Origin of the sequence: Streptomyces sp. NPDC001714 (assembly GCF_042892755.1) — a bacterium.
In the GTDB taxonomy this organism is placed as follows: Bacteria; Actinomycetota; Actinomycetes; order Streptomycetales; family Streptomycetaceae; genus Streptomyces.
Window position 1 is genome coordinate 111,480 of the sequence record NZ_JBIAUL010000010.1, and the last position, 57,671, is coordinate 169,150.

General features: G+C 71.2%; 45 protein-coding genes and 3 pseudogenes (2 of these 48 cut by a window edge). 21 read left to right on the forward strand and 27 right to left on the reverse strand.

Annotated elements, in window-relative coordinates; translation table 11 throughout:
• Positions 1 to 178, forward strand: the end of a protein-coding gene (locus ACFY0P_RS25870; protein WP_388917529.1) for a LysR family transcriptional regulator. It extends 719 nt beyond the left edge of the window; only the last 178 of its 897 coding nucleotides appear in the window; its start codon lies off the left edge, out of view; it ends in the stop codon at positions 176 to 178.
• 130 nt (positions 179 to 308) lie between these two features.
• Here ACFY0P_RS25870 and ACFY0P_RS25875 read toward each other — a convergent pair whose 3' ends face one another.
• Complete coding sequence (locus ACFY0P_RS25875) at positions 309 to 779, reverse strand: MarR family winged helix-turn-helix transcriptional regulator (RefSeq protein ID WP_388917532.1); 471 nt, start codon at positions 777 to 779, stop codon at positions 309 to 311.
• An 80-nt stretch (positions 780 to 859) separates the two neighbouring features.
• Here ACFY0P_RS25875 and ACFY0P_RS25880 point away from each other — a divergent pair, with 80 nt between their 5' ends.
• The 3 genes from ACFY0P_RS25880 (at position 860) to ACFY0P_RS25890 (ending at position 4,561) form a co-directional block, all read left to right on the forward strand.
• Complete coding sequence (locus ACFY0P_RS25880; RefSeq protein ID WP_388917535.1) at positions 860 to 1,909, forward strand: LLM class flavin-dependent oxidoreductase; 1,050 nt, start codon at positions 860 to 862, stop codon at positions 1,907 to 1,909.
• 4 nt (positions 1,910 to 1,913) lie between these two features.
• Complete coding sequence (locus tag ACFY0P_RS25885) at positions 1,914 to 2,645, forward strand: NADPH-dependent F420 reductase (RefSeq protein WP_388917538.1); 732 nt, start codon at positions 1,914 to 1,916, stop codon at positions 2,643 to 2,645.
• Between the two features lie 179 nt (positions 2,646 to 2,824).
• A complete protein-coding gene (locus ACFY0P_RS25890) occupies positions 2,825 to 4,561 on the forward strand; it encodes an alpha/beta fold hydrolase (RefSeq protein WP_388917540.1) in 1,737 nt (578 codons plus the stop codon).
• Here ACFY0P_RS25890 and ACFY0P_RS25895 read toward each other — a convergent pair.
• Entirely contained in the window at positions 4,551 to 5,813 is a 1,263-nt protein-coding gene (locus tag ACFY0P_RS25895; RefSeq protein WP_388917543.1) for a beta-ketoacyl-[acyl-carrier-protein] synthase family protein, read from the reverse strand. The two genes, ACFY0P_RS25890 and ACFY0P_RS25895, sit on opposite strands and share 11 nt — an antisense overlap.
• 478 nt (positions 5,814 to 6,291) lie before the next feature.
• Between ACFY0P_RS25895 and ACFY0P_RS25900 the strand changes: the two genes are divergently transcribed.
• The gene (locus ACFY0P_RS25900) at positions 6,292 to 6,816 is read left to right on the forward strand and encodes a helix-turn-helix domain-containing protein (RefSeq protein WP_388917546.1); all 525 of its coding nucleotides are present in this window, start codon (positions 6,292 to 6,294) and stop codon (positions 6,814 to 6,816) included.
• 75 nt (positions 6,817 to 6,891) lie between these two features.
• On the opposite strand, the gene ACFY0P_RS25905 is transcribed toward ACFY0P_RS25900, so the two are convergent.
• The 8 genes from ACFY0P_RS25905 to ACFY0P_RS25940 all read right to left on the reverse strand — a co-directional run bounded on the left by ACFY0P_RS25905 (position 6,892) and on the right by ACFY0P_RS25940 (position 15,400).
• On the reverse strand, positions 6,892 to 7,626 hold the full coding sequence (locus ACFY0P_RS25905; RefSeq protein WP_388917549.1) for a LuxR C-terminal-related transcriptional regulator: 735 nt from the start codon (positions 7,624 to 7,626) through the stop codon (positions 6,892 to 6,894).
• A 52-nt stretch (positions 7,627 to 7,678) separates the two neighbouring features.
• Complete coding sequence (locus ACFY0P_RS25910; protein ID WP_388917552.1) at positions 7,679 to 9,106, reverse strand: MFS transporter; 1,428 nt, start codon at positions 9,104 to 9,106, stop codon at positions 7,679 to 7,681.
• Positions 9,107 to 9,243: 137 nt separating this feature from the next.
• Positions 9,244 to 10,209, reverse strand: a complete 966-nt coding sequence (locus ACFY0P_RS25915) for a HesA/MoeB/ThiF family protein (RefSeq protein WP_388917555.1) — start codon at positions 10,207 to 10,209, stop codon at positions 9,244 to 9,246.
• Complete coding sequence (locus tag ACFY0P_RS25920; protein ID WP_388917558.1) at positions 10,206 to 11,195, reverse strand: hypothetical protein; 990 nt, start codon at positions 11,193 to 11,195, stop codon at positions 10,206 to 10,208. The genes ACFY0P_RS25915 and ACFY0P_RS25920 overlap by 4 nt, the downstream gene beginning before the upstream one ends.
• Positions 11,192 to 12,421 carry an acyl-CoA dehydrogenase family protein gene (locus ACFY0P_RS25925; protein WP_388917561.1) on the reverse strand — a complete coding sequence of 410 codons (1,230 nt, stop codon included), beginning with the start codon at positions 12,419 to 12,421 and terminating at the stop codon, positions 11,192 to 11,194. The genes ACFY0P_RS25920 and ACFY0P_RS25925 overlap by 4 nt, the downstream gene beginning before the upstream one ends.
• A gap of 56 nt (positions 12,422 to 12,477) precedes the next feature.
• Positions 12,478 to 12,873 (reverse strand): hypothetical protein, encoded by a 396-nt coding sequence (locus tag ACFY0P_RS25930; RefSeq protein ID WP_388917564.1) that lies wholly within the window; start codon positions 12,871 to 12,873, stop codon positions 12,478 to 12,480.
• Positions 12,874 to 13,058: 185 nt separating this feature from the next.
• Positions 13,059 to 14,579, reverse strand: coding sequence for a glycerol kinase GlpK (gene glpK / locus ACFY0P_RS25935; RefSeq protein ID WP_388917567.1), 1,521 nt, complete (start codon positions 14,577 to 14,579; stop codon positions 13,059 to 13,061).
• Between the two features lie 53 nt (positions 14,580 to 14,632).
• Complete coding sequence (locus tag ACFY0P_RS25940) at positions 14,633 to 15,400, reverse strand: IclR family transcriptional regulator (protein ID WP_388917570.1); 768 nt, start codon at positions 15,398 to 15,400, stop codon at positions 14,633 to 14,635.
• Between the two features lie 201 nt (positions 15,401 to 15,601).
• Between ACFY0P_RS25940 and ACFY0P_RS25945 the strand changes: the two genes are divergently transcribed.
• Entirely contained in the window at positions 15,602 to 16,027 is a 426-nt protein-coding gene (locus tag ACFY0P_RS25945; protein WP_388917573.1) for an ATP-binding protein, read from the forward strand.
• 57 nt (positions 16,028 to 16,084) lie between these two features.
• On the opposite strand, the gene ACFY0P_RS25950 is transcribed toward ACFY0P_RS25945, so the two are convergent.
• The 3 genes and pseudogenes from ACFY0P_RS25950 to ACFY0P_RS25960 form a co-directional block, all read right to left on the reverse strand.
• Positions 16,085 to 17,389: a PP2C family protein-serine/threonine phosphatase gene (locus ACFY0P_RS25950; protein ID WP_388917576.1), complete on the reverse strand. Its 1,305-nt coding sequence runs from the start codon at positions 17,387 to 17,389 to the stop codon at positions 16,085 to 16,087.
• A 99-nt stretch (positions 17,390 to 17,488) separates the two neighbouring features.
• Positions 17,489 to 18,244 carry an IclR family transcriptional regulator gene (locus ACFY0P_RS25955; protein WP_388917579.1) on the reverse strand — a complete coding sequence of 252 codons (756 nt, stop codon included), beginning with the start codon at positions 18,242 to 18,244 and terminating at the stop codon, positions 17,489 to 17,491.
• A gap of 124 nt (positions 18,245 to 18,368) precedes the next feature.
• A pseudogene (locus tag ACFY0P_RS25960) lies at positions 18,369 to 18,539 on the reverse strand (ROK family protein); the annotation flags it as partial.
• 160 nt (positions 18,540 to 18,699) lie between these two features.
• On the opposite strand from ACFY0P_RS25960, the gene ACFY0P_RS25965 reads away from it, so the two are divergent.
• The 4 genes and pseudogenes from ACFY0P_RS25965 (at position 18,700) to ACFY0P_RS25980 (ending at position 22,339) form a co-directional block, all read left to right on the forward strand.
• Positions 18,700 to 19,377 (forward strand): ThuA domain-containing protein, encoded by a 678-nt coding sequence (locus tag ACFY0P_RS25965; protein ID WP_388917582.1) that lies wholly within the window; start codon positions 18,700 to 18,702, stop codon positions 19,375 to 19,377.
• Positions 19,362 to 20,486, forward strand: a complete 1,125-nt coding sequence (locus ACFY0P_RS25970; protein WP_388917585.1) for a Gfo/Idh/MocA family protein — start codon at positions 19,362 to 19,364, stop codon at positions 20,484 to 20,486. The genes ACFY0P_RS25965 and ACFY0P_RS25970 overlap by 16 nt, the downstream gene beginning before the upstream one ends.
• Positions 20,487 to 20,596: 110 nt before the next feature.
• Positions 20,597 to 21,031: pseudogene (locus ACFY0P_RS25975) on the forward strand (sugar phosphate isomerase/epimerase); the annotation flags it as partial.
• A gap of 219 nt (positions 21,032 to 21,250) precedes the next feature.
• Positions 21,251 to 22,339 (forward strand): DUF6424 family protein, encoded by a 1,089-nt coding sequence (locus tag ACFY0P_RS25980; protein WP_388918172.1) that lies wholly within the window; start codon positions 21,251 to 21,253, stop codon positions 22,337 to 22,339.
• 150 nt (positions 22,340 to 22,489) lie between these two features.
• Here the strand turns inward: ACFY0P_RS25980 and ACFY0P_RS25985 are convergent, their stop codons facing one another.
• The gene (locus ACFY0P_RS25985) at positions 22,490 to 22,750 is read right to left on the reverse strand and encodes a hypothetical protein (RefSeq protein ID WP_388917588.1); all 261 of its coding nucleotides are present in this window, start codon (positions 22,748 to 22,750) and stop codon (positions 22,490 to 22,492) included.
• A gap of 266 nt (positions 22,751 to 23,016) precedes the next feature.
• Positions 23,017 to 24,012 carry a hypothetical protein gene (locus ACFY0P_RS25990; RefSeq protein WP_388917591.1) on the reverse strand — a complete coding sequence of 332 codons (996 nt, stop codon included), beginning with the start codon at positions 24,010 to 24,012 and terminating at the stop codon, positions 23,017 to 23,019.
• A 259-nt stretch (positions 24,013 to 24,271) separates the two neighbouring features.
• On the opposite strand from ACFY0P_RS25990, the gene ACFY0P_RS25995 reads away from it, so the two are divergent.
• Positions 24,272 to 25,066, forward strand: coding sequence for a leucine-rich repeat domain-containing protein (locus ACFY0P_RS25995; protein WP_388917594.1), 795 nt, complete (start codon positions 24,272 to 24,274; stop codon positions 25,064 to 25,066).
• Between the two features lie 229 nt (positions 25,067 to 25,295).
• Here the strand turns inward: ACFY0P_RS25995 and ACFY0P_RS26000 are convergent, their stop codons facing one another.
• From ACFY0P_RS26000 to ACFY0P_RS26015, 4 genes and pseudogenes are all read right to left on the reverse strand, one after another.
• Positions 25,296 to 26,279, reverse strand: a complete 984-nt coding sequence (locus ACFY0P_RS26000; RefSeq protein WP_388917597.1) for a zinc-dependent alcohol dehydrogenase family protein — start codon at positions 26,277 to 26,279, stop codon at positions 25,296 to 25,298.
• A gap of 114 nt (positions 26,280 to 26,393) precedes the next feature.
• Positions 26,394 to 26,966, reverse strand: a complete 573-nt coding sequence (locus tag ACFY0P_RS26005; RefSeq protein ID WP_388917600.1) for a TetR/AcrR family transcriptional regulator — start codon at positions 26,964 to 26,966, stop codon at positions 26,394 to 26,396.
• Positions 26,967 to 27,140: 174 nt separating this feature from the next.
• Positions 27,141 to 27,546: pseudogene (locus tag ACFY0P_RS26010) on the reverse strand (MFS transporter); the annotation flags it as partial.
• A 359-nt stretch (positions 27,547 to 27,905) separates the two neighbouring features.
• Entirely contained in the window at positions 27,906 to 28,736 is an 831-nt protein-coding gene (locus tag ACFY0P_RS26015; RefSeq protein WP_388917603.1) for an oxidoreductase, read from the reverse strand.
• A 91-nt stretch (positions 28,737 to 28,827) separates the two neighbouring features.
• Between ACFY0P_RS26015 and ACFY0P_RS26020 the strand changes: the two genes are divergently transcribed.
• From ACFY0P_RS26020 to ACFY0P_RS26050, 7 genes are all read left to right on the forward strand, one after another.
• On the forward strand, positions 28,828 to 29,397 hold the full coding sequence (locus tag ACFY0P_RS26020) for a TetR/AcrR family transcriptional regulator (RefSeq protein ID WP_388917606.1): 570 nt from the start codon (positions 28,828 to 28,830) through the stop codon (positions 29,395 to 29,397).
• A 427-nt stretch (positions 29,398 to 29,824) separates the two neighbouring features.
• Positions 29,825 to 30,085 (forward strand): NAD(P)-binding protein, encoded by a 261-nt coding sequence (locus ACFY0P_RS26025; RefSeq protein WP_388917609.1) that lies wholly within the window; start codon positions 29,825 to 29,827, stop codon positions 30,083 to 30,085.
• A gap of 398 nt (positions 30,086 to 30,483) precedes the next feature.
• A complete protein-coding gene (locus ACFY0P_RS26030) occupies positions 30,484 to 30,624 on the forward strand; it encodes a hypothetical protein (RefSeq protein WP_388917612.1) in 141 nt (46 codons plus the stop codon).
• 165 nt (positions 30,625 to 30,789) lie between these two features.
• Positions 30,790 to 32,211: a cytochrome P450 gene (locus ACFY0P_RS26035; protein WP_388917615.1), complete on the forward strand. Its 1,422-nt coding sequence runs from the start codon at positions 30,790 to 30,792 to the stop codon at positions 32,209 to 32,211.
• A 577-nt stretch (positions 32,212 to 32,788) separates the two neighbouring features.
• Complete coding sequence (locus ACFY0P_RS26040; protein ID WP_388917618.1) at positions 32,789 to 36,502, forward strand: S8 family serine peptidase; 3,714 nt, start codon at positions 32,789 to 32,791, stop codon at positions 36,500 to 36,502.
• Between the two features lie 91 nt (positions 36,503 to 36,593).
• A complete protein-coding gene (locus ACFY0P_RS26045) occupies positions 36,594 to 37,118 on the forward strand; it encodes a DUF488 domain-containing protein (RefSeq protein WP_388918175.1) in 525 nt (174 codons plus the stop codon).
• A gap of 353 nt (positions 37,119 to 37,471) precedes the next feature.
• Complete coding sequence (locus ACFY0P_RS26050) at positions 37,472 to 38,470, forward strand: helix-turn-helix domain-containing protein (protein ID WP_388917621.1); 999 nt, start codon at positions 37,472 to 37,474, stop codon at positions 38,468 to 38,470.
• A gap of 143 nt (positions 38,471 to 38,613) precedes the next feature.
• Here ACFY0P_RS26050 and ACFY0P_RS26055 read toward each other — a convergent pair whose 3' ends face one another.
• Positions 38,614 to 41,991: a S8 family serine peptidase gene (locus tag ACFY0P_RS26055; RefSeq protein WP_388917624.1), complete on the reverse strand. Its 3,378-nt coding sequence runs from the start codon at positions 41,989 to 41,991 to the stop codon at positions 38,614 to 38,616.
• Between the two features lie 419 nt (positions 41,992 to 42,410).
• On the opposite strand from ACFY0P_RS26055, the gene ACFY0P_RS26060 reads away from it, so the two are divergent.
• From ACFY0P_RS26060 to ACFY0P_RS26070, 3 genes are all read left to right on the forward strand, one after another.
• The gene (locus ACFY0P_RS26060) at positions 42,411 to 42,827 is read left to right on the forward strand and encodes a transposase (RefSeq protein WP_388917627.1); all 417 of its coding nucleotides are present in this window, start codon (positions 42,411 to 42,413) and stop codon (positions 42,825 to 42,827) included.
• Between the two features lie 70 nt (positions 42,828 to 42,897).
• Entirely contained in the window at positions 42,898 to 46,074 is a 3,177-nt protein-coding gene (locus tag ACFY0P_RS26065) for an ATP-binding protein (RefSeq protein WP_388917630.1), read from the forward strand.
• Positions 46,075 to 46,363: 289 nt separating this feature from the next.
• A complete protein-coding gene (locus ACFY0P_RS26070; RefSeq protein WP_388917633.1) occupies positions 46,364 to 46,681 on the forward strand; it encodes a hypothetical protein in 318 nt (105 codons plus the stop codon).
• Between the two features lie 537 nt (positions 46,682 to 47,218).
• Here the strand turns inward: ACFY0P_RS26070 and ACFY0P_RS26075 are convergent.
• From ACFY0P_RS26075 to ACFY0P_RS26105, 7 genes are all read right to left on the reverse strand, one after another.
• The gene (locus tag ACFY0P_RS26075; protein ID WP_388917636.1) at positions 47,219 to 48,145 is read right to left on the reverse strand and encodes a DUF3592 domain-containing protein; all 927 of its coding nucleotides are present in this window, start codon (positions 48,143 to 48,145) and stop codon (positions 47,219 to 47,221) included.
• 664 nt (positions 48,146 to 48,809) lie between these two features.
• On the reverse strand, positions 48,810 to 49,982 hold the full coding sequence (locus ACFY0P_RS26080) for an NAD(P)/FAD-dependent oxidoreductase (protein WP_388917639.1): 1,173 nt from the start codon (positions 49,980 to 49,982) through the stop codon (positions 48,810 to 48,812).
• Positions 49,979 to 52,000: a LodA/GoxA family CTQ-dependent oxidase gene (locus ACFY0P_RS26085; RefSeq protein ID WP_388918178.1), complete on the reverse strand. Its 2,022-nt coding sequence runs from the start codon at positions 51,998 to 52,000 to the stop codon at positions 49,979 to 49,981. Before ACFY0P_RS26085 ends, ACFY0P_RS26080 begins: the two co-directional genes overlap by 4 nt.
• Before the next feature lie 1,081 nt (positions 52,001 to 53,081).
• Positions 53,082 to 53,639, reverse strand: coding sequence for a PadR family transcriptional regulator (locus ACFY0P_RS26090; RefSeq protein WP_388917642.1), 558 nt, complete (start codon positions 53,637 to 53,639; stop codon positions 53,082 to 53,084).
• A gap of 168 nt (positions 53,640 to 53,807) precedes the next feature.
• On the reverse strand, positions 53,808 to 55,451 hold the full coding sequence (locus tag ACFY0P_RS26095) for a hypothetical protein (protein ID WP_388917645.1): 1,644 nt from the start codon (positions 55,449 to 55,451) through the stop codon (positions 53,808 to 53,810).
• A 55-nt stretch (positions 55,452 to 55,506) separates the two neighbouring features.
• Entirely contained in the window at positions 55,507 to 57,081 is a 1,575-nt protein-coding gene (locus ACFY0P_RS26100) for a serine/threonine-protein kinase (RefSeq protein ID WP_388917648.1), read from the reverse strand.
• Positions 57,078 to 57,671, reverse strand: the 3' end of a protein-coding gene (locus ACFY0P_RS26105; protein ID WP_388917650.1) for an FHA domain-containing protein. The gene runs 1,173 nt beyond the window's last position; 594 of the gene's 1,767 nt are visible here — the last part of the coding sequence; the start codon falls outside the window, past its right edge — the gene reads right to left on this strand; its stop codon occupies positions 57,078 to 57,080. Before ACFY0P_RS26105 ends, ACFY0P_RS26100 begins: the two co-directional genes overlap by 4 nt.

The following is a 57,671-nucleotide window of genomic DNA, read 5'->3' on the forward strand; positions in this document are numbered from 1 at the left end:
GCCGGACTTCAGCGTGGTCGGGGACCCGCTGGAGCGCGGCGGGACGCTCGTGTGCCGGCCGCTGGCCGGGGACACCACCGAGGTGGTGCTGATGCTCCAGCGCCGGCGGGCCGAGTCGGTGCCGCAGGCCGCACGGGACCTGTACGAGACGTTCGTGCGCCGGGCGGCCGAACTCTGAGCGGCTGCAGCGCCCCAAAAGGGGCGCTGGGGGTACCCCCGGCCGAAGGCTCGGGAGGAACTGCGCGACCGGCCACGACGGCGCCGCGGACGGCAGACGGCAGCACTTCGAGCGAAGTGGTCAGCGGGCCTCAGGTGTCCATCGCGGTCAGGTGCTTCCGCAGCGCCGCGGTGATCTCTTCCGCCGCGGCGAGCTGGTCCGGGGTGAGTGCGGCCAGGAACAGCTCCCGCACGGCGCGCAGATGCGGCAGGGACGCGTTCCGGAACGCCTCCGCGCCCTCCGGTGTGAGCACCACCTCGGCGCCCCGGCTGTCGGTGACGCACTCCTCGCGCCGGATCAGCCCGCGCCGCTCCATGCGGCCGATCCGGTGCGAGAGCCGGCTGCGTTCCCAGCCGACGCGGGCCGCCAGTTCCGAGGACCGCAGCCGCCGCCCGTCCGCCTCGCGCAGGGCGAGGAGCACGGCGTAGTCGCCCGGTGAGAGGGAGCTCTCCCGCTGCAGGCGGGACGAGAGCCCGGAGCGAAGCGCTTCCGTCGTCTCGATGAAGTCCCGCCAGATCCGCAGTTCTTCAGGGGTGGGGAATTCCCTCCGTCGCGCTGCCATCGTGCCGCCGATCCTCTTGTTGACACGTCAATCATATGCGAGTGATGATTGACGCGTCAACCACTCGAAGGAGCCCTCCCATGTCCGACCCGGTCCCCGTGCCCGACCTCGTCTTCGGTCTCGACACCTTCGGCGACGTGCCGCAGGACGACTCGGGAGCCCTGGTGTCCGGTGCGCGGGCCATCCGCCAGGTCGTCGACGAGGCCGTGCTCGCGGAGGAGACCGGCGTCGACGTCATCGCCCTCGGCGAGCACCACCGCCCGGAGTACGCGATCTCGACCCCGGAGACCGTCCTCGCCGGCATCGCCACGCGCACCCACCGCATCCGGCTGGCCTCCGGCGTGACCGTGCTGAGCTCCGACGACCCGGTCCGGGTCTTCCAGCGCTTCGCCACCGTGGACGCGCTCTCCGAAGGGAGGGCCGAGGTCATCCTCGGGCGCGGCTCCTTCACCGAGTCGTTCCCCCTCTTCGGCTACGACCTGAGCGACTACGACGTGCTGTTCGAGGAGAAGATCGAGCTGTTCGCCAAGCTCCTGGAGGAGAAGCCCGTCACCTGGAGCGGCACCAAGCGGGCGCCGCTCGAAGCCGCCGACGTCTTCCCCAAGACCGAGTCGGGGCACCTGAGCACCTGGGTCGGGGTCGGGGGCACCCCGCAGTCGGTCATCCGCACCGCCCGCTACGGCTTCCCGCTCATGATCGCCATCATCGGCGGCTCCCCGGAGCGCTTCGCGCCGTACATCGACCTCTACCGGCGCGCCGCAGACCAGTTCGGTACGACCGCACACCCGGTCGGGATGCACTCGCCGGGGTTCGTCGCCGACACGGACGAGGCGGCCCGGGAGCAGCACTGGCCGCACTACCGGATCATCCGTGACCGCATCGGCGCACTGCGGGGCTGGCCGCCGATCCGCAGGGAGGAGTACGAGGCCGAGATCGAGCACGGCTCCCTCTACATCGGCTCCCCGGAGACGGTCGCCCGCAAGATGGCCCGCGCGGTCAAGGCGCTCGGCGTCGGCCGGTTCGACCTCATCTACACCGGTGGGGCACAACCGGTCAGCGCCCGCCTGCGCGCCGTCGAGCTGTACGGCACGAAGGTGATCCCGATGGTCCGCGACCTCCTCGCCGGCTGACGCCGTGGCCGGAGCAGAGCGGGCGGCCGGCGGCGTGCGCACGGTCGGGATCCTGGGCGCCGGGAAGGTGGGCACCGTACTGGCACGGCTGGCGCTGGCGGCGGGCTACCGCGTACTGATCGCCGGATCCGGCGACCCCGCCTCGATCGCCCTCACCGTCGAGGTCCTCACCCCCGGTGCCGTCCCGGTCTTCGCCGCGCAGGCCGCGGCGGACGCGGACGTGGTCGTCCTGGCCCTGCCGCTCGGCAAGTACCGCGGCATTCCCGCCGAAGCGCTGCGGGGCAAGCTCGTCGTCGACGCGATGAACTACTGGTGGGAGGTGGACGGCGTCCGCGAGGACCTCACCGACCCGCTGACCTCCTCCAGCCAGACCGTGCAGGCGTATCTGCCCGGAGCGCGGGTGATCAAGGCGTTCAACCACATGGGCTACCACGACCTCGAGGACGGGGCACGACCCCCCGAAACGCCGGGACGCAAGGCCATCGCGATCGCAGGCGACGATCCGGGCGGTCTCGCCACCGTCGCGGACCTCGTCGACGCGCTCGGCTTCGACCCCGTCGTGGCGGGCCCGCTCGCCGAGGGGGTGCGGCTGGAGCCCGGCACCGAGCCCTTCGGCGCCGACGTAGGCGCCGAGGAACTGCGTGCGATGCTCGACCGTTTCCCGGAGTCCGACCGCGGACGCGCCGTGACCGCCGCACGGGCGGCCGCCAGGGCGCCGGCCGAACCCGCTGCCTGAACACACGTGCGGGGAGAGGGGCTTGCGCCCAAGGGCGCATCGTCCCGATCGTGCGGTGCGTGCATGATTCGTCCGTTTCACCCCCGGTGTTTCGGTACGGTGGGAGCCGCTCCACGGACGGGGTCCCGGTCCGGTTCCCCGAGCGTTGACACGGCTTCCGGCCCGCGCAAGGAGACAGCATGCTCTCGGACTCGATCGTCTTCGGCGCCGGGGGCTTCATCGGCCGCTCCCTGGTGGCCGAACTCCTGCGCCGGGGCCACCGGGTGGCGGCCGCCGTGCGCGGTTCCGGTGGCGGCCTGACGGCGTGGCTCGACGGGCAGGGGGTCGACCGCAGCGCTCTGACGGTGGTCCGGGCCGACATCACCGCCCCCGGCATGGGGCTGCCCGAGGACGGGCTGTCCGGGGTCCGCGACGTCTACAACACCGCCGCGCGCTTCGCGTTCGGCATCGCGGTGGAGGAGGCGCGGGCGGTCAACGTGACGGGCGCCGTGCATGTGGTGGCATGGGCGGCGGCCCTGCCGAAGCTGCGCCGGGTGGTCCACATCAGCGGCTACCGCATGGCCGCCGCGGACGGACGGCCGCCGGACTACCGCCGACTGGGCGCGTACGAGGCCTCGAAGCAGGAGGGCGACGCCGCGGTACGGGCCCGCGCCCGTGAGCTGGGGGTCCCGCTGAGCATCGCCAATCCCAGTACGGTCATCGGGCCGGGGCAGTATCACGGCCTGGCCGAGGTGGTCTCCGGGCTGTGGGAGGGCCGGCTGCGGGCCCTGCCCGGCGGTCCCGACGTCTTCCTCCCGGTAGTGACCCTGGACCACTTCGTCCGGTTCCTCGCCGCCCTTCCGCAGGACCCCGAGAGCGCGGGCCGCACCTACTGGGTGCTGGACGACTCCACCCCCGAACTGCCCGCGCTGGTCCGCCTGCTCGCCGAGCACATGGGGGTGCGCTCCCCCAGCCGCTCGATCCCCGTGGGTCTGCTGCGCAGGCTGCCGCGAGCGATCACCCGGGCGGATCCCGAGACCCTGTCGTTCCTGTCCACCGACCGCTACGACACGGCCCCCGCCCGCGCCCTGTCCGCGGCACACGGACTGCCCATGGCGCCCGTGCGGGCGGCGCTGCGTCAGTGGGCCGACGACCTGGTCGCCACCCGGTTCGGCCGCTCCGGGCCGTGCCGCCGCCCCTACGGTTTCCACAGTGTGGCGGGCACCCGCACCTGGGTGACCGGAGAGCGGCGGCGCCCCGGATACGTGCTGTTGCACGGCCTCCTGCTGAGCGCCGACGCCTGGGCGGGGACGGCGGACCGCTTGGACGCGCCCGCCCTCGCGGCCGACCTGCCCGGCTTCGGCAGGTCGGGAGCGAGCGCAGGAACCCTCGACGACTGGCTCGCCGACCTGCTGCGCCCGGTGGAGACCCGGCCGGTGCTGGTGGCGCACTCGCTCGCGTGCGGCCCCGCGCTGCGCTATGCCGCGGCCCGCCCCGACCGGCTCGCTGCGCTCGTGCTGGTCGCGCCGGCCTTCCTCCAGCGACCGTCCGCCGCGGTGCTGCGCTCGCCCCTGGCCGTACCACTGCTGCGCGCGGCTCCCGCCGCCCGCCTGGCCCGTTCCCTCGGTCCGTCCGAGGGCCCCGGCGTCGACGCTCTCGCGCTGGACCTGCGGCGTGCCGGGACATCGCGCCGGGTGGTCGCCGCCCTGCGCGAGGCCCACCGGCAACGCGCGGAACTACGCCGTGTGCTGCGGGAGCTGCGGCTGCCCCTGCACATCGTCGTCGGGTCGGCGGATCCGCTGGCGGAACCCGTGGGCACGCCGGTGACGGTGATCGAGGGGGCGGGGCACTGTCCCCAGCTCACCCGTCCGGCGGCCGTCGCGGACCTGCTGGCGTCCTGCCGGGACCGGGCCGCCGCCCCGGGAACTACCTCGTGAACGCGAGGACCACGTTGTGTCCCCCGAACCCGAAGGACGTGGACAGGGCCGCCCGGACGGGTGCCCGTCGCGGTCCGCCGGAGACCAGGTCCAGCTCGATCCCGTCCGACGCCTTGTCCAGGTTGCGGACCGGCGGGATCAGGCCCTGCACGAGGGTGAGGACGGTGAAGACGGCCTCGACCGCGCCGGAGGCACCCAGCAGGTGACCGGTGGCCGACTTGCAGGCGGTGACCGCCGGATGCGGACCCACGGCCTCCCGCACGGCCCTGGCCTCGGTGACGTCACCCACCGGGGTACCGGTGGCATGCGCGTTCACATGGTCGATGTCGGCGCCGGTGAGACCGGCGTCCCGCAACGCCGCCCCGATGGCCCGCGTCTGGCCCTCGGCGGCGGGGAGCGTCACGTCGTACGCGTCGGAGGTGACACCCGCACCCGACAGGATCGCGTGCACGTGCGCACCACGCGCCCGCGCGAAGTCGGCGCGCTCCAGTACGACCATGCCCGCGCCCTCGGACATGACGAACCCGTCGCGCTCCTGGTCGAAGGGCCGGGACGCCAGGTCGGGGGCGTCGTTGCGCAGCGAGAGGGCGCGCATCCGGGCGAACGCGCCGAGCGCCAGCGGATGCAGACAGGCGTCCGTTCCGCCCGCGACGACCACGTCCGCCCGGCCTGAGCGGATCAGCAGCGTGCCGACCGCCAGCGCCTCCGCACCGGACGCACAGGCGCTGGTCGGGGCGTGCGTACCCGCCCGGGCCCCCAGCAGGAGGCCGACCGCGGCGGCGCTGCCGTTGGGCATCAGCATGGGCACCGTGTGCGGCGAAATGGCGCGTGGGCCCCGTTCCTCCAGCCGGTCGTCCTGTTCGAGGAGGGTGAGCCCGCCGCCGATGCCGGTCCCCACGACCACCGCGAGCCGCTCGGCCTCGACCTCCGGCGCGCCGGCGTCCGTCCACGCCTCGCCGGCCGCCACGACCGCGGCCGCCTGACTGCGGTCGAGGCGCCGCCGCCGGATCCGGTCCAGCCGGAGGGCGGGGTCCTCGCACATGCCTCCCGCGATACGGACGGGCAGCTGCTCGGCCCAGGCGGTGTCCAGCCGGGTCACGCCGGAGCGGCCGGACAGCAGCGCCGCCCAGCTGGACGGCACGTCACCGCCGAGCGGGGTGGTCGCTCCGAGACCCGTCACCAGCACATCGGCACTCGGGGGTGTACGCGGGCCGGCGTGGGGCCGGTGGGCTTCAGTGGTCGCGGGCAGCATGACGGGTTCCTTCCGCGCGGTGTTCCTGTCTCTTGCCTTGCGTCGCCGGCGAGGGGTCCCCCGGCGTCTCCCAGGACGCCGGGGGGAGCCCGGCCGTCACCAGCGCCATGATGGCGATCAGTAATTCCCCGGAGGTGAGAATGTCTTCGGCCCTTTCCATGCCTTTCCCGGAGTCCTCGAATATCGGCCTTTACTTCGGCACACCTGCTCGGAGAAATCTACTCGCCCGGAACGACCCGGCGCTTCACTCCTTTTCACGAGATCGGGGCAGGCCCGGGAGGCCACACAAAGGACCATTAGAACTATTAAAGACCCGCAACCTGTCCTATTTTATGCAGATAACCCGACGGCATCCCGCCTAATGCACTTGTTGCAGCGACGCTTGGCCACCCTGCATAGTGAGGTAGTAATGCTGCAGGGGGAACGAAACCTACAGCACCTTGCATTATTCCATCCACCCGAAAGGAGAAGTCAATTCGTGCCTCAATACAGTGAGGGGCAGTTATTCTCAGCCACCCAGGACGTACGTGTCCTCCGCTGGCCGGTCGAGGTGCAGGAACTGGAACAGTTGCGGCGCCAGGGAATCCTCCGGCTCCTCGTGGTGGAGAACGGCGCGACGCCGCCGGTGCCGAGCGACTCACGGGAGGACTGGATCCGGGCGCCGGTCAGCAGGGCCGACTTCGCCGCCCGGGTCGCGGCGCTCCGGGCCAGAGCCGGCACGCACCGGATCCCCGCCCTCGACCAGGACGGGCTGCTCCGCTACGGCACCCGGATGGTGCCCGTCTCCCCGACCCAGATGAACCTGCTGCAACCACTTGTCGAGCGGTACGGCACCCTCGTGGCCCGGCACGAACTGATCGCCCTGCTCCGCGACCGGCGCGGCACGGCCAGCCAGAACGCCCTGGACCTGCACATCATGAGAATCCGGCGCAAGGTGGTCTCCCTCGGACTGCGCGTCCGGACCGCCAGCGGACGCGGATATCTCCTCGAATCGTGCGACTGACCTTCACAACAGCCAACGAAACGAGCCCTGTTGAGCGCCGTGCGCTCAACAGGGCTCGCGCGGAGCGCCGCAGGCTCACTGGAGCGCCCCCGGAGCGCGGGAGCCGGTCCACCGGCGGACGGGCTCCGGGCAGGGCGGCGCCAGCAGGCCCGTCCGATAGGCGTGGATGACCGCGTGCACCCGGTTGCGCAGGCTCAGCTTTTCCAGCAGCCGTTGCACATGGGATTTCACGGTGTTTTCGCTCAGCACCAGCATCGCGGAGATCTCCGTATTGCTCAGTCCCTGGGCGAGCAGCAGGAACACCTCCCGCTCCCGCCGGGTCAGCGACTGGAATCCCGCCGCCCCCGCCGCCGGTCGGCCGGGGAATTCCATGGCCTCGGGAAACCCGCCGTCGCCGCCCGCCGGAGGATCCCGGTCGTCGCAGAAGATCCGGTAACCGGCTGCCACGACGTGAATCGCCGACAGCAACTCTTCCGGGGTGACGCGGTGGAGCACGACTCCGAGCACTCCGGCCCGGAGCGCGAGCCGCGCATCAGGGTCGCCCTCGTGGGCCATGAGCAGGACGCCGGGCCCTTCGGCGCCGCAGCACGCGGACAGTTCGCCGACCAGTTTCACGGCATCGGCGGGGCCCGGGAGGCCGCCGGCGAGCAGCAGCCGCGGTCGGAGTTCACGGGCCTTTCCCACCGCACTCGCACGGTCGGACACCTCGCCGACCACCTCGATACCACCGTCCTCCTCGAGAACGGACCGGATCCCGGCGCGGGCGATGGACCGGTCGTCCACCAGCAGGACCCGGATCGGTGAGCTCATCGCTGTCCCCTCCCGGCCCCTCCGGCCGGACATGCCGATGGCGGGCATGTCGTCACACCAGGTCGCCCACGCACCCCGGCGCGGCCGGTCCGGGGTCGGCGGAACGGCCGTCGCGGGGGCGCCGCGGAACCAGCAGGACCGCCAGGGCTCCGCAGGCGATCAGGGCGACGCCGGTCCACACCGCCGGAACCATGCCGTCCGTGAACCGGTCCGCCGTGCTGAGGTCCCCGTGCGCGGAGAACACCGAGGCGAGGACCGCGATGCCGAGCACACCGCCGAGTTCGCGCAGCGCGCTGATCGACCCGGATGCCATGCCGCGCTCCCCGGCGTCGACCGCGCTCATCACCATGTTCGCGGTGGGCGTGAAGTAGCAGGTCATGCCGAGGCCGCACAGGACCAGGGCGGGAACCAGCGACGGATAGGGGACCTCGGGCGAGACCCGGGCGGCGATCCACCCCAGTCCGAGGGCCTGCAGGGCCAGGCCGAGCGCGACGATGGTCCGGCCGCCGACGCGGTCGGAGACCAGCCCCACCAGGGGCGCCACGAAGATGGGCACCGCGGTCCACGGCAGGATCCGCAGGCCCGCCTCCAGGGGCGTGTAGCCGCGCGGTCCCTGGAGGAACTGGGTGAGCAGGAAGACCGAGCCGAACATGCCGGCGAACATCAGCAGGCCGGCGCCGTTCATGGCGCTGAAGGTCCGGTGGCGGAACAACTTCGTGGGGAACATGGGGTGTTCGACGCGCAGCTCCCAGCGGACGAAGGCGAGCAGGACGGCCGTGCCACCGGCCAGCGACAGCAGGACCCGCGCACTGGTCCAGTGGTCCGCGTGGCCGTTGATGATGCCGAACACGATCCCGAAGAGCCCGGCGCTGGCCAGGACCGTGCCCACCAGGTCCAGGCGCGGGCTGGGGCCGTGGCTCTCGGTGAGCTTCCACCGGGCGACGGGCAGCACCAGCGCGCCGATCGGCACGTTGATCCAGAAGATCCACTGCCAGCTCAGGTGCTCCACCACCGCACCGCCGAGGAGCGGGCCCATGGCGATCGCGACGCCCTCCACGGCACTCATCGCGCCCAGCAGGGCACCGCGCCGCCGCTGGGGCGCCGCTTCCGTGAGGATCGTCAGGTTCAGCGGCATCAGCAGCGCGGCGCCCAGCCCCTGGACGGCGCGGGCGGCGATCAGGGCGCCGATGCCGGGGGCCAGCGCGGCCCCGGCCGACGCGACGACGAAGACGCCCAGCCCGATGCCGAACATCCGCCGCCGGCCGAACCGGTCCCCGAGAGCCGCGCCGGTCAGCATGAGCACCGAGTAGGTGAGGGTGTAGGCGTTGACGGTCCACTCGAGTTGCTGGATGCTCCCGCCGAGGTCCTCGCGGATCGACGGCAGGGCCGTGATGACGACGAGGTTGTCGAGCGAGACCATGGCCACGCCCAGGCCACAGCAGAAGAACGTCCACAGCACGTTGCCTTGCCGAACACTCATGTACACCTCCGTGGTCGCGATGGCTGCGCGGGCGCCGGCGGCACGGCCTCGCCCGGCCTGCGTCATGAGGCCGCGCGTTCGCATCCGGTTCGTCGCCGGTGAACGCGCGGCCTGGGGTCGGTGCTTCGGGCCGGGGGTCAGGAAACGTCGCGGTCCACCGCGGCCAGGGGTGCCCGGCCCGTGCCGGGACGGCGGGCCAGCCGCAGCAACTCCGGAAGCAGCGCCCCCAGTTCCACCGGCCACCGCGCCCGGCTGCGCCACCGCTCCCCGAGCGGCCTGGCCTGCTGGTGCACGTCGAGCCGGACCTCGGGCCGCACCCGCTGCCCGGCCAGCAGCCGCACCACCATGTGGGAGCTGATCACGCCGAACGCCATGGCCGTGTAGGCGACCTGCGGAAAGCTGTAGTCGGTCCGGGCGTGGTTGGCCCGGATCTCGGCCAGCATGTCGGTCGGCACGTGCCGCAGCGGTACGGCCCGGCGCAGCAGGTCCCACATGTCGTAGCGGTCCGCGTCGTGCGGGCCGAGGGCTCCCGCGAACGGTTCGCGGATGCGGCGGTAGTCGTAGCAGCGGACGTACTGGGTGCCCGCCATGTCCCAGCCGGTGATCAGGGGCAGTCGCCGCCGTACGGCGTGGTGGTGCAGCAGGAGTTTGGCCCGCCAGCCCTCGGGGGTCGTGACGTCCACCCCGTCGATGACCACCTGGCAGGAGGCCGTCAGCTTCTCGACGGTCCGCCCGGTGACTCCTTCGGTGAACACCTCGACCGAGGCGTGCGGGTTGATCGCCCGCACCCGGTCCCCGGCCAGCGCGGCCTTGTTCCGGTCGAGGTCGGCGACGGTCGCCGACTGCCGGTTGAGATTGTTGAGTTCGTACGTCCCCGGGTCGGCGAGGACGAATTTCTGCAGGCCGAGCCGGGCCAGTGGTTCGACGGCGGCGCCGCCGATCGAACCGCAGCCGGCCACCAGGACGGTGGCCGTGCGCAGCGCCCACTGATCGGCCTGGGGCACCACACCGGCGTTCCGGGCGGTCAGCTCGGCGTAGAACCGGGCTTTCGCGGTAGGGCCTCCGGCCGTCTCGGGCATCCGTTCCCCGTCGCCGTCCGTCACCTGCCGGCCCCTTCTCGTGCGGGATCGGGACGGTGTCCCGTACTCGTCCTGCGTGCGGCGAGGGTGGTGATCACGGCCTGCCACGACGCCAGGTCGCTCGTCCCGTCGAGATAGGAGCGGACCACGTCCCGGTACCAGGCGATGTCGGCGGGCACCGGGGCGGCGAACGGCTTGGCCACGACCGTCTGCCGGTAGATCGGCGCCATGGGATCCGAGGGGCACAGGTACGGCGAGGTGCCCTCGACGACGTGCAGGTCGAAGCCGACCAGCCGCAGATGGCGCAGGGCGACGTGCTCCTTGGCGTCGCCGAGCACGACGCGTACGCCGTCGCCCAGTGCGAGCAGCGCCTCGCCGATGCCGAGCATGAGGTGCCAGGGGACGCGGGTGTACTGCTCGTCCCGTGGCATCGTCTGGTCCCGCAGGAACCGCTTGAACTCGAAGGCCTGGTGGGTGCCCAGGCCGGGCCGTGCGTACCTCCCGAGCAGGTCGATGCCGTGGGCCGCTTCCGTGGGGAACGGCGTACGGCCGGCTGAGTCCAGGGGCAGGCTCTCGGGGTCCGCCGAGCAGGCAAGGCCCACGTAGCCGCGGATCTTCCCGGAGCGCGCACACAGCGTGACCGTGTGGATGTTCTCCACGGACGAGTGCGACAGCGGTTCGTGGAAGGCCGCGGTGCGGTGGACCGCGTCGGCGGAGATCCAGTTCAGCCGGAGGTACTGGGCGAGGCGGAACCCCAGCATCCCCTTGAGGTAGCGGGAGGGGAACTGGCTGTCGCGGCCCGTGACGGTGATCAGTGCGCCGTCGGGGTCCTCGACGAGGGAGAGCGGGTCGCCCCTGAACTCCAGGGGCAGCCGACGGTAGCTGAGCCGCTCGTGGAGGCGGATGATGTCCCGGGCGTAGCGCCCGGCGCGGGGGTCCCGGGTACCGGCGGCCTCCGGGGCCGAGGTACCGCGTAAGGCGGGGCCGGCGGCTCGGCCTGCGGCGCTCACCACTCGTCCCGCTCGGCGTAGAGGCTCTCGGTGACGGCGAGTGCCAGGACCTCGGGGGTGCCCTCGTAGATCCGGGTGCCCAGCGCGTCCCGCATCGTCTTCTCCACGCCGTAGGAGCGCAGGTAGCCGCGTGCGCCGAGCAGGGAGAGGGCGGTCTCCGCCACGTCGATCGCGGTCCGGTCCGCGAACAGCTTGGCCGCGGCCGGTTCGTAGACCGGTGGCGGCAGTTCGTTGTCGACCTTGTCCGCCGCCCGCAGGTACAGCATGCGGGCGGCGTCGACCCTGGCCGCCATGCCGGCCAGCTTCGCCGCCGTGAACTGCTGGTCCTTGAGGGGGCGCCCGCCCTGGATCCGCTCACCGCACCAGGCGATCGCCTGTTCCAGGGCGCTGCGGGCCACACCCGTGGAGATGCCGGCCACCGCGGCGCGCGCCATGTTGCTCTGCGCCATGTTGATGGCCATGCCCTCGCCCTCCGCGCCGATCATGTATTCGGCGGGCACCCGGACGTCGTGGAACTCCAGCTCGCTGCCCAGGCAGGCGCGGTATCCCATCTTGTCCGCCACGGGCCCGCGGACCACGCCGGGCAGGTCGAGGGGAACGATGAAGGAGGTGAGTCCGGTCGCCCCCCGGCTGCCCTCCATGGTGGCGAACACGGAGGCGAACGCGGCGACCCTCGCGTTGGTGATGAACCGCTTGCGGCCCGTCAGCACGTAGTCGTCGCCGTCCCGGCGCGCGGTGGTGACGTTGCGCGCGTGCTCGGCCTGGGAGGGGATGATGAGGTCGCAGCCGGCGTCCTCCTCGGTGACCGCGTTGCAGGCGAGGACCGGTTCGTCGCCCGAGAACAGCGGCAGGAAGCGGGCCTGCAGCCGCGGATCGCCGGACAGCAGGATCGGCGCCTGGCCGAGCAGGGTGGCGCCGAAGATCAGTGCCGTGCCCGGGCAGACCGCGGCCACCTCCTCCAGCGCGGTGGCGACGCCCAGCATCCCCACCCCCAGGCCGCCGTATTCCTTCGGGACCGCCGCGCGGGTGAGACCGATCCGGTGGCCGTGACCGACGAGGTCCCAGTCGAAATGCGCCGCCGGTTTCTGGTCCAGGTCCAGGACACGGGGTTTGACGACGTTCCGGGCGAATTCCTTCACGGCCTCCCGGAACTGCTCGACATCGTCCGGCAGTACGTCGAAGTTGAGCGCCGTCTCGGACACGGATTCGGAGAGAGCGGTGTTCACGCGGTGTCACTCCTTTGCGTCGGTTCGGTCTTCGGGACGGGGCGCCCCGCTGCGGCTCACGCGCCGATGCCGGCGGCGGCCGCGATGTCGGGGTACCGGTCGAACGCGGGCCGCAGCATGGGCACCAGTTCCAGCACCTTGGCGACCCGGCCGCGGATCCGGAGCCGGCCCGTGGCGATGGCGACGGGCACCAGCAGCCGCCCCATCCACAGCGCGTGGGCCGTGTCGCAGGACATCCGGAGGGTGATCGCCGCCGGCCCCGTCTGCTCGTCGCCGACGCGGACACCGCCCTGTGGTGACACGAAGATCTCGCAGTCCGGCTTGGTGTGGACGAGCCGGACGGACAGCCCCTCCTGCCGGGCCCGCGCCACGAAATCGTCGTCCTCCAGCAATACGGTGAACAAAGTGCTGAAGACCTTCACGGCCATTTCACTGGACGGAAAAACGGACATGTTCCCCCTTCGCTCTTCTCTCGCTTCTCCTGCATCTCCTGCACGAAAGCGCCCGTGAAAGAACGTTAGGGGTCGTCCCGACCGGCTTCCACCGTGCCAACATAAGGCCGAAGGGAAGCAGAAAGGACACGGAAAGAAGGCGCGGAAACCGGGCGACGGAAAACAGATACCGGAAAGGAGAACGCTCAGGGAGACCCGGGCTGTCTGATCCAGCCCAGCGACCGTTCGACGGCCCGCTGCCAGTTGTCGTACTCCGACTCCCGGTGGCCGGGGTCCATTCCCGGCAGCCACCGGGCGGCCGGGTGCCAGTTGCGGCGCAGGACCTCGAGGTCCGGCCAGTAGCCCGCGGCGAGCCCGGCGGCGTAGCCCGCCCCCAGGGAGACCGTCTCGGAGACCATGGGCCGTACGACGGGCACGTCGAGCACGTCGGCGACGAACTGCATGAGCAGGTTGTCCGCCGTCATGCCCCCGTCCACCTTCAGCTCCTTCAGGGCCACGGCGGAGTCTGCGTTCATGGCGTCGACGACCTCACGCGTCTGCCAGCCGGTGGCCTCCAGGACGGCCCGGGCCAGGTGCCCGCTGGTGATGTAGGAGGTGAGCCCGACGATGACGCCGCGCGCGTCGCTGCGCCAGCGGGGCGCGAAGAGACCGGAGAAGGCGGGGACGATGTAGCAGCCGCCGTTGTCCTCGACGCTCCGCGCGAGTGTCTCGATCTCCGGCGCACTGTTGATCAGTCCCAGCCGGTCGCGGAACCACTGGACCAGTGCGCCGGTGACGGCTATCGACCCTTCCAGGGCGTAGGCCGGCGGCCGGTCGCCGATCTTGTAGGCGACCGTCGTGAGCAGTCCGTGCCGGGACCGTACGACATCGGTACCGGTGTTCAGCAGCAGAAAGCTGCCCGTTCCGTACGTGCACTTGGCCTCGCCCGGGGAGAAGCAGGTCTGGCCGAAGAGCGCGGCCTGCTGGTCGCCGAGCGCGGCCGTGATGGGAACGCCGGGAAGCTGCGCGCTGGCCTCGCCGTAGGTCTCCGCGGAGGACCGGATCTCCGGCAGCATCGGACGGGGGACGCCGAAGAACGTCAGGAGTTCCTCGTCCCAGGTGAGCGTGTGGATGTTCATCAGCATGGTGCGGCTGGCGTTGGTGGCGTCGGTGATGTGCAGACCGCCGTCGGCGCCGCCGGTGAGGTTCCAGATCAGCCAGCTCTCCATCGTGCCGAACAGCACCTCGCCGTCCTTCGCGCGCTGTTCCAGGCCTTTGACGTGGTCGAACAGCCAGCGGATGCGCAGCGCGGAGAAGTAGGTGGAGGGCGGCAGGCCGCACCGGTCGAGGAAGAACTCCTCCCCGGGCCGGATCCTGAGTTCCTCGACCAGCGGAGCCGTGCGCATGTCCTGCCAGACGAGCGCGCGGCCCACCGGGGTGCCCGTACGCCGGTCCCAGAGCACGGTCGTCTCCCGCTGGTTGGCCAGGCCGATGGCGGCGACCTGGCTCGCGTCGACGGCCGTACCGGCGCCGGTCAGGACCTCGGACATCACCCGTCGCAGGTTGTGCCAGATCTCGACGGCGTCGTGCTCGACCCAGCCGGGCCTGGGGAAGTGCTGCTGGTGCTCCCGCTGCGCGACCGACACCAGCCGCCCGCCCTGGTCGAACAGGATGCATCGCGTGGAATTGGTGCCCTGATCGATGGACATCACATACCGTTCCACCATGATCGGGTCCGCCTTCCGAAGGGTCGCGGAGTGGGCGCGGGGGCGAGGGGGGATCACCAGCGGGCGGCTCCCAGGTCTCGGGAGATCGCTCTCGCGGCCTCCCGGATCAGTGTGATCAGGGCGGGCCGGGGCCGGCCCTGGCTGTCACAGATCCTCTCGACGGGACCGGACAGCCCGATGGCGCCGACGACGAGACCGCCGTGTCCCCGGATCGGCACGGCGAGCCCGGCCTCGCCCATGCTCATTTCCTGTACCTCGGTGGCCCAGCCCGCTTCCCGGACCTCGGCGAGCGCCCGGGAGAGCTGCTCCCGGGTGACCAGGGTGTGCCGGGTGTACGCGTCCAGCCCCGATTCCTCGGCGGAGTCGAGGGTCGCGGTCCCGTAGGCCAGCAGCACCTTGCCCAGCGAGGAGGCGTGCAGGGGCAGCAGCGCGCCCACGTCCAGGGTCTGGAGGGTGTCGTCCGGCCGGAACACGTGGTGGACGACCAGGACCATGCCTTCCAGCGGGGTGCCCAGGCGCACCGCCTCCCCGCTACGGGCGGCCAGGGCGTCCGCCCAGTTGATGGACCGGGACCGCAACTCGTTGACGTCGAGATAACTCGTGCCGAGGTGCAGCAGGGCGGCTCCGAGCTGGTACTTGCCGGTGGTCGCGTCCTGCTCCACGAAATCCACGTGCTGGAGCGTGCGCAGAATGCCGTGGGCGGTTCCCTTGGCCAGCCCGAGGGAGGCCGCCACCTCGCCGAGTCCGAGTCGGCGGGGCCCACCGGCGAGCAGGCGCAGAATCGCGGCCGCCCGTTCGATCGACTGGACCGGACCGGTCATGAAGCGAGCTTATTACCGTCTCGGCAGGTCTGCCGTGCGTGTGGAGGGCTGCGGCGGCACCCGGGTGAGGGGGGTCGTTCGGTAATGCCGACCCCCGTTCATTGACCCGACCCGGTGTGTCTCTTTAGCGTGCTTTGAGGCCTGCCAACGTGCCGAGGTGCGTGAGGCGGGGCCCATGGCACTGACCCCTGGAGACACGAGATGGCGGTACAGCTCAACACGCGGGTGCGGGAGGCAAGCGAATACGTCTTCCCGACGCCGCCCGTCGCCGGTGCCGTTCCGGACGTACGTCGACGGGCCGGCGCGGTCCTGGCCGCCTGGAAGGTGTCCCCGGACGTCGTCGAGGACGCGCTTCTGGTGGTATCGGAACTGCTGACCAACGCGATCGTGCACGCACTGCCCCCGGCGGTGCTGCGGCTGTCGTGGATGCGCGACGCCGGACTCGGCACCCTGCGCATCGAGGTCACCGACGCGGGTCCCGCGCGTACGGCGGGACAGCCGCCCGCGGGGATAGACCCGGACGAGCACGGCCGGGGCGAGGAGATCGTCCATGCGCTGGCCACCCGGTACGGCATCGAGAAGCGTCCGGGTGCGGTCACCCGATGGGCTGATCTCGTCGCGGTGTGAGAGGACGGGTGCCGATCTGGGCGCCCCTCCCGTCAGCGACCGGGTCCCGACGAGAACTCAGCGACCGGGTCCCGACGAGAACACGGCGGCCGCCCGCCTTCCCCTGTCCGGGCCGGCGGCGGACCGGGTGTGCGACATCACCGGGAGGAACTCGTAGCCGTCACGGCCATCCGGTTCCGTGACGGCCGTTCCCCGTGCCTCCGATGCGGACGGGACCGGCTCCGCCATGCCCTGCATGCACAGCAGGAGCAGTGCCGCGTCGTCGTGCAGCCGGCCGCCCACATGTGCCAGCAGTTCTTCGTGGACCGCGGTGAGGGTGTGTTCCGGCTCGCCGGACACGTGGTGGGCCAGCCTTTCGGCCAGCGGGTAGAACTCACGGGCCCGGTCGCGGGCCTCGATGACCCCGTCCGTGTAGAGCAGCAGCTGGTCGCCCTCGCCGAACGGCAGGATCTCCAGACAGGGGGGCTCGTCGACGAGGACCTGCAGCCCGAGCGGCGGAGCCGGGCGGGTGGCCTCGACCGCGGTCACGCCCCCTGACGCGGGTATCAGCAGCGGAGGCGCGTGTCCGCAGTTGACCACCTCGAGCTGCCCGGCACGCGGGTGTCCCACGACGATCGCGGTGACGAAGTCGTCGGGGCCGAGGTTGCGCGCCAGGCTCCGTTCGATCCTGCCGACGACGGCGAGGAGATCCGGCTCGTCGTAGGCGGCCTCGCGGAAGACCCCGAGGACGAGTGCCGCGATCTCCACGGCCGGCAGCCCCTTGCCGCGTACGTCGCCGACGATCAGCCTGACCCCGTGCGGGGTGGGCACCAGGGCGTAGAGATCACCGCCGATGCGGGCCTCCGCCGCCGCCGCGCTGTAGCGGACCGCCACCCGGAACGGGCCGACGGTCTCCGGGATGGGCTTGAGAACGGCGTGCTGGGCGGCCTCCGCGACCGAGCGGACGGCGGCGAGCACCCGCTCCCGGCGCCCGCGCAGTGCGCTGGCCAGGGCGCTCGCCAGGGTGACGGCCAGCAGTGCCGAGAGCACGGCCGCCAGCTCGTGCCCCGGACCCGCCTCCCTGACACCCAGGGCCGCGCCGAGCACCGCGGCGAGGAACCCCACGCACAGGACGCCTCGGGGACCGTTGGTGCTGGCGGCCAGCGCCGGGCCGGCCGCCAACAGCGGCAGCCAGAACATCCCGGACCCGCCGAAGAGGTCGAAGAGCGCGATGCCGGAGACGATCAGAACCGGCGCCACGGGCATCCCGGCGGCCAGCTGTGTGGCGGCCCGCCTGGGGACCGGTGCTCCAGGGCCGGCCACCGGTCTCCTGAGCGGCCGCAACGGCCAGTGGTTGCCACCATGGTCTCGCGCCTGCCTCATGTCTCCGTCCGCAATCCTCACCCAAGCGGGCCTTAAGCCCGACTTATCCGTTTCATCCAGGAAAAGGGGTACGGTCGGCGGGCCACAAGGCGAGGGATTTCAGATAGTGAGCGAGAGGCCCCGGGTCACGCGGTCCGCGATCGGGATCAGCCGGGCCCTGACCTCGGGGAGCCGGGAGAGCCGCTCCGCCGGGAGGGAGACGCCGAGCGAGCCGAGGACGTCACCGCGGTAGATGGGCACGGCGACGCACACCGTGCCCAGCGCGTACTCCTCGAGGTCCGTGACGGCCGGTGCCAGGGGGGAGGCGTCGATGTTCCGGAGCAGTTCCGGGAGGGTGGTGATGGTCCGTGGCGTCAGGTCGGCGAGATCGTGCCGGGAGAGGTAGTCACGGCGGGACTCCTCGTCCAGTTCGCGCAGTACGGACTTGCCCAGCGCGGTGGCGTGCCCCGCGTCCTCGAACCCCACCCAGAGGTCGACCCGGGGCGTGCGGGGGCCGTCGACGATCTCGGCGACACTGATCTCGCCCCCCTCGTAGAACGTGAGGTAGGTGGCGGTGCCCAGCTCGTCCCGCAGCGCGGCGAGCGTCGGCCGCACCCGGCTGAGCAGTGCCTGACTGTGCCCCGTGGTGTGCAGGGTCCCCAGCTTGTCACCGAGGACGAAGCCACCGTCGGCCAGCTTCCGCAGGTACCCGTCGTGGACCATCGTCCGCAGCAGGTGGTAGGCGGTGGCCAGGGGCAGGCCGGTCTCGCGTGCGAGCTGCTTCGCGGGCGCACCGTTCTCGTGTGCGCTCACCGCCTCCAGCAGACGGAAGGCACGCTGCACCGACATGATGAGCGTGGGCTCGTGAACGCTCATGCCACCAGCGTGCCCCCGACACCCGGCACGAGCAAGACGCGAGGCTCCCGCGACGGTCCGGGGTCGGGGACGCGAGGAGCCGGGCCGCGAGCGCGGTGCGGGCCGGGACCATGATCCAGCGGGCCACCGTGGTGAAGCAGCCGCCGAGGACGATCACGTCGGGGTCGAACAGCGCCGCGATTTTGACGCAGCCGGTGCCGACGTGCTCCGCGAGCCGGGCCAGTACGCTCAGCACCGTCCCGTCGCCCTGCCCGGCGCTGGACACCGCCCCCGGCACCACCGCGCTCCGGCCCACCCGCGAACTCCTGCGCCGCTACCACCCCGACACCCCCGGGACCGACGCCCCCCCGAGGGCTTCGGCACCCCGTACTCCCCGAGCCGCAGGCACGAACTCCTCGGCTTCACCGCCGAGCAGCAGCGGCGGGAGCACCTGACTCAGAAGGGACCAGCACACCATGACGGAGCAATCCGGGACGACACCCAAACACGCCCTGGTGGTACGCGGCGGCTGGGACGGCCACGTGCCGGTCCCGGCCGGCGACCGCTGTGCCGCCGCGCTCAAGGAGGACGGTTACGCCGTCACCGTCTCCGACACCCTGGACAGCTATCTCGACGCCGGGTTGCTGGCCGGTACCGATCTGATCGTGCAGTGCTGGACGATGGGCTCGATCACCGGCGAGCAGTCCGCCGGCCTCGCGGCCGCCGTACGGGCGGGCACCGGGCTCGCCGGATGGCACGGGGGGATCGTGGACGCGTTCCGCTCGGACACCCGGTACCAGCTCATGACGGGCGGTCAGTTCGTGCACCATCCACGGCAGTTCAGCACGTACGAGGTCCGGCCGCGGCCGGAGCACGCCGGGCACCCGGTGCTGGCCGGGATCGAGCCGTTCACCGTCACCACCGAGCAGTACTACCTCCACATGGACCCGGCCGTGGAGGTCCTCGCCGACTCCGTGTACGAGCCGGACCCGGACCACCCCGAACTCGACGGGACCGTGGTCCCGGTCGCCTGGACCCGTGGCTGGGGCGCGGGCCGGGTCTTCGTCATCACCGTCGGACACAACCTCGCCGACCTCGACGTACCCGAGGTCGACACCATGCTGAAGAGGGGCATGCGATGGGCGACCCGCTGAACCACCGTGCCAGCCGCCCGCTGCGGATCGGCCTGGTGGGCGCCGGCCAGATCAGCGGCGCTTACCTCAGGACCTTTCCCCAGCTGGGGAACCTGCGGCTCACCGCCGTCGCCGACCTCGACCTCGAGCGTGCCAAGGCCGCCGCGGCCGACGTCCCCGGCGCCCGGGCGCTGGCGCTGCCGGAGCTCTACGCGGCGGACGACGTCGACCTGGTGCTCAACCTCACCGTCCCGGCCGCCCATGCCGAGGTCGCCCATGCGGCGATCGCCGCCGGCAAGCACGTCTACGGGGAGAAGCCGCTGGCCGCCACCACGGCCGAGGCGCGCGCCCTGCTCCGGGCGGCCGAGCAGGCGGGGGTACGGGTCGGCTGCGCCCCGGACACCGTACTGGGCACGGGCGTCCAGACCGCACGGGCCGCCCTGGACGCCGGGGACATCGGCGCCCCGGTCGCGGCCACCGCGTTCATGACGACACCCGGCCACGAACGCTGGCACCCGGCGCCGGAGTTCTACTACCGGCCGGGCGGCGGCCCGCTGCTCGACATGGGCCCGTACTACCTCACCGCCCTGGTCACCCTCCTCGGCCCGGTCCGCAGGGTCACGGGCTTCTCCTCCACCGTCCGCGGCACCCGGACCATCGGCAGCGGCCCGCGCGCGGGCACGGACTTCCCTGTCGAGGTGGCCACGCATGTCACCGGGGTGCTGGAGCACGCGAGCGGCGCGCTCTCCACGCTGCTGATGAGCTTCGAGGTGTGGGCCGCCCAACTGCCCCGCATCGAGGTCTACGGCACCGCCGGCTCGCTGTCCGTACCCGACCCCAACGGCTTCGACGGTCCGGTGCGGCTCTTCCGCGCCGAGGCCGACGGCTGGGAGGACCTTCCCGTCCGCGGCGGATACGCCGGCGCCTCCCGCGGTTACGGCGTCTCCGACCTGGCCCGCGCCCTGTCCACCGGCACCCCGCACCGCGCGTCCGGGCAACTCGCCGAGCACGTGCTGGACGTGATGGAGTCGCTCCTCGCCGCCGGCGAGAGCGGCCACGCGGTGCGGATCACCAGCAACTGCGAGCGCCCCGCGGCCGTACCCGCGGGTGCCCGGCCCGAGGAGGCGTGAGCACATGAGTGGGACGACCCCACCCCGTCCTTCGCCGAGGCACTGCGCGTCCAGCGCGTCCTGGACGCCGTCGCCGCCGACGCCCGCACCGCCGGCGCCTGTTGGGCCGTGACCACCCCATCGACGAACACCACCAGGCGATCCTGCCCGCCCGGGTCTGGGGCGACGGAGAGGCCGGGAGAGTACGGCAGCGGGCCGCCGAGGAGATCAAGGACACCGCGCGGGCCGCGCCCGCCTTCGGCGTGCGGACCGCGGTCGGCTTCACCGGCTCCTCGATCCGGCACACCCTCGCCACGTTCCCGCCCGCCTCCGCGGAGATGATCGAGCGCGGCTGCACCGACTTCGCCGAGCGGTGGAACCCGATCCTGGACGTCTTCGACGCCGAGGGGTCCGCTTCACGCACGAAGGTGCACCCCTCGGAGATCGCCTACGGCTGCTGGACCCCGGTCGGCACCCTCGATGCGATCGGCCACCGCCCGGCCTTCGGCCTGAACTTCGCCCCCTCGCACTTCGTCTGGCAGGACCTGGAACCGGTCGGATTCCTCGACGAACCGGCCGGTCCGCGCCGCCGACGCGCCGGCCCGGGTCCGGGAGCTCACCCGGATCGAACCGCCCGGCGACTCCTTCGACTCGGCGTTCAGCCGGAAGTCCTGCCCACAGCCCCGGACAACGCCCTTCATGCCCGCCTCGGGACCACCGTGGAGGCCCGACACCGCCTCCACGGTGGCCGCACGCACTCCGTGCGGACCGAACAGGCCACCCCAGTGGACTCCGCGCTCCGAGCAGGCATCGCACAGTCGGCGCCGCGCACGCCGCCGCTGGTCAACGGGGCTGCCCGGCCGTTGATCGCTTCGACGCCGGGAACCAGCCGCAGTAAGCTGGTCGAGCAGAATGGCTCGGCAGATGGGACAAGGGGGGTTCGCCTCGCGAGCCGGGGAGCGGTCCGTGGGGCCGGGCCGAGGAGGCCATCCATGGCACAACCCGAACTCCAGCCCGGTGGCGTCGAATCCGAGAGTCATCCGTGGCACATCCGCCTCGTCGAACATCCGAAGCGGTTCGAATCAACGCACTTCCGTGCCGCCAAGGACACGGCGCACAAGATCCTCCGCCAGATGAAAGACGCCGACCTTCCCTACGGTCCCCGACCCGTCGGTCCGGGGCCGGGACCGAAAGGCTCCGAACGCTGGGAGATGCACCACGGCGGTAGCCTCTGGGTCAAGGGAGCCGACCACTGGCTGATGTTCCGTGCCAGGGTCGGCATCGAGTGGAGCATGCAGTTCTGCGCCGACCCCGCGAAGGTCGACCGGCTCCGCCAGGAGGCCGCCGAACTGCTCGCCGCCTTCCCTCTGACCCTGCCCGCCCTGACGCAACTGGGTTACGAGCAGGCCGAGGAACTGCTGCGTACGCCGATCAAGGACGCCGACGGGGTCGAGGCGTGGACCGACTCGCTGTTCAACTCGTGCGTGCCACTCAGCCACGGGAACCACCAGGGCATCCTCCCGAAGGTGCCCGGCGAACACCACTATCCCTGGCCGGTGAAGGGCGCGGACTTCGTCCGGTACGACGACTTCCAGCTGTGGGTGACACTGCCCGACGGCACCCACGGAGCCGTCGCTCCGGTGGACCGCCGCGGCTCGGGCGACGGGGCGGTCCGTCTGACCTTCGTCCCCGAGGGCAGCGAGGCCGCTCCATCGATCGCGGAGGCCGAGGACCGCAGGCTGATGGCCGTACTGCCGGCAACCAGCGACGTGGCCATGCAGGCCTTCGCCCGGCAGATACCTCCTGGCCGGCACACCGCAGCCGGTCCGCTTGCCACCGGTGCGACCCGGCGCAGCAGTCGTGCCCAAGGCTAGAACGGAGCACTGACACGCCCCGCGCGATCGTCGTCTGTCACGACGGCACGGGCTGCCCTCGGCACCGGCTCTGTCGGAACGCGAACTCCCGCTCGTCACAGCGCAGGCAACCTCCGCAGCCTCCCGCACCACCAGCCGGCATCAGATGATTCAGGAAGGCCGGCGGATCCCATGGCCGGCTGACGTGCGGGCGAACCAGGTCCGCGCCTCGTCTGCGGTCAGAACGCGAGTCGGCTCGACCGTGCCCGGGAGATGTGGGAAGAACCGGTCGGCGTTCCAACTGCCCTGGTACGTCGGCTCGTCGAGAACGAGCAGGCGACGCCCGTCGACCACGGGTATGCCGTCGGGCAGGCCCTCGTTCCAGATCCGCTCGCCATCCGGGCCGAGGAGTTCGAAGGCCCCGGTCGCCACTGTCCGGGGGCGTCCCTGGGCGGGCTCGGCCCCTGTGGCCAGGCGGACGCTCTCCCGGCTGCCGTCGCGACGGCAGCCAGTCCCGAAGGCGGACGGAGGTACGGCGTCCGCCGTGCAGTATCAGCGAGGACGTCTCCGTTGAGGTCACGCGGGCGCATCAGGCGACCTCGAGTCCGCAGAGGACCTTTCCACTCGCGTGCCGCGCCAGGGCGTCTGGCCCGAGGCTGCGAAGGCCGCACAGGGCCACCCTCGGCTTGACGTCTCCGTCAGGAAGCCATGAAATCGTTCTCGACGGCGGGGGCGATGCGGGTGAGCCAGCGCTCCGCCTCGTCCGCTCCCAGAACCCGGTCAAGGGTGAGGGTGGGGATCATGTTCTGGAAGACCCGGCCGACGCCCATGCCGTAGTGTCCGTTCGGTGGGTGCAGCACCAGCACGCGGGTACCGTCGAGCGGCTTGATGTCAGCGGGCACCCCTTCCGGGTGAACGTAGGCGCCATGGCCGTCGAAAAGGCGGAAACGCCGGAGCGCCGGATTGTCGGGGCCCAGGTACGGGTCAGCGTCCGTCGCCGCCGCGACCCACGAGCGGTCGGGGCGTTCCCCTGGAACCATGCCTTGGTCGGAGTCGCCGACAAGCCGATCCGCGAGGAGGGTGTGCAGCTGGAAGTTGTCCCCGACACCGCTCATCGTGAGGACATACCCCCTACGCGCAGGGGGGTGGAGGACGACCAGAGGCTCCTCGTCGAGGACGGCAGCCAGGTCTCTCACCCAGGCGGCGCGCTGCGACCGGTCGGCGACCGCTGCGGCGTACTCCCGCAGCTCGGCTTTGACCCGTGGGGGCACCGCCGCCCGGAAGGAACCGTGCCCCAGGACGGTGATCAGCGCCTTCAGCCAGTCCTCCATGTCGAACCAGGACATGGCGATCCGAGTCATGTCCCCTTTGTCCGGACGCCCTTCCGGTCTGGCCAGGGTGACAAGAGCCTGCACCAGCTCCGCTGTACTGCCGCTCACCGGTTCCGGCAACGGCCGCCCGGGAGCCGCTTCGGCCCAGCACCCCGGGACCAGACCGTTGAGCATCATCGCCTCCGCGGCGCGCTGCGGCAGCACGTCGGCCAACGCCATGGGGGAACCGCCCCACTCGACGCACGCCCCCGCCAGGACGGCCGTCTTGGCGAAGTCGCCCGCCAGACCCGGCAGCCACGGCGCAAGAGCCTCGACCGCGGCGGTCGCACTCGCGGGACCTCCCGCACGCGCAGTGTCTCCCACGCGCGACAACGCCCTCCGGTAGCCACCACCCGAACCAGACCTCATCTGGGCGACAAGCTCGTCAACAAGGTGGGTCATCTCCGAAGGCACGGCGGCACGCTAGCAGGGCGACGATCCCCACGCCGCAGTTGATGTCCGAGCCCCGTATCAGGGCACGGTGATCAGGTGCGGTGCGAGAGTCGTTCCCCCAGCTGCCAGAGCGGCGTTCGCCGGTGCTCGGACGGTGCAGTGCCAAGCACCGCGTCCCTATCGTTGCGCCATGACGGACGAACAGCTGCCTGCGCAGGTCTTCCCGAACCGCTTTCCCGAGGCGGTGGACTCCGCGCCCGGAGTGCCGCAGGACCGCTGCCACTGCTTCAACCAGGTCCGGGTGAGTCCGCCCGGCGCGGCGACGTCCTTCCACGCCGAGATCCAGGACACCAGCGCTCCGGGCTGGCTCCGGCTGCTGGAGCTGATCGAAGAGGCGGCGGCCGACGGGCGGGAGGAGTTCCGCCCGCTGCCGCAGCTGAGCCCTGAGGAGCGGCGGCAGATCGTGACGCTGCCGGCGTCGATCGGGCGGCTGACCGCGGTGCGCACCCTTGTGTTGTACGGAAGCAACCTGGTTCGGATACCTCCGGCGATCGGCGACATGACAAGCCTGGAGGAGTTCAGCCCCTACACGTCGCGACGGCTGCACTGGTTCCCGTACGAAATCACGCGCTGCGGTCGGCTGGTGAACAGCACGGTGAGCACGCGCTCGATCTTCGGCAACTACAAGTACCGGCCGCCCTTCCCGCGACTCCTCCCGCCCGGCGATACGGTCCTGGACCTCGGCAGCCTGACTCCCGCCCGCTGGGGCACCACCGCAACCCACACCTGCAGTGTCTGCACCGGGCCGATCCCGGCGACGGGCCCGCACCAGGCGTGGCTCTCCCAGGTGGTGGCGACCGACGTCCTGCCGCTCTTGGTCAACGCCTGCTCCCAGGCATGCCTCGACGCACTGCCCTCCGGGGCGAAGGGCTACATCCCGACACCTCATCGGGGCGGCGCCATCGAACAGCCTCCGCCGCGTTGACCGCCGTCACCGGGGCCCCGGGGCGGTGTGCTTCCCCCAGGAGGTCGACCTCCGTGCCGGAGTGCCGGCCTCGCCTCGGACATGCACCGGTGCCGAAGCCGGGACCGGTGGTCGAGTCACCGGTTGAGCCGAACCGCTTCCTCCGCCAGTGCCCCTGGACCGGGCGGATGTTCGTCGGTCGGCCGCGCTCGAGCGCATCTGCGGTCGGCCGGGAGCGGACGGACGAGTGTCAGTCGATGTCGATCACGACCTTGCCTTGGGCGGTGCCGTTCTCCACGGCCGCGTGGGCGTCGGCGACGGTGGCGAGCGTGAAGCGCCGGGGGTCGAGCAGGGGCCTGAGTGCCCCCGCGTCGGCGAGGGCGGCCGCCTCGCGCATGATCTCTCCATGGTGCTCCCGCCCGCGGCCGGTCAGCATGGGCAACAGGGTGAAGACACCGGAGTAGGTGGCTCCGCGGAAGGAGAGAGGGGCGATGCTGTGGGTTCCCCAGCCCAGGGCGCTCAGGACGTGGCCGGTGTAGGTGCGTGCCGCCGTGAAGGACGCGTCGAGTACCGGACCGCCGACGGTGTCGAAGATGACGTCGAAGCCCTCTCCCGCGGTGTACTTGGCGACGTACTCGTCCACGCCGGTGGTGGTGTAGTCGATCGGCGTCGCCCCCAGGCTCTTGACGACCTCCAGCCGCGCGGGCGACGCGGTGGCGAAGACCTCGGCGCCGCGGGCACGGGCGATCTGAACGGCCACGTGGCCGATTCCGCCGGCACCGCCGTGGATGAGGACCTTCTGCGCCGCATGGACCTGCGCCCGGTCGACCAGGCCCTCCCAGGCCGTGATGACGACCAGAGGCAGGGCCGCGGCCTCGCGCATGGTGAGCGAGGCGGGCTTGCGGGCGAGCAGACGGGCATCGACGGACGCGTACTCGGCGAGCGAGCCCTGCAGATCGCCGACGCCGCCGGTCATGCCGTAGACCTCGTCGCCGGGAGCGAAGTCGGTGACACCCGCACCGACTTCCTCGACCACGCCGGCAAGGTCCATGCCGAGCACGGCGGGCAGCGTGCGCTTGGCGTGGGCGGCTCTGCCGGCCCGGATCTTGGTGTCCAGCGGGTTGACGCCGCTGGCCTTGACCCTGACCAGGACCTGCCCCGGGCCGGCGGTGGGCTTCTCCACCTCGCTCAGGATCAGCGGAGTGTCGAACTCTTGCAGGACCACTGCGCGCATGCCTGCGCCTCTTTCTGTCTTGTCAGGTAGGTGTGGGGGCAACACGGCAAGGACTGCCAGGAAAGCTGAGGGCCGTGTCTGCCGGCCACTGCCCCACCGCGCGTCCGCAGGCGATCACACATGGGCGGCGACCAGCAGGCGCGCCGCGGATTTCGCCTCGTCCACGACGGTGCGGTCCTGGAGCAGGCGCCCGGAGGCCAGGGCACCGTCCATCAGGAGCCCGATGTGCCGGGCCAGCGACTCGGGGGTGCCGGCGCCGGCCTTCTCGCTCAGCTCGGTCAGCCACGCCTGACGGCGTCGGGTGTGCTGCACAGTGATGGCCCGGGCCTCCGAGTCCAGGTCGGCCTCGACCGCCGCACTGACGAACGGGCATCCGAAGAAGCCGTGCCGGTCGAAGGCGTCCGTCAGCGCGTCGAACACCCCGACGAGCTGCTCGCGGGGGTCGTCCCCCGCGCGTGCGGCGGCGCCCTGCAGTTGGGCCAGCCACGAGTCGTCCGTCCTGCGCAGGTAGGCCGCGACCAGCTCTTCCTTGGTGCGAAAGTGCACATACAGCGTCGATTTCGCGACGCCTGACGCCGCGATGACCTGCTCTATCCCCACTCCGCGCAGCCCGTTCGCATAGAACAGCTCGGCCGCCGCAGCGAGGATCCTCTCCTCGGACTTCGTCTTCCTGACCTGCGTCACCATGACCTGGCCTCCTTAATCGAACAGACTAGTACGTTCGATTAAGCCGCGCAAACGCAGCCCGGGCATGGAGGACCGGCACCCTTCGTCATGTGCGCGCTGAGCCCAGCCTGCACCGGCGTCAAGGCTGGTCCGGCGCCGGCGATCCTGGTGGTGACCTACTCGGCCCCCCTTATCGACGAGTGAGGGAAAGGCCGCGGCGAGCAGTGCGCCGAAGGCGCCCTGGAGGGCGCGGGCACCGGACATCATCGCCTCGTCGGTGGCCACGCCGCCGAGCGCGGAGGCTGCGGCGAAGCCGGTCAGGGGCCGGTGACGAAGGCGTGCTTGCGGCCCACAGGTCGGCGATCCGGCCGCCGAAGAGGAGGAGCCCGCCGAAGGCGAGGGCGTAGGCGGTGACGATCCACTACCGGTTTCCGTCCGAGATGCCCAGGTCCTGCTGGGCGGAGGGCAGCGCGATGTTCACGACGGTGGCGTCGAGCACGACCATCAGCTGGGCCACCACGATGAAGGCCAGGGCCTTCCAGCGGTTGGCGTCGGGGGCTCGGGAGGTATGGCCGGGAGCCGTCGCGGCTGTTTCAGACATGGAGGTACCCGCTTCGGGGCTCAGTGACAGAAAGGGCGATGTCGAGCGGGGACGGGATTGTCGGCTGGGACGGCCGGCAAGAGCCGACAACAGCCGGAGCGGTGACCGGCGGGGCTCCGCGGGGCGATGGCTGCGCAGACAGCGATCGTGTTCAGTGGGGCAGGTGGTGGGCGCGCTGCCCACCTGCAGAGAAGGGCCCGGGCCCGACGGCGGACCGGAGGGGGTGCGTCCGGCCGCCGGACCCGGGAGGTGCGCCGATCCCGTCCCCACGGATTCGGCGCGGGGGACCGCTCCCGCTCAGGGCGGTCCCGTCCTTGAGACGGCGCGAGGCCGTCCGAATCGGCCGCGGCGGCAGGCTGCTACTTGGGCATGCCCATGACGCGAGTGATGACGCCATCGAAGGCCCGATCGGACAGCACGCGCCGCATACCGATCATGGGGCGGGCGGCGAAGCCGGTGGCGTAGCGGGTCTTCGGACGGCGGGCGGTGACGGCCTTGCCGATCGCGTCGGCGATGACCTGGGGCGGGGAGCTGCGCTTGATGTTGGCTTCGGACCGCATCCCGGCCGCGACCGCTTCGGCCTGCTTGGCGTAGGCGCCGCCGCCGGAGATCTTCTCCACGTTGTCGGCGGCGATGCCGCCCCACTCGGTCTTGATGCCGCCGGGCTCGATCACGACAATGTCGACACCGAAGGGCTTGGCCTCCAGGCGCATCGCGTCACTGAGGCCTTCGAGGGCGAACTTGGTTCCGTGGTACCAGCCGCCCAGCGGAGTGTGGATCTTCCCGCCCATGGAGGTGACGTTGAGGATCGTGCCGGAGCGCTGGGTGCGCATGTGCGGCATGACGAGCTGGGCCAGGCGCATCGCACCGAAGACGTTGACCTCGAACTGGCGGCGGGCCTCGTCCATCGGCACCTCCTCGATGGAGCCGTAGGAGCCGTAGCCGGCGTTGTTGACCAGGACATCGATACGGCCGGTCTCGGCGACGATCCGGTCGATGCCGGCGCGCATGGAGTCGTCGTCGGTGACGTCCATGGCCAGCGGGCGGATGCCATGGTTGGCGAGCTGCTGGAGGCGGTCGGTGCGCCGGGCGGCGCCGTAGACGGTGTAGCCGAGGGCGTGCAGCTTCAGTGCGGTGGCCTCACCGATGCCGGAGGATGCGCCGGTGACGAGAGCGGTCTTGGTGGTCATACCGAATCCTTGGGGAGTAAGATGAACTACGGTTCAGGATTCATCATGAACCATGGTTCATGTTAGTGCAAGCCCCACCCGCAGGAGAGCCATGCCACAGACCCGAGCGCCACGGGCGGACGCCGTCCGCAACCGCAAGAAGATCCTCGACGCCGCCCGCGAGCAGATCACCGCGCATGGACCCGACGCCGGGATGGACGAGATCGCCGCCGCGGCAGGCGTCGCCGTCGGCACCCTCTACCGCCACTTCCCCACCAAGAACGACCTGGTCAGCGCCGTCATCGCCGAGCACCTCGGACACGTCGCGGAAGTCGCCGAAGCCGCCCGCGAACGCCTCGGCTCCGGCGCGCGCGCCATGGACGAGATCACCGACTTCCTCGCCTACGTCATCGAGGAGACCGCCACCAACCGCGCCGTGAAGGCGGCCGCCCGCACCCTCGGAGCGGATCCGGCCCCCGGGGACGCCGAAGCCCGCGCCGGTGCGGCGCTGGCCACCCTGATCCAGGCCGGACAGGCCGACGGGGACATCCACGAGGACGTCACCGTCGACGACATCTACCTGCTCTTCAACACCGCGCCCACCGACCAGCCACCCGCCACCCGCACCCGCTGGCTCGCCCTGGTCCTCACCGGCCTGACCACCCACACCCGCAGCACGTAGACATACTTGTCCGCTACAACCGGGACACTTGTCCCGTTTACCTGCCGAGCCGGAAGGCGCCTCATGCGTGCGGACGCCCAGCGCCAGCGCGTCCTGGAGGCTGCTCTGGCCACGGATCTCTGAGGTGGAGGCCGCCGTTGGGTCCGCAGCACCGCACTGAGCGGCACCGACGCTATGCGGACTCGCCCAGGTCGGCATGAGCCTTTCGCCAAGATCCACCGAAGCCGGTACGCGCACGCCTGCATGGATCGGAGGAGCCGACTCCAGGCGAATACCACCTGGCACTTCGGTTCTGTTCCCCACCCGACTCCGCTTGCGACTCTGAGAGAGGTTGGTGCTGCACGCCGCCCGGCGAAGACGCCTTCTGTATCACCGTCGATGGTGCCGAGTAAGGGCCATGACGCGCTGGTCGGGAACGACGCCCAGGATGACTGGGACACCGGCCGCGGACGTACTCGCGATTGGCGGTGGGTTCGCAGGGGTGACCGCGGCACGGGCACTGTCGGCCGCCGGCTACTTCGTTCACCTCGTCGAGGCGAGGGACCGCCTGTGTCCGACCAGCACGGTACGGGAGGCCGCAGGTGACAACAGGTGCGCCAACGGGGCAATCTCCACAGCCTCCTGCACCACCAGCCGGCACCAAAGCATGGGCTCACACCACATGGGGCGGCGTTGCGGCGATTCCTAGCCCGGGCAGCACCCAAAGCACCCCCGTCCCCGCCCGGAAGTGACCCGATACGACCGCACCCGCAGCCCCCACCCCCACACGTCGCGAGATGCGGAAGGTCGTCACGGCAAGCCTCATCGGCACCACCATCGAGTGGTACGACCACTCGTTCGATCGGAGCCAGGACCTGCGTTTTGACTGATCTTGGGCGTTCGAGTCAGCACCGGACCGGCACCGGGATCTCCCTGTGGCGGTAGAGGCTCTGTGGGGGGTTGTTCCAGGACAGGCCTTGTGATCCTCCAGCTGGGCTCGATGTGGACAACCCGGTGGACATCACCGGCGACAAGGCCGCCCGGACCAAGCCGTTCACGTCGCGAAGAAGCATGTCAACAAGCCGATCGCGTCCGTCCGCGCGGTCTGTGAGCACGCCTTTGGCCCACCGGAAGAACTGGCGTGTCCTCACCAAGCTTCGCCTGTCGGCCCGTTACGCGACGACGCTGCTGCGGGCGCGGCTCCTGCCGACCCCCACCGAGGTCGCCCGCCGACTGACGATCCAGTGACTCAAGCCGGTCGAAGAACAGTCTGCCGAACTCGCCAGCTCCGCTCATCCGACGGAGCCGGGCGAACTGAACCGAGGCACGCTTGCCGTGAAGTGATGCAAAGGTCACAAGGTGGCATCCTGCCGGGGGAAGTTGGGCAGATAACTCGGCCGTATCAACCCTGACATGAGGAGCGTCAAGGCCGTGACCGCCTCACCCGGCACACCTGACCCCGTCCCGACCGCGCCTGGCGGGCTCCCGCTGATCGGGCACGCCCATCATCTGGCACGGACCCCGCTTCCGTTCATCACCTCGCTTCGCGAACACGGCAGCGTAGTCCGCATACGTCTGGGCCCGACCTCCGCATACGTGGTCACCGATCCTGTGCTCACCCGCACCGTACTGGTCACCGAGGCAGCGCACTTCGCCAAGGGCGGAAGGATCTTCGACGTCCTGCGGGGTGTCTTCGGCGACGGTCTGGCCACTGTCGCCGACGGCGACACCCACCTGCGCAACCGCCGCCTGATGCAGCCCATGTTCAACAAGGTCCATATCGCCACCCGCGGCAACGCCATGATCGACCAGGTCAGGTCCATGGTCGGTGCATGGGAGGAGGATCAACTCCGCGACATGTTCGCGGACATGAACGACGTCACCCTCGCCGCCTTCCTCGTCGCTCTCTTCGGCATGGATCTACCCGCGAACCTGCAAAGGGAGTTCACCGTCATCATGCCCGTGATCATGAAGGAGGCGATCCGGCAGACCATCCTGCCCCCCTGGGTGACCCGGCTCCCGCTGCCCGCGAACCGCGCCCACACCCACCGTGTCGCCCGCCTGCGCGCCCTCATCGACCAGGCCATCGACCACCACTCCGGCCGCTCGGCGGGCACGTCCCCCGCCACCGCCCATGATCCGGCCGAAGCCGCAGGATGCCCCCACAAGGCCGCCGCCAACGAGCAGGCCGGGTTGTTCGAGACCCTGTTGGCAGCCGGGGATCAGTTCACCCGCCGGCAACTCCAGGACGAAGCCATCACCCTGATGAACGCGGCGATCGAGACCACGGCCACCGCCCTCGCCTGGACCTTGTACGAGCTCACCCAACACCCCGAGATAGAACAGCGTCTGCGCGCCGAACTCGACGCCGTCTGCACCGGCCGACCCTTGCGTCAAGAGGACCTCGACCGGCTCCCCTACGCCCGGCAGGTACTGCAGGAGGCCCTCCGCAAATACGGGCCGGCCTGGATGGTGACCCGAGTCGCCACTCGGGACATCGACCTCGGCGGACACCACATCCCCCAGGGCGCCGACATCGTGTGGAGCCCTTACCTCCTCCAGAACGACCCCGCCCACTTCCCCGAACCGGCCTCCTTCGACCCCGACCGCTGGCCCCCCGATCGCGTACCCACGACCCGCGATTCCCTCTTCGCCTTCGGAGACGGCCGCCGCAAGTGCATCGGAGAGAACTTCGCCTGGACCGAAATGCAGATCATCCTGGCAACCGTCCTGCAGACCTGGCCCCGTCTCCGCCTCGTCTCCCGCCCTCCCCGCCCTCAGACAGCCATCACCGTCAAGCCAGACCAACTCGCCATGGTCTTCGGAACCTCTTGATCGGGCCCGACCCGCTCCCGAAAACCCAAGATCCGAGGTGCCTGCGGGCCCACTAGCTTGATCTTTAACCCTTGCGGCGGGGTCAGAAGGCGCGTTGCGAGTGGAGCACCGTCCACAGGTTGAACACCTGCGCCGATTCCGCAACTGGGCGCCCCGATAAGCAGACTTCGACGCAACCCTGTGCGAACGTGCGGAGGCCGTCCGAGACCTCGAAGCCTGACGGCAAAGCGCCACGCCACGACCACGTGGGGCTGCCGGCCCCCCCCTGGCGGGAAGGCCCATCACCCATCGATGACGTGAGAGCGCGGGCCCGCCGCACCTGGCGTCCGCCCCGGCGGAGGGCATGCGCCAAGCCGCCGACCGGGATGCCCCACAGGCCCGTTGCTCCGTCCCTCACGCCGAATTCATGGGGCGGTCCGCCGCCGTCCCCCGGACGCGCGGTGGCCGACGACGCCGCCTGCTCGCGGCGCAACTGTGCCATGGCGCAAGAGCGACATGTGCGACCCCTTGAACGACGGCGGGGGAGGCCAGAAGATCCAGTGATCTTTCGCTCTTCGCCGCGTCTCAGGAGTCTTCTTTGCCCAAGGTTCCCATCCCCCGGCCCGGGCCGATCGCCCTCGCCGTGGCGGCCGCGCTCACACTCGGCGTCATACCGGCGACTGCCGCTGTGTCCGCGTACTCCGCCGGTGAGGTGTCACACAACGACGCCGGACACCAAATCCCAGGCGATGCCGGCACGCACACCGTCACCCTGATCACGGGTGACAAGGTCACCATCGGGACCGCCGCCGACGGCACCGTCGTGCGCTCCTTCCAGGCCGCGAGCGGAGCCACCACCGGCTTCCACCGCGTTGTGGTGGACGGCGCCACCTACGTCTACCCCGACGCCGCCCTGCCGTACGTGAGCGCCGGCAAACTCGACAAGCAGCTCTTCAACGTGACGCGGCTGATCACCGAGGGCTACGACGACGCGCACAGCTCCCGGCTGCCGCTGATCGTGCGCTACACCGGAGCCGCCGCCAAGGCCCGCGCCCGGACGAAGATGGCCGGCTCGACCGACGTCCGCCGCCTGGACAGCATCCAGGGCGCGGCCCTCGCCCAGAACCACAAGCAGGCACCGGAGTTCTGGTCCTCGCTCACCGGGGGTTCCGGCGCGGCGGCCCGGTCCGCGAAGCCGTCCTTCGCGGGCGGCGTCGCCCACGTGTGGCTCGACGGCAAGGTGAAGGCCGACCTGGCCGACTCCACCGCCCAGATCGGCGCGCAGAAGGTATGGGCGGAGGGCGACACCGGCCAGGGCGTGAAGGTCGCGATGCTCGACAGCGGCGCGGACACCGAACACCCGGACCTGGTCGGGCAGGTGTCCGACAGCGCCAGCTTCGTCCCCGGCGAGGACGACATCGCCGACTACAACGGCCACGGCACGCACGTCGCCTCCACCATCGTCGGCACGGGCAGTGCCTCCGACGGCAAGGAGCGGGGTGTCGCCTCCGGCGCCCGGCTGGCCGTCGGCAAGGTGCTCAACTCCGAGGGCAGCGGTCAGGAATCCTGGATCATCGCGGGCATGGAGTGGGCCGCCCGCGACCAGAAGGCCAGGATCATCAGCATGAGTCTGGGCGGCGACGGTGACAAGACCGACCCGATGAGCCAGGCCGTCGACGAACTCAGCCACGACACAGGCGCGTTGTTCGTGATCGCGGCGGGCAACGGCGGCCCGCACTCCATCAGCAGCCCCGGTGCCGCGGACTCCGCGCTGACCGTCGGCGCCGTCGACTCCACCGACACGCTCGCCGACTTCTCCAGCCAGGGCCCGCGTGACGGCGACGGCGGGCTGAAGCCGGAGATCACCGCGCCCGGCGTCGACATCGTCGCGGCGCGCTCGCACTACAAGCGCGGCTCCGGCTACTACACCACGATGAGCGGCACGTCGATGGCGACGCCGCACGTCGCCGGTGCCGCCGCACTCCTCGCCTCCGAGCACCCCGACTGGACGGGCACCCAGCTCAAGGAGGCGCTGGTCAGCAGCGCCAAGGCAACCACGGCGTACACCCCGTACCAGGCGGGTGCCGGCCGGCTCGACGCGCTGGCGGCCGTGCACACCACGGTCTTCGCCACCACGACCGCCTACTCCGGCTTCCACACGTGGCCCCCGAAGCCCGGAGAGACCGACGTCCAGACGGTGACGTACACCAACGTCGGCGACGCCCCGGCCGGCCTCAGCCTGGCGGTCAACGGCACCGTCCCGGCCGGGTTGTTCAGCCTCTCCGAGGACCATGTCACCGTGCCCGCGCACGGCACCGCCGCGGTCACGCTGACCGCGGCTCTGGACAAGCTGGCGGGCGACCAGTCGGTCAGCGCCATGATCACCGGGACGGACGGCGCCGGGACGGTCCGCGCCCGGACCCTGATCGGCGCGGCCCGCGAGGGCCAGCGGCAGAATCTGACCGTGGTCGCCAAGGACCGTTCGGGCAAGCCGCTGGAGGGCCGGGTCGTCCTGACCGCCGAGCACCTCTTCACGGTGCTGGACCTCGACGCGTCCGGCACCGGCACGGCGCGGCTGCCCGTCGGCAGCTACAGCGGCTGGCTCACCGGTGACGTGCAGGGCGCCGAAGGCCCGCACTCGCGCGGCATGGTGCTGCTCGCCTTCAACGACGTGAAGCTGGACCAGGACCGTACCGTCATCCTGGACGGCCGCAAGGCACGCCGGATCCTGGCGCGCGTGCCGCAGCAGACCACCGCCGTCGCGCCGCGCCTGGATGCCCACCGGTCCTTCGCCGACAGCCTGGTGGAGACGTCGATGCTGCCGGACCCGTCGTACGACAGCATCTGGGCGCTCCCGACCGACAAGAAGGTCACCGACGGCGAGTTCGAGACCGGCGCCCGCTTCCGCCTCGAACAGCCTGCGCTGACCGTGAGCACGAAGTCGACGACCTTCAACGACCCGCTGGTCAAGCGCGCTGCCACGCCGCTGCCCGCCGGTACCCGGAACCTGACGGCGGTCTTCGCCGGTGACGGCACGGCCGAGGAGTTCGCGCGGCAGAACGTGCGCGGCAAGGCCGTCGTGGTGCGCGGCGCCGGCACGGCAGGGATCAAGGCCCAGGCGGAGGTCGCCGCGGCCGCCGGCGCCCGGCTGCTACTGGTCGTCAACGACGGCGTCGGCCGCCTGCAGCCCTGGGACGAGAACCCCTGGAGCCCGGAGAGCCCGGCCCCGGTGACGGTGGCGACGCTCAACGCCGACCAGGGCGCCGACCTGCTCGGCCGACTTCGGCACGGCACGGTCTCGCTGAAGGTCACCTCGCACCCCACGACCGACTACGTCTACGACGTCGTGCACCACTGGAAGGGCGCAGTTCCGGCGGACCCGACCTGGCGTGAGAAGTCCAAGGACCTCGGCCGGGTGAACGTCTCCTTCCGGAACTACCGGCAGGGCAAGGCGATGGAGTTCCGCCCGGACGTCTGGCGCGGCTGGGCCGTCGGCAACCAGCTCACCGCGCCCGCCCAGGGCGAGCGCACCGACTGGGTCACCGCCGGCACCACATGGCTGGACGACGCCTTCATCCAGGGCGAGACCGGGCAGCACTCGATCGAGCCGCTGACCTACCCGGCGCGCAAGACCGGCAAGGTCAGCTGGTTCGGCCCGATCCAGCGGCCCCGCATGGGGCCGATCAACTACCAGCCGGTGCGCTACCTCGACACCATGTACATCACGGCGCCCGGCTGGGGTGACTCGGGGTCCGGCCACGTCGGCGAGGCCGGCGCGAACTTCGACGTCAGGGACTGGATGTCGCTCTACCAGGGCGACCAGCAGCTCGACTGGGGCAACGCCGAGTACCTGCAGGTTCCCGGCCTCGGCGCCGAGCGCCTGCCCTACCGGCTGGTCCTCGACAACGACCGCGGCACCTGGGCCGACCCGTACTCGACGCACACGCTGACCGAGTGGGACTTCACCTCCGCGGTCACCGGCAGCGATGCGGCGGTGTCCCTGCCGCTCATCCAGCTCGACTACGGCGTGGACACCGACAAGTCCGGCCGTGCCGACCGGCACGCCGGCCTGACGGTGACCGCCTCGCACCTGCCGGGCACCACCACCACCATCGGGAAGCCGACCGTCGAGGTGTCGTACGACGACGGTGCGACCTGGCAGCGGACCGACCTGAGCCGGTGCGACGACGGATGGCGGACGAACCTGCGCGCGCCGCGGTCCGCCGACTTCGTCACCCTCCGGGTCGGCGCCCGGGACAGCGCGGGCAACACCGTCTCGCAGACGATCACCCGGGCCTTCGGCCTGCGCTGACGTCACCCCCGGGAGGTCACCCGGGACAGCACCGCGTGGGTGGGACCGCAGCCGGCGGCCCCGCCCACGCGGCGTTCCCAGGTGTCAGAGGATCTATGAGGACGCCTCGTCGCGGAACGGCAAGCGAGTGCTCGTGGACCGCCTGTGGCCCCGCGGAATGCGCAAAGAATGGGGCCCACCCGGACGAATGGCTCCGCGACGTGACGCCGTCGGCGGACCTGCGCCACTGGCACCACCACAACCAGGAGCGCTTCGCGAGTTCGGGGATCGCTACATCGGCGAACTGGAGGACGCCGATCACCGGCCGGCCGTGCAGCACCTGCGTGATCTCGCCGCCCGAGACAAGGTCACCTTGCACACCGCCACCAAGGACGTCGGCCCCAGTGAGGCCGCCGTGCTCGCCCAGCGGCTCGGCGCCGCCGGCACAGCGGGCCGCCAGATCCGTCGCTCCGTCATCCGGCGGACCTGGCGGACTGCGCGGCAGCAGGTTCTTACCCGGAGGACTTTCGCCTTCCCCGGTGTCGACGCGGGCGGCGCGCGGCTGATCTTCGAGCTGCCCCCGCAGAGATCGCCGTACACCCCACCGAGGACGCCCCCCTGCACGAGTTCTGTCTGACGTGCGACGACCTCGACACCCAGCTCGGGGAACTGCGTGCGGGGCGTCGAGATCACCCGTCCGGTCGGCGAACAGCGCTGGGGCAGGCTGACGGCGGTGCGTCTGCCCAGTGGCGCCGAAATGCCGCTGTACGAACCTCGCCACCCCATGGCCCACAGTCTGTGGCACTCGAGCGGCCCCGCCCGGGGTCCATCGGATGCTGACGGCACCTCCCCGTCACGGTGAATCGGATCGCCGGCGGCAACCGTCGTGGTGCCTGGTCGCAGGGGCTGGCGGAATCATCCGCCGGGACGACTGCGTTCCCCCTGCGGAAACCCGGGTGGAGGCGGCCCGGATACTGAGAAAGGCGCGACATGCTGGAGACGGTGGGCCTGACGGCCGACGAGAGTGAGGTGTACCGCCTTCTGGTCGCCACCGGGACTGCGTGCGCTCAGGACATCTCCGGCCGCTCGGACCTCGACGTCGTGACCGCGAGGCTGCTGCTGCGCGCGCTGGAGCACAAGGGCCTGGCGTCGGCGGTCGAGGACAGTCCCGAATGGTTCACGGCCGTGCCGCCGCAGGTGGCCCTCATGCCCCGGCTCCAACGCCACTTCGACGCCCTGGAACAGACCCGGGCCGCCGTCTACGAACTGGCGGAGACACACCGCCGCAGCGCATGGGCCCGGAGCACGGGCGAGGCCGTCGAGATCATCACTGGCGCGGCGGCACTGCGCCAGCATCTGCGCCAGCTCCAGCACGGCACCGACCGCGAGATGATGTGGTTCGTGAAGGCCCAGTACGTGGCCATGTCCCCGGAGAGCAACCAGGAGGAGTTCGAGGCGCTGGACCGGGGCGTGCTCTACCGGGCCCTGTACGAGCAGGCGTACTTCGACTGCCCCGACGCGGTGGACTACGTCGTCAAGGGCGTGCGCGCCGGAGAGGTCGCCCGGGCGGTGCCTCTGCTGCCGCTGCGGATGGCGATCGCCGACCGCTCGGTGGCCATCCTGCCGCTGGCCGCCTCGGGCACATCCCGCAACCCCCGGGAACTACGGGCCGCGGTGGTGCGGGAGAGCAGCCTGCTGGACGCGCTCATCGCCCTGTTCGAACACCACTGGGAGATCGGTGCCCCGCTCCGGGTGACAGAGGAGGGCCGGATCGGCGGCGCCGGCACCACGGATGCCGCCTCGCCGGCCGGGGAGGACCGGCACCTGCTCTCCCTGATGGTCGCCGGCATGACGGACGAGGCGATAGCCGGACAGCTGCGGGTCAGCAAGCGCACCGTCCAGCGGCGCATCCAGGGCCTGATGAGCCTGGCGGGCGTCGCGACCCGTATGCAGCTGGGCTGGCATGCGGCCCGCCGCGACTGGCTCTGAGTACGGCGGACGCCGCACCGCACACGGACAGGGCCCACCGGATGTGTCCGGCGGGCCCTGTCCTCGACCGTCCGGCCGCTGCGGCCGGGCTGCACTGCTCGCGGAAGCGGCTGCTCGAGGAAGTGGCTGCTCCGCGAAGGCGGCTACTTGAGCAGGTAGCCCTTGATGACGGTCTCCTTGAAGGAGTTGCCCGCCGCGTCCTCGACGTGGACGCGCAGGCTGACCGAGCCGCCCGCGGCGCCGCGCGGGTGCTCCACGGTCACGGTGCGCTCCATGCCGGAGCCCTTGATCCGCGCCGACTGCCAGGTCTTCCCCTCGTCGAAGGAGACCTCGGTGGTGAAGACGCGGACGGGCGAAACCGGGGCGCCGGCCGTCCGCTGGATCAGGACCGGGATGTCGAGCCTGCGGCCGGCCTCGGCCCGGTTCCACTCGTCCAGCTTCGGCGACATACGGACCGCGTACAACGGCAGCGCCTGCCGGGTCGCCGTGGTCTGCGACCGGAACCGCCATTCCGCCCGCACACTCGTGGAGACGGAGCTGGGGGCCATGTCACGGTTGTGCTCGACCGTCAGACGGTAGTCGGCGGGGGTGGCGTCGGCCGGGACGTCGCTCATGCTCCAGTCCTGGGAGACCAGCTCGCCGTTGCGTCGCAGCTCCACCTTGGGCAGCCCGGCCGTGGTGTCGGCCACCAGATCGAGGTTGCCGTTGGCGGCCGACTGGAAGGGCCGGTACATCGTGTCACCCTCGCGGAAGGCGGCCATCTGGTCCGAGAGGCCCACGGCCTGGATCCCGCCGTTCCAGCGCTCCTCGACCTGGGAGCCTGCCTTGTAGCCGTGCAGGTCGCTCAGGTAGCTCTGCCCGTGCGCGTCCGGGTCGAGGAAGCTGTTCTGGTCGAAGGCTGTCTGCCAGCGCAGGCCGTCGGCCGCCGAGAAGTAGTCGACGCGTCGCGTCGGGACCGGGATCCCCTCCATCGCCCGTCCGCTGAAGCGGACGTCGTCGACGTACGTCCACACGAGGCGCGTGGCCGTGGTGCCGGGCGTGGTCGCGGCGAACGTGGTGTTCACCCGGGCCAGCTCCGACTTGCGGGGGTGATAGGCGGGGTCCGCCGGGATCGCGCCGTGCACCGGTCGCGTGAGGTAGTAGACCGAGGACGGATTCCCGTCGGGGCCGGCCGGGTCGCCCCAGACACTGGTGACGAGGTACGTGAACTTCGATTCCTTGTCCCGGGCCGTCGGCACCGCGTACACGCCGTCGATGTGGTCCGTGCCGATCGCGTTGTACATGGTGACCGAGAGAAGCTGGTCGGCCATGCTGATCGTGCCGATCTCGGCCGACATGATGCGCGCGGAGCGGCTCGGTGCCGACACCGTGACGGGCTTCGCCTTCCGGGCGTCGATGGTCACCTGCCGGTCGGCGCTCATCACGACCTTCGGCACACCGACGATGGTGCCCTCGGTGAAGGAGGCGTCGAAGTAGAAGCCGCTCACCGAGTAGGTGTCCTTCGGCAGTCGCACCACCGTGCTGCTCTTGCCGAGCGCCTCGACGTCGTACGCCTTGCCGTCGGCCGAGTTGACCAGCAGGTAGGCGTTGTCGGGGGCGGCGCCCGTGCGGCTCTTCATGTCGATGCGCAGGTCGTAGGACGGCTGCTCGACGTCCATGCCGAACGGGACGCGCACCGAGACCGGGCCGTCCGCCGAGGTCGCGCTCACCACGCCGCTGTAGGCGGCGTACGTGGTCGTGGCCTCCGGCGTCGCGGTGAGGGTGACGTCCGCCGTTCCGTGCGCGGGCACGGTGACCGAGCCGGCGCTGAGCCGGAACACACCGGCCGGCGCGGGCACGTCCTTCTTGCCGCTGCTCGGGTTGTCCTTCAGCTGGAGAGTGACCGGCGCGGCGCCCGCGTTGCGGTAGGTGATGGTCTTGGTCACCGGAGGCCGCTTGCCGTCCGTCCAGCGGATCTGCCCGAAGTCCAGTGCGGTGGTGTCGGCGGTGACGTCCTGGTCGACCGCCCGGGCGACGTCGACGCGTCCGGCGCCCTGGAAGTAGGCGCCGTGCTCCTTGGCGCCGGTCGCCGACTGCATCAGCTGACGCTTGACCTGCTCCGCCGTCCAGTCGGGGTGCTGCTGGAACAGGATGGCGGCGGCTCCGGTCACGTGGGGCGTGGCCATGGAGGTGCCGCTCATCGCGACATAGCCGTCGTCGGCGGTGGTGCCACCCGCCTGTGCGGCGACGACGTTGACGCCGGGGGCGATGATGTCCGGCTTGAGGCCGGAGTCGCCCACCCGCGGGCCGACCGAGCTGAAGGCGGCGAGGTCGTCGTCCTCGTCGGCCGCGCCGACGGCCAGCGCCCGGTCGTCGGAGGCGGGTGAGGAAACCTTGTCGGGACCGCTGTTGCCGGCCGCGGCCACGACCAGCGTGCCGTAGTCGCGGGACACGGTGTCGACCATGGCCTCGACGGCGTCGGTCTCCGGCGTGTCCGTGTCGCCCAGGCTGAGGTTGATCACCCTGGCGCCGTGCTGGGCGGCCCAGGCCAAGCCCTCGACGATGTTCGAGTTGTCGCAGTTGCCGTCCGCGGTGCACACCTTGCCGGACAGGATCTGGACGCCGGGTGCCACACCCTTGTACTTGCCGTCCGAGGCCGCACCGGAACCGGCGACCGTGGAGGTCACGTGGGTGCCGTGTCCGTTCAGGTCGTCGGTGTTCGGCTCGGTGGTGAAGTTCGCGGACTCGGTGACGAGGCCCTTGAGGTCCGGGTGATGGGGGTCGTAACCGGTGTCGAGCACGGCGACCTTGACGCCGGTGCCGGTGTAGCCCTTCTCCCAGGCGTGCGGGGCGCCGATGCGCGGCACCGAGCTGTCGAGCTGGATCCTGGAGTGGCCGTCCAGCCAGACCCGGCGCACACCCGCTCCGAAGGACGTGGCGTCCGCCCGGCCGGGGGCGATGCCCTTCCAGAACCCGGCGGCGTCCGCGCGGTGTTCACCGAGGGTCGCGAAGGGGGTCCCGCCGATGGGGCGGACGGCGTCGGCACCGGCGGCGGTGAGCTGTCGCCGGGCGGTGCCCGCGTCACCGGCGTACTCGACGATCAGCGGCAGGCTCGACCGCTGCGCGTACTTGCCCCGGACCAGGGCGGAGACGTTGAACAGTGCCTTGTCGAGGCGGCCCGTCGCGAGCAGCGGGAGCGTGTCGGCGGGTATGACCGTCCAGTCGCGACCGGCCTGGCGCTTGATGAACGCGACTCGTTCGCGGCCCTCGGCGGGCTCGACCGACACACTCTGCTTGCCCGAGGTGTCCGTCTCCAGCGTGACGCGGTCGCCGGTGATCAGTGTGAGCTGATGCCGGGAGATGATCGGCGACCGGGCCGCTCCGGCCTGCGCGGCGGCTTCCGTTCGCCCGGTGCCCGGGCCGAGGTCCTGAGCGGCGCCGGGGGCGGCGGTCAGTCCGGCCACGAGCGCCACGAGGGCGGCGGCTGCCACCGTGTGCCGAGGCCGGGGTGGGCGGATCCGGCGGCGCCACCTGTTGTTCATGTCTCTCATGGGAGGACAGCGTGCTGCCGTCAAGCGCCGAGGTCAGCAGTCTGCCCTGTCCACCAGGCGTCAAGTCACCTTTACGCCAACCCCAATACTGCACAAGGGGGACAAACGCGTGCAGGTCGGCGGCTCATTGATGTACCGAGCAAGCCGCTCCCGGGTGGTGTCAAGCCGCCGCCGGAGATCACGCACAGTCTTTCCTCACCGGCTCGACCGGAGACCCTTCGGCTGCCCCGGCGGCGAGTACTGTGCCGTAGCCCAGAGCCCAGAGCCCAGAGCCCTTAGAGGGTGTCCCACACGATCGGTCCGCCGAGTTGCCAGGGGGCCGCGACGAGGAGGTCCTGGTAGTCACACCAGGAGAAGCTCCTGCGGCCCACGCGGCTGTCAATGTGACCTCGGCGGCGTGGCCCTGCCGGATGCGGGACACCCACACCCGGCTCGCGGCCTCGTCCGGCAAGGGTGTGGCCACGGTCCACCGCTGCGTCCGCGAGGCCGTGAGCCTGCTGGCCACACTGGTTCCCACACTTCAACAGGCCCTCGATCGCGCGGCATCCGAGGCGTTCGTGATCCGGGACGACACCCAGCTGCCCAGTGACCGGATCGCCACCGACCGGCCCTTCCACTCGGGCAGGCACCGCAAGCACGGGTACCACGTCCAAGCCCTCGCCGACCCGCTCGGCCGCCTGCTGCGGGCCTACGCCGCACCACCCGGAACCGGGAACGACATCAAGGCGGCCCGCACTCACCGCATCATCGACGCCTTGGCCGAGGCCGGTCCGACCTGCGAGAGCAACTGGCATACAGGGAAGGAAGAGTTCACCAAACACCTCTAGTGGATCCTGCACACCGGACGTCGTGCTCGCAGGCCTCGTGATCCCCCGGTAGGGTTCTGCCCAGACGTTGATGATCACCATTGGCACGACGACATACCGTCACGTCTTCTCGGTGGTCGGCGTTCTGGGCTGGCTGTGGGGGCGTGTGATGACGTTCGGTGAGAAGTTGCGGGATCTGCGCCGGGCTTCAGGGCTGACACAGGAGGAGCTCGCCCAGGCCACCGGGCTGGCGGCCAGGTCGATCAGGGATCTGGAGCGGGGCCGCCGGAAGCGGCCGCAGCGCCGCACGCTGGAGCTGCTGGTGACGGCGTTGGGACTGACCGACACCGACGCCGTCACGCTGCTTGCCGCCGACCGTCCTGGTCGGCAGGGCGGCCCTCCGGCCGATGACGGCGCGACCGAATCAGGTCTGCGCGAACGTCGCCGTCAACTAGCGGCACTTGACCGCGCGGCCGGTGAGGCCCGGGCCGGTCGGGGTGCGGTGGTGCTGGTGCGGGCGGGCGCGGGGATGGGGAAGACCTCCCTGGTGAACGCTTGGGCCGAGGCCGAGCAGCCGCGGGGGATCAGGGTGGTGCGGGGCAGCGCGGGAGAGCTGGAGCAGGACTTCGCCTTCGCGGTACTACGGCAGTTGGCCGAGCCGCTGCTTGCTCAAGCCGGTCGGGCCGGGCGGGAACGGCTGCTCTCGGGTCCCGCGGAGTCGGCGTCGCACGCCCTGCGTGTGGCTGGACTCGGTGACGCCGGAGCCCTGTCGTCGGAGGCGTCTCAGGGCCTGCTGCACAGCCTGTACTGGCTGATGGTGCATGTCACGGACGACGGGCCGATCGCTCTGGTGGTCGACGACGCGCACTGGGCGGACGGCCCGTCCGTACGGTGGCTGGAGTACCTGGCGCGACGTCTGCGCGGTCTGCCGTTGCTGTTGGTGCTGACGGCACGGCCCGACAGCGGGACCGGGGCCGAGCCGCTGCTGGAGCGGATCGCCGCCCAGCCGCACTGCGTGCGGGTCGGGTTGCCGGCGCTGGGCGTCGACAGCGTGGCGTGGCTGGTGCGGGCGAGTCTGGGCCACGACGCCGAACCTCGGTTCGTCGCCGCCTGCGCCGAGGCGACCCAGGGCAACCCCCTGCTGCTGCGCGAGTTGCTCCGCGCCCTGGCCGACAAGGGTGTCAGGCCTGTCGATGACCGAGCACAGCTGGTCGAGGAGTTCCGCGGCCGGATCCTGGCGGACACCGTGGTCAAGCGGCTCACCGGCCAGCCGGAGCCGACCCGGCGTCTGGCCGAGGCCCTGGTGGTGCTGGGGGACGGAACTGACTGGCATCTGGCGGCCGAACTGTCGGAGTTGGGCGAGGCGCAGGCCCGTGAGCACGGGCGCCGGTTGCGGCGGATCGGGGTACTGGCACCGGGTGAGCCGGTGCGGTTCGATCATCCCCTGGTCCGTGCTGCGATCGCCGAGACCGTCGGACCGGTGGAGCTGGCCACCGGACACGCGCGGGCGGCCGAACTGCTGCGGCGCGAGGGGGCGGCCGGTGATCTGGTGGCCGCCCACCTGCTGCTGGCCGAACCGAGCGGTGAGCCCTGGCGGGTCGACGTCCTGCGGCAGGCGGCGCGGGCCACGCGTGGCCGAGGCGCCCCTGAGGTCACCGCGGCCTATCTGCGCCGTGCCCTGCGAGAGCCGATGTCCGGCAAAGAACGCGGTCCCCTGCTGCTGGAGCTCGGCGAGGACGAGTTGCAGCTCGACATCGGCGCCGCACGGCATCACCTGACGCAGGCCGCCGCGGTGTTGCCGGACCCGTACTCTCGCGCTCAGGCGGCCTATCTGCTCGCCAACGCGCTGTTCCTCGGGCATGAGCACACGGATGCCGTCGAGGTGCTCGCCCGCGCGGTGGAGGACCTGCGGCAAGCCGACGACGGCACCGGGGCGGCCCGTGAGGTGTCATGGTTTCTGCAGGCCCAGATGCTCCTGATCGGCTATGACCAGCTGTCCACTCTCCCCGCGGCCCGGCAACTCGCAAACCGGCTGTGGGGGCACAAGCTGGCCGGTGACACCCCGGGTGAGTGCGCAGTCCTGGCCGCGTTGGCCGCCTCGGCCGTCGCCGGGGACGCCAGCGCCGAGGTCGCCAACAGCCTTCTGGACCGGGCTCTGCGCGGCGGGTTGGCGGCCATGGACCAGTCGCAGATGCTGGTGAGTCTGGCCGGGACGGTCTTCCTGACCACGGACCGTCTCGACGACGCGGCCGCCCGGTTCGAGCAGATCGCCGACATCGGTGCGCGGTGGGGCGTGTTCCTCATGGTGTCGACGGCGATGATATGGCAGCTCAGGGTCCACGCGCGCCGAGGCCAACAGCTGGCGCTCACGGCGGACTTCGGGCATCCCGCCGTCACGGACGGCGAGGGCCTGGAGCCGCGGGCACGGCTGGCGCTGATGGCCCAGGTGGGCGAATCGCTGATCGAGCGGGGCGACCTGGCCTCGGCCGCACGGCTGCTGATGCCGGACGCCGACACCGACCGGGGCGGCTGGGTGTGGCAGGGACCGATGCTCCTCGCGCGCAGCCGCGTGTACGCCGCGCGGGGCAATCGGGCCGCCGCCCTCACGGTCCTGCTGGAGTACGGTGCGCAGGAGAAGCGGACGCGGGTCACGAACCTGACCGGGGCGCCCTGGCGGTCGCGGGCGGCGCTGCTGCACCTGGCGCTCGGACAGCGGACCGACGCGCTTCAACTGGCCACCGAGGAACTGGAGCTGGCTCACCGCTGGGGCACCGAGCGGGTGATCGGCCTGGCGTCGCGCTGCCTGGGAGTCGTCATGGGCGGCCCCGAAGGGGAGGCCCACCTGCGCGAGGCCGTCGCCATACTGGAGCGGTCTCCGGCCCGCCTGGAACTGGCCCGGACCCGGTACGAGCTGGGCGTCGCGCTGTCGCGCAGAGGAGAGACCCACCAGAGCGGCCAGGTTCTCACCCAGGCGCTGGACCTTGCCGATGCCTGCGGCAGTCTCCTCCTGTCCGGCCGGGTACGCCGGGCGCTGACCGAACTGGGGGTGCGCCCGAGAGCCGCGCCGGCAGTCGCCCCGAGTCTGTCGCTGACCGAGCACCGGGTGCTGGAGCTGGTAGGCGCCGACTACAGCGACCGTCAGGTCGCCCAGGCCCTGCTGCTGACTCCGCAGGACGTGACCGGCCTGGTGGAGCGAGTGGGCCGCAGGCTGGGGGTGACCAACCGGTCGGAACTGGTACGCCTGGCGGGAGCCGGCCACGCCCGGTAGGTACCGCGGGGGTCGAGAGCCGGCTTCCCGCCACACCCCCAGTCGGCTTGCCCAGAGGCTGGATGTAACGGTCGCCGGGGAGCCTGGAACCGGACGTCGCCGGAGGTGTGCGCTTCTGGCTCACACTCCCGTTCCGCTCCGGTGGATCATCCGGTAGTCCGTCCCCTGCTTCTTCCCGGTACTCGTGTCCGTGTCGATGTTCTGCTGGTGAGGTGTCGAGCAGCCCCCTCCTCGTGGAGAACCCGAAGAGTGCCACTGGTGAAGGAACCCGGCTCCCAAGCCCCACAGGATGCCTTCCACGACCGTCATCACTCCGGACGGTGTCGGGCATGGCCGGGACAGCGTCCGTGTGGGCTCCGCCAGCCGTTCGCAGAACTCCCCCACAAGGCCCCCCAGCCTCGACCAGTCCGTCCCCACCCGCACGAACATCGCCCGACCCGATCAGCACGCCGCTGGCCTCCAGCACCGCGCCACCGCACTCGATCAGCGGGCAGCCCACGTCCCTGGCCCGCTCGGCGAGCGGCTACACGGCAACGCCGAACGCCTGCACGACCTCGCCGACGCCCACCACCGCACCCGCATCACTCTCCAGGACGGAACCGCTTGAGCCCCGCACCCGACGAACGCGACCCCATCCGCACGACCATGGACCGCATCCTGCAAGAGACGCCGCCACCAGTTGACCGTGGAGAACCGGCAACCGCGTGCAGCGCTGTCCCAATCCCGAGTCGCTGTAAGGGCATTGCCGTCCCGGCCGCCTCGCCCCGACCGGAGCCCGTGATTACCCCAAGGGCCCTCTGGGGGATCGTGGTAGGCCCAAAAGCCGCTTGTTGTTGATCTTGTGGCTCGGTCCGATGGCGTCCATCGCCCATTCGGCCGAAGGCCCTTGGTGGTGATGCCGACTGCCATGTGGCCCTGGGGTAGGACTGTGACCCGCGCCTGTCAGCTGCGAGACGACGTGGTCGCTCGTGTACCGAGTGACCGACGCGCGTGAGCGGGACCAGATCAACCGTGATGACGTCGACATCCACACCCGGGACCAGAACAGGTGAGATCGCCGGTGCCCAGACCGGCTGCGCCGAGCCGGCATCCGGTGCACCAGACCTCCTTTCTCGCCCGGTGCCTCGGTCTGCTGGACGTACGTTCAATCTGAGTGATGTGGCAGCGGAACTCCCGTGACGGTGATCGAGCCGTTCAGTGCCAGATCTTGGGAGAAGACATGGGCCCATGCGACCTTCAGGCTCCGCGCCGATGTCGGGACGGTCTGATCCAGCGTCAGCGTCTCGGAGACGGTGCCGCCGGCCGGCACGCTGATCGGTGCGAGCGGTTGTGCCGTGTAGGAGTTGCCTTGACCATCGGTGGCGGTGAAGTTGGAAAAGATCGGCAGGGTCACCGATGCGGCGGCGCCGTCGTGCACGCTGAACGTCAGACTGACGTTCCCGCCGGCGTTGACGACCTTGACGACGGTCACGGTCAGGGCGCCGTCGGCGGCGGACCACGCGCCGGTGGCCGTCGCGGCGGGGAGCGGTGTGGGGGACGTCGTCCGGCTTCCGGTCCCGGAACCGGCCGGCTGGCCGAGCCCCCGGGCGATGGGCGGTGGTGTAGGCGGCTGGTCATCGCTCTGCAACTCCCCGGCGATGCGCCCGCCCATGGAGGCGAAGCCGATCAGGAAGATGTTCAAGAAGACCAGGCCCGCCAGCATGGGCACGGTGCCCTGCTTGGCGCCCCGTTGGTCCACCACGCAGCGCATCGGGTTCCCCGCGCTGTAGCGGATCTTGACCGGATCGCCGGGGATCAGGAGTTTGTCGACCGCGCTGCGCATCGGTGAGGCGGTGATCAGCTCACCGGTCTGCGTGGTGAAGCGCACCACCGGGCGAATCGTGGTGGAGGAGGAGCTCAACCGCGTGGCCGTGTCGACGTGATGGGTCACCGTGATGTTGATCCGCACGACCTCGCCGGTCGTGGGCACGCCGCTGTTCAGCAGCTGACTCCGGCGTGCCCACCACAAGAAGGCGCCGATATCGACGGCCAGCAGGCCGGCTAGCGGCAATAGCACGAATAGCAACCACATAACTGCCCCTCAACGTCAATCCCTCGAATCGTCAGGAGTCTTACCCTGCGCCGAATCCTGGCGTCAAATTCGGTTCTTCAGCCGTGGTCACCCGTTGATTTGCGCGTTCCGACCGAAATATGCACAGGGATCCCGCAGTCTGATCGCGGTCGGTGGCGCGTGACCAGGAGCATGGGGTCCGCGCTCCTGGTTTGTTCCGGTAAAACTTCCGGTATTCCGTCCGGTTCTTCTTCCTGGTGCCCCTGTCCGCATCGATGTTTTGCTGTACGTGGTGACTCTGCTGCGCAATTCCTAGATACCTCCACCGCAAGGACCGCGACCGCGATGCCGATCCACAAGTCGCGGAACCTGTGCATCGAACGCGTCCACGAAGCTCCCGCCCACGAGACCGCCTGGACCGTAGCCGCCTACTGCTCACCCACCTCGCCGACGGCTACGGCTGGGACACCGACATCGGCGCCCCGGTTGACGAGAAGAAGGTCACCACAGCCACCCAGCCGCTCTCCGACGCCGGATGGAAGCACACCGTGGACGGGCGATGGCTCCGCCGGACGTCCCCCGACGAGGACGCCTGCGTCCCGGTGGGGCGATCCGAGTCGGAACTTAGATGTCCGGGCACCACATCGATCGGTGGGCGGGCCGTCACCGGGTGCTCCGACTGCGTTCAGAAGGGGGATTTGGGCAAGTCGGCCAGGCGCCGTGCCCAGAAGGTGCGGTGGATCCAGCGGGCTTCCTGGGCGTGGACGAGACGGTGGCCCCGCAGGTACGCAGTCCGCGCGGCCTCGACCTTGTGCGCATAGGCGGCGAGGCCGGATTCCGCGCCGCGATGCACACGACTCAGGTGGGCGTCGACGGCCAGGCCCGCGCTCATCCCGGTGTAGAGGGCCGTGAGGACGCCCTGGGAGGAGAGCGGGTCGAAGGCGATCGCCGCGTCCCCGGCGGCGGTCCAGCTGTCCCCGTACACCCGGTCCAGGTGCGCTGTGTGCGCGGCGGCCCGGCGTGGCGCGGCTGGTGGCGCAGGCGGGGGCCCGTGCCTGTGGGTCCACCGGGACACGTGCCTGGTGGCCGACAACCGTCGGTGAAAGTGGCGCGCGGTGTACGGGGCGGCAGGCAGGTCGGTGTCGGTGAAGTAGGCGACGAGGCGCCCGCCGGAGGGCTGTGGGGCGGTGTACCACCAGCCGTCCTTGTCTGATTCGACGAGGGAGCGGCGGTCGGTGTCCCGCGGGTCCGTCTCCAGGTGCGCGTAAAGGGCTGCGAGCCGGTCCCGGACCCACCGCCGGGCCCCGCACCGGACGGCGATCGCGGCAGCGCGGCCGGTGGCGTCGATCACCCAGCGGCAGCACACCGTGCGCTCCCCACCCGCCCCAGGAGCACCGGCACGGCCGGTCCCGCCGCGCAGAGCCAGAGTCCAACCGCCGTCCGGCCTCCGGGCCGTGCCGCGTACGGCCGTCCCCTCGGCGACCTCGGCTCCCGCCGCGCGGGAGGCGTCGCGCAGACGCCGGTCGAAGAGCCGCCGGTCGAGATGCCAGCCGTGGCCATGCGGATCGTTGATGAAGTCCACGGCGTGCAAGTCGGCCGAACCCCACGCCGAAAGACTGCCGTAGCAGGGCAAGTGCCCGGACCCGAGAACACGGTCAGCGACGCCGAGGTCACCGAGCAGGACCCGCCCGGCGGGCACGAGTGTCTCGCCGACCTTCGGCGGCCCGGTGCCGGCGTCCGCCAGCAGAACCGTACGGCCGGCCCCGGCGAGTGCGATCGCGGCGGCACAGCCGGCCGGGCCGCCGCCCGCCACCACCACGTCGTAGGTTTCCGCGCCCGGAGCCAGTGCGGGGCTCACCGCTCCTCGTGGAAGGGGTCGAGTCTTTCGAGGTATCCGGCGGCGATCTCCTCCTCGAGGTAGCCGGTCGCCTCCGCTGCCTCGCTGACCGCCTGTGCCACATGGTCGGCCTCGACGGTTTCGGGCGCGAGCCTGTCCGCCGGCCAGATTCCGCCTGCGGCGGCCAGCACGGACGGACCTGCCTCGGGCACCTGCAGGTTGACCAGGTTAGCCGTGTCCGGTGCCCGGTCGAGCGGTGCTCCCGGGCGCGACTCCACGTGGATCCGTTCGGGGAACTTGCCGTCGCCCACGGTGTAGTCGCGCACCTCGATGACGCCGAGCTTCGACCAGTCCTTGATCATCTGTGCGCGCTGCTCGTTCATGGTGCCGGTGAGGCCGCGCAGCCAGGTCGCCCGCCGCTCGAACGCCTCCTCGCGGGCACTGTCGTCGCCGTCGGCCGACGGCGTGTTGACCTTCTCGAAGTCCTCAAGCTTCAGCACATGGTTCGGCACCTGGGCAGGCCAGAAGGTCGGCAGGTACGGGCTGTAGCGGGGCCCGAGATTGGCCAGCACCTCGTAGCCGGAGCGGCAGCTCGCGGTGTCCGCCTGCCATGGGGCGGCCATCCAGCGGGTGAGGTCGCCGGGCCCTTGCGCGAACAGCGGGCCGTTCGCGGCCGTCGCTTCCTGCGGGGTGAGGGTGGGCCCGTAGTCGGGTTCCGCGGTGTTCGGGGCTCGGTGCTTGATGCGGAAGGGCGCGCTGAACATGCTCGGGGTCCTGATGGGCCAGGTGACTTCGCACCCGGGGTGGAACGCGTCGGCCGCACAGCTCTCCAGGGCGGCCCGGTCCAGCAGCCCCGGCTGCTCGGCGACCGGGGCGCTGTCCACGTTCGGTCGGGGCTGCCGCAGCGGTCCGGCCTGGAAGGCGCCGTCGGCCCAACGACTCAGCATCCAGTCCTGGGTCGGGGACAGTTTGCTGTGCTGACGCACGGACTTGGGCTTGCTGGCCATGGCGTCGCCGTAGAGCCACGGCCACGGCACCGGGGACGTTCCGTCGCGGTCGTAGTCGCGCAGGGCGACGTACGTCTGACGGCGCAGTTCCCGGTTCCGCTGGGAAGGATCGGCCAGCCGCTTCCGCATCGCCGGGGAGAGGAAGAAGTTGGGACCGTTCCAGCCGAACTGCGTGGCGAAACCATGGTTCACCCACTGCAGATCACACAACCGGCGCAGTATCGGTTCAATATGGTCGGCAAACGAAATCTGCGGCGGGCGGGTCAGCGAACCGGCCTTGACGAAGACATCGAAAAGCAGGTCGTAGAGGGTACGGACGGATTTCACGCCGGGGGCGTAGTGGGGGGGTCCCACCACGACCCAGGCGGGGGTGGCGGTCAGCTCTGTGCCGTCGATACGGACCTTCGCCGTCACCGGGCCGTCGGACACATCGTCGTACCAGGTGTCGTTGTTCGTGACTCCGGTGATCGGGCTGTTCTTGTAGGAGGCGGAGTTTCCCCTTCCGCCGAGCACCAGCAGGCGGCCGTCGGAATGGGTGGAAATCTCCCCGAGGTACACCGCCTTGTCCATGATCTTGCCGGAATCGAATTTCTGCGTCTCGGTCATCGAGCCACGAACGGTGCGGCTTCCGGGGTCGATGACCAGCTTCTTCCGGTCGACGCCCACGACGTCGGCGTTTCGTCGGCCGTATTGCTCCGGCGCGAGCGCCTTGCCCTCGGGGATGTCGAGCGGCACATGGAACTGGTACCAGGCGGCCTTCTTGTTGGCCAGGTGCACTGTCCACTGGATCTCGGAAACACCCGCGTCGCCCGGCTTCAGCTCCCGCACGACCTCCCCTGCGGCGTTGTAGCCGTACACCCGGAAACGTGCGGCCTGCCTTCGGATCGCCCCGGATCCATCCTTGTACGAGCCGAGGTCCTCCGGTTTCTGGTCCGGTGATTCCGGGCCGATGAAGGGTGTTTCCTTGCTGTTGCCGACCCGGGCGACACCAATGGCAGGGTGAATTTTCACCTGCACGATTTTAACGTCCATCGAACACCCTTCCGCTGCGGGACCGCCGGTTCGATCATAAACGTAATATCTTGCGATTTCGGCCGAACACCGAGATTGCCGAATGGCTGTGCGGATGCATCCTGGGGCGCCGAGGCGGCGCTCCCGGCGGGCGGGACCGGGAGCGGAGGACCGGCAGTCGTCCCACCGTCGTTCGAGCCATTCGGACACGGCGTCGTCCCAGAAGTTGCCGCGGTAGCGCACGTCCTGGACAGGGCGGTCACCCCCTTCCTCGCTGCAACCGCCGATGGAAGCGACGTGGTCGTAGACCGTGTTGGGTCCCGAGCCCGCCCATGTCCGCGCGCCAGAACCCCCTGATCCGTTGGTGCGGCCGCCACTCGGAGATCTGATGGCCGCCACTGATCGTCACCCGCTCCTGTCGCGGTGTCCCCGTAGCCGTACGCCTGGTGGATCACCCGGTGGCCGCCCCGGCCGGAGTCCCCCGCGGCCTCCGACAGGCGCAGCGGCGCCTTCAGGTAGTACATCCCGCCGCGCAGGTTCACCACCAGGTCCGACGCCATACGCGGCGCCCGGGCGCGTACAGCCTGTCGCGCGCGTGCCGGTGTGGCAGTGGTCCGGCCGCCGACGGCAGCGGCATCGTCGACAGTGGCGGTGTGCTGGTGCTCGCCCACTCCGAGAAGCACGACGCCATCGCGGCCTGGAAGAAGACCTTCGGCCGGTCACCCCGCGCCTCCCGGAAACACGTGAGACACGGAACGCATGTCGGTTACCGGCAGCGACGCCATTCCCAACGATCTATGCCACTCGGGCGTCCTTCGTCGGAGCGGGCCCGGAGCATTCCCGGGCCAGCGATGCCACCAAAGCCGAGAGCAGCACTGTTTGCGCTGGTCAAACGATGCGCTGCCGTTGTACCACCATCAGACGAAGAACCTGCTGGGTACTTCATTCCGCCGGCGAAGCATGACCACTCGCCGCACGAAGGCCACTGACACGCCAGCCCGGTCCACGCGTGATCCACGGTCGGCAAATTGCCCGCCTCGCAGTCCAACCCGACGCTGCGAAGCCCGATCTGGGGCCCTTGTCGACCCTCAACGCTGCGTAGTCAGCACCAAGTCAGCACGGGAGCTAGCACGGCACCGCCAATCATCATCCGCTCGTACGCGATGCCGCCGCGCAGTACGACGTGCTGGAGCTCCCGCTCCGCTTCGAGCGGTGCCTGCGGACCGGCCGCGTTCGCCTCGGTCCCCGTGAAGTCCCGCGCCTCTCCTGCCAGATAGTGCGCCAGCCGGTCCCGGTGCGCCTGCCGGTGCCGCTCCACCTCGCGGATCAGGGCGGTAGGGTCGTCGAAGGCGGCGCCCCGGATCTTCACGGCCAGGTCGTGGCGGACACTCTCCGGCTCGATCGAATCGTGCAACCAGGACGACAGCGCCGCCCGGCCGAGGTCGGCGACGCTGTATTCCTTCTTGTCCGGCCGGCCCTGCTGCGGGATGTCCCTGACGTCGACCCAACCGTCGTTCTCCATGCGCTTGAGCACGCGATAGATCTGTTGGTGGGTCGCGGTCCAGAAGTAGCCGATGGACCGCTCGAAACGCCGTGCCAACTCGTAGCCGGATCCCGGCTTCTCCAAAAGCGACACCAGAATCGCGTGCTCGAGCGCCATACCGCCGATCCTGCTATGCAACTCGTTGCATAGCAACCCTCGCCCGCTCCGATGCGACGCGCCTCACCCCGCCGAAAGCCCCTGTCCCGACGGCAGAGTCCCCGCCCGGTGACAACCCGGGCGGTCCGTTGCCGGTGGCGGGGCCGGACGTCGCCGGGGCGGTGGCTCTCAAGGACACTCGTAGGTGAAGCTCGCCTGCGCCTCCATCGGGGCCGACTGGTGCGAGATCCTCAGGCGGGCGGTCCCCCGGAAGCGACCCGAACCGCGGACCGTCCAGCGCAGGTGCACCCTGACCCGGCGCTCACCGCGGTGGGCGGTGCGGACCAGCTCGCCCGAGTCCTGGCCGTCGGCGCGCAGCCACCGGTATGTGACAGGGCCGCCGTGCCCGTCGGTGGTGACGACGCCGACCAGGTCGGCCGTCTGATCGCAGTGCAACGGCCCGGCGGGGGCCTGGACCCGCACGGCGACGACCGCGGGAGTGGGGGCCGGGCGCAGCAGCAGCCAGAGCAGGACGGCGGCGATCGCGACGACGGCGGTGGTGACGATCCAGCCCCGGCGTCTGCGGCGCGAGCGTGGGGAGGTGGCTGCTGCTGCCTCGGTCCGCCATCGTGCACGCAGGGCGTCCTGATCCTCCGAGGGAACCCCGGGCCCGAACCGGAGCAGGATCTCGCCGCAGTCCTCCCCTGCCGCCACCGGAGGCGAGGTGGCACGGTTGCGCTTGCCGAGGACGGTCGCCTGGGTGTCCGGGGCGGTGGGACGGCGAGCGCGGCCGACCGTGGTGAGCTGGTCGGCGACGGCTGGTGGGTGAGGTCCTGGGGCGGGCAGGGGAACTCGCGGGTCGGGCGGCGCGGCGCTGTGGTCGCGGGCCGCCGTGGCCAGTTGGTCGGCGGTGGCTGAAGGGTGGGACGCGCGGTCGGGCGCGGTAGCAGGGTGTTCGGGGTCGGTGGGGCAGGGAGCGGAGTCAGCCGGCGCCGGGTGACGGTTCGTCGGTGGAGTCGGGCGATCGGGTGGCACTGCAACGTACGGCGCCGGTCCCTTCGGCGACGCGAACTCCGGGGTCGACGCGGCAGTCGCCGCACGCAGCGCCGTGCGGCGCAGGAAGTCCGCCGGCAGCGCCCCGCGCCCGCCCACCAGGGCGGCCCGGGCCGCCGCCAGCCCCTCCGACTCGGCGGTGGCAGAGCAGCGGGCGACCAGGTCCGCCGCGGGGGTTCCGGGCTGCGTCCAGGCGGCGCCGAGGGTGCGGGCCAGGGCGGCCCAGGCAGCGGTGCCGACTGCCTGGCCGCCGGCGTGCGGCGTGTCGCCCGACACCCGTACTGCCGCCACGTCGCCCAGCACGGTGCCCAGCTCCGCCTCGGCCAGCAGGGCGACCCCGTCCGGGGTCATCACGACGGTGTCGGGGCCGAGTGAGCCGTGGGTCAAGCCTGCTGTGTGCAGGGCGAGGAGGGTCTGGGCGGTCTCGTTGAGGATGCTGGCCACGCTGCCCGCGTCCGGGCGAGGGCCGTTGGCCGACGACAGGACGTCGGCCAGCGTGGGGGCCGGTGGCCGGGCCGTCAGCAGCCACACCTCACCGGCCTCCGCCACGAGGTCGACCGTACCGAGCAGGCCGGGCAGCCTGAGCTTCGCCGTGGTGAGCACCGCCGCCGCCAGGCGCTCGCGCGTGCCTTCGGGCTCCAGCAGAGCGCGGTCGATGCGCAGCGCGCCGAGGGTGGGCTCGCCGGACCGGGCGGGGAGCAGGGCATGCCAGGTGCCGTGGCGCGTGTGCCTTGACCAGCCGGACAGGGGGCGGCCGGCCACTGTGGTGGCTGTCGTCATGTCGATCCGTTCTCGTCGCGGCAGGGGGTGGCTCTCGAGCCCCTCGGGAGCATGGTCAGCACGGCGGTGCGTCCAGGGAGGCCGTCTGGGGACCGTTCGCTGCCGCCGGGTCGCTGCTGAGCGTGACGTCCCAGGTGCCCCGGCACGGGTGGTTGGAGAAATCGGCCTCGAAGGTCACGTCGTACCGCGTACTCCCAGACAGGGGCTGGGATCGGGAGCCGTACGGGTCGGCGGGTGTGTCGACGTAGTAGTTCGCGGTGACGGTCAGCGGACCGGTGCCCGTCGTCACGACCGACACCGCCGCGATGAGCGTGCCCGGTTTCTGTCCGCGCTGCCAGGAGCCGATCGTGAGGGTGACCGTGCCGGGGGTGGCCACGCTCGGGGACGCGGTGGCCGGCGGCTCGGCCGGTGCGGTCGTCTCCGTGGACGGGGTCGGCGAGGGCGACGGGCTGTCCGAGGGCGTGACGGAGGGCGGTGCGTCGGCCGTGGGCGGGGCGACGGTCGGCGAGGTGGACGCGGAAGGTGAAGCGCCCGGCTTGGTGGGCGAGTCGACCGGTGACGGGGATGACGGGGTCGAACTAGCCACCGTCGTCGACGTATCGTGCGGGCGGCCCGTCACGTACGTCGCTCCGCCCGTGATGACCACCAGCGCGGCCACTCCACCGGTCGCCGCCTTCCAGCCCCCTCGTTTCAGTCGGCCCAGCAGGGTCAGCGCACTGGCTGAGCCGTCGAGCACGGCGGTCGGGGTGAACGGGAACAACAGGGCGAGCAGCGCGGCGAGTTCGGCCAGTCTGCGACGGCCGCGCTCCTCCCAGCCGGCGCCATAGCCTTCGATGGCGGACCGTTCCAGGTCGGCGAGGAACGTCTCGACGTCGGGCCGGTCCGCGGGGTCCTTGGCCAGGCCCGCGCGCAGCAGCACACGCACCGGCGCGGGTACGTCGTCCAGCGGGGCCGGGGCGCGCAGGTGCTGCAGGCGCAGCGCGGTCACGTCGTCGCCGGGGAACGGCCGCCGGCCGGTCAGACACTCGAAGAACACCACGGACGCCGCGTAGACGTCGGCCGCCGGGCCGGCGGGCTCGCCGTTCCACTGCTCCGGCGCCATATAAGCGGGCGTGCCCGCGGCCTCGGTCTCCCGGCCGCTGCGCACCGCGATGCCGAAGTCGGCGAGCGCGCTGGTGCCGTCGGCGCGGACCAGGACGTTCTCCGGCTTGTAGTCGCGGTGCACCACCCCGGCCGTGTGGGCCGCGCCCAGCCCGAGCAGGGAGCCCTTGAGCAGGACGAGCGCGGCCTCGGGGCCGGTCGCCCCGTGTCGACGCAGCAGGTGGCGCAGGCTGACGCCGTCCACCGCCTCCATCACGATCGCGGCACCGGCGCGTGCCTCGACGTACTCGTACAGCCGCACCACACACGGGTGCCGCAGCTCGCCGAGCAGCCGGGCCTCGGCCCGGAAACGGGCCAGGAACTCGCGGTCCGCGCGCAGGCGCTCGCTCAGGTACTTGATGGCGACGGGCACGCCGGTCGCGGTGTGCCGGGCGAGGACGACCCGGCCGCCTGCTCCCTCGCCGAGCGCGCGGACGGCCTCGTAGCCGGGTACGGCCCAGCCGCCGTCGGCGTGCGTGTCCTGGGTCATGCCGTCCCCTCCACCGGCGCGGGGAGCCCGGCGCCCTGCGGTACGTCCTTCGCGTCCCGCCGGCGCCGTGCCCGGCGCAGCAGCCAGCGCACGGGCGCGGCCCACACCGGGAAGGCGACCAGGGCGACCACGGCCGCCTCGATCACCGTGGTCCACGGCTCGGCCAGCCGGCCCTCGAGCAGGTCGCCGATCCGGGAGCGCCAGGCCAGCAGGGCGAGGGCGAGGAAGCCGTAGGTGCCCACGACGACCGCGAGGCCGTAGGCGGCCATGCCCGCCTGGCGGGGGCCGGGCCGGTTGCCCGCGCGCAGGTCTCGCCACAGGCCCGTGCGGAAGTAGGCGCTCGCCTCCTCGCGCAGCCGTGGTACCCGCAGGGCGTCGGTCAGCGCCTGGTAACCGTCCAGCGGCATCAGTGGGTTGAAGTTGTAGAGGGTGTTCAGGTAGAGGCCGAAGGCCAGGTGGTAGAGGATGGCCGAGACGGGTCCCGAGGGCAGCAGGGCCGCGCCCGTGGCGCACCAGCCGGCCAGCGCCGCCGTGGACAGCGGCCCGGACAGGGCCACCACGACCCGTGACCAGCGGGAGCCGAACCACAT

Coding starts and splice junctions, on each gene's coding strand:
- ACFY0P_RS26095 (WP_388917645.1), bottom strand. CDS start 55,451: ATGACGACAGCCACCACAGTGGCCGGCCGCCCCCTGTCCGGCTGGTCA.
- ACFY0P_RS25940 (WP_388917570.1), bottom strand. CDS start 15,400: ATGACCGGTCCGGTCCAGTCGATCGAACGGGCGGCCGCGATTCTGCGC.
- ACFY0P_RS26085 (WP_388918178.1), bottom strand. CDS start 52,000: ATGGACGTTAAAATCGTGCAGGTGAAAATTCACCCTGCCATTGGTGTC.
- ACFY0P_RS25880 (WP_388917535.1), top strand. CDS start 860: ATGTCCGACCCGGTCCCCGTGCCCGACCTCGTCTTCGGTCTCGACACC.
- ACFY0P_RS25910 (WP_388917552.1), bottom strand. CDS start 9,106: ATGAGTGTTCGGCAAGGCAACGTGCTGTGGACGTTCTTCTGCTGTGGC.
- ACFY0P_RS25945 (WP_388917573.1), top strand. CDS start 15,602: ATGGCGGTACAGCTCAACACGCGGGTGCGGGAGGCAAGCGAATACGTC.
- ACFY0P_RS25950 (WP_388917576.1), bottom strand. CDS start 17,389: ATGAGGCAGGCGCGAGACCATGGTGGCAACCACTGGCCGTTGCGGCCG.
- ACFY0P_RS25965 (WP_388917582.1), top strand. CDS start 18,700: ATGACGGAGCAATCCGGGACGACACCCAAACACGCCCTGGTGGTACGC.
- ACFY0P_RS25930 (WP_388917564.1), bottom strand. CDS start 12,873: ATGTCCGTTTTTCCGTCCAGTGAAATGGCCGTGAAGGTCTTCAGCACT.
- ACFY0P_RS25905 (WP_388917549.1), bottom strand. CDS start 7,626: ATGAGCTCACCGATCCGGGTCCTGCTGGTGGACGACCGGTCCATCGCC.
- ACFY0P_RS26055 (WP_388917624.1), bottom strand. CDS start 41,991: ATGAACAACAGGTGGCGCCGCCGGATCCGCCCACCCCGGCCTCGGCAC.
- ACFY0P_RS26005 (WP_388917600.1), bottom strand. CDS start 26,966: ATGGTGACGCAGGTCAGGAAGACGAAGTCCGAGGAGAGGATCCTCGCT.
- ACFY0P_RS25970 (WP_388917585.1), top strand. CDS start 19,362: ATGGGCGACCCGCTGAACCACCGTGCCAGCCGCCCGCTGCGGATCGGC.
- glpK (WP_388917567.1), bottom strand. CDS start 14,579: ATGGTGGAACGGTATGTGATGTCCATCGATCAGGGCACCAATTCCACG.
- ACFY0P_RS25875 (WP_388917532.1), bottom strand. CDS start 779: ATGGCAGCGCGACGGAGGGAATTCCCCACCCCTGAAGAACTGCGGATC.
- ACFY0P_RS25895 (WP_388917543.1), bottom strand. CDS start 5,813: ATGCTGCCCGCGACCACTGAAGCCCACCGGCCCCACGCCGGCCCGCGT.
- ACFY0P_RS26015 (WP_388917603.1), bottom strand. CDS start 28,736: ATGACCACCAAGACCGCTCTCGTCACCGGCGCATCCTCCGGCATCGGT.
- ACFY0P_RS25890 (WP_388917540.1), top strand. CDS start 2,825: ATGCTCTCGGACTCGATCGTCTTCGGCGCCGGGGGCTTCATCGGCCGC.
- ACFY0P_RS26060 (WP_388917627.1), top strand. CDS start 42,411: ATGCGGGACACCCACACCCGGCTCGCGGCCTCGTCCGGCAAGGGTGTG.
- ACFY0P_RS26070 (WP_388917633.1), top strand. CDS start 46,364: ATGCCTTCCACGACCGTCATCACTCCGGACGGTGTCGGGCATGGCCGG.
- ACFY0P_RS26025 (WP_388917609.1), top strand. CDS start 29,825: ATGACTGGGACACCGGCCGCGGACGTACTCGCGATTGGCGGTGGGTTC.
- ACFY0P_RS26000 (WP_388917597.1), bottom strand. CDS start 26,279: ATGCGCGCAGTGGTCCTGCAAGAGTTCGACACTCCGCTGATCCTGAGC.
- ACFY0P_RS26065 (WP_388917630.1), top strand. CDS start 42,898: ATGATCACCATTGGCACGACGACATACCGTCACGTCTTCTCGGTGGTC.
- ACFY0P_RS26050 (WP_388917621.1), top strand. CDS start 37,472: ATGCTGGAGACGGTGGGCCTGACGGCCGACGAGAGTGAGGTGTACCGC.
- ACFY0P_RS26075 (WP_388917636.1), bottom strand. CDS start 48,145: ATGTGGTTGCTATTCGTGCTATTGCCGCTAGCCGGCCTGCTGGCCGTC.
- ACFY0P_RS26020 (WP_388917606.1), top strand. CDS start 28,828: ATGCCACAGACCCGAGCGCCACGGGCGGACGCCGTCCGCAACCGCAAG.
- ACFY0P_RS26100 (WP_388917648.1), bottom strand. CDS start 57,081: ATGACCCAGGACACGCACGCCGACGGCGGCTGGGCCGTACCCGGCTAC.
- ACFY0P_RS25995 (WP_388917594.1), top strand. CDS start 24,272: ATGACGGACGAACAGCTGCCTGCGCAGGTCTTCCCGAACCGCTTTCCC.
- ACFY0P_RS25955 (WP_388917579.1), bottom strand. CDS start 18,244: ATGAGCGTTCACGAGCCCACGCTCATCATGTCGGTGCAGCGTGCCTTC.
- ACFY0P_RS26035 (WP_388917615.1), top strand. CDS start 30,790: ATGAGGAGCGTCAAGGCCGTGACCGCCTCACCCGGCACACCTGACCCC.
- ACFY0P_RS26090 (WP_388917642.1), bottom strand. CDS start 53,639: ATGGCGCTCGAGCACGCGATTCTGGTGTCGCTTTTGGAGAAGCCGGGA.